We start from the raw sequence: 50,957 nt of genomic DNA on the forward strand, positions 1-50,957 counted from the left end.
GGGGCCCGGGGCGGGGGGTGGGCCCGCCGGGGGCCCCGGCCGCCGGGGGCCCCCCCCACACTGGCGCCCGGGCGGCGGTCCCGGGAAGGGGCGGCGGCCGTCGGCGCTGGGAAAGGCGGCGGGAGGTCAGCCGTTGCGCGGGCCGGGGAAGGCCGACGGGCGCGGGTCCTCGCGGAGGGTGGCGCTGCCCGAGGTGGGCTGCGGTGGCATCGAGCGGGCCGCCGGCACCGACGGAAGGGTGCGGGTCACGCCCGGCTCCGCGGTGTGCTCCTGCTCGACGGCGATGCCCGGCTGGGGCGCGCGGCGGGCGCCGTAGCGGCGGTGGACGGCCTGCTTGGTGACACCGAGCGCGGAACCCACGGCGTCCCACGAGAAGCCCAGCGAGCGGTCGAAGTCGACCGCGGCGGTCACCAGCGTCTCGACGCTGTCCCGCAGCTCCTGGGCGAGGCGTACGGTCGGGGCGGGCGCGCGCCCGTAGACGACGAAGCCCGTGGACGGGCCGGAGCGGCGGGGGCGGTAGACATTGCCCAGCTGGGCCGTGAGCGTGCGCAGTGCGTCCACCTGCCGCCGGACCCGCTCGATGTCCCGCACCAACAGGTGCAGACTCGCCCGGGCTTGGGCGTCGTGGGCTGCGTGGTCGGCCATGTGAAAGCCTCTCGAACCGGCGTTTAAGGGGGAGGGTCGCAGGGGGGAACGGCGACCCGATTCGGTCAATCTCTCTTGACCAACGCGCCACCGGGAGTTGGGTCACGCTGCGGGGGCGTACACGCATATGCGCGGGGCGCTCGTCCTCACGTACGCCCCCTGACGCCTGCCGTCCTAGACTGGTGCGTCGCTCGCAACGCCCCCGGACAGACAGGCAGCCGCCACCCATGAAGCTCGTCTTCGCAGGCACCCCCGAGGTCGCCGTACCCGCCCTGGACGCCCTGCTCGCCTCCGGCCGGCACGAGGTGGCCGCCGTGGTCACCCGCCCGGACGCCCCGGCGGGGCGCGGCCGGCGGCTCGTCGCCAGTCCGGTGGCCCAGCGGGCCGAGGAGGCCGGGATCGAGGTCCTCAAGCCGGCCAGGCCCCGCGACGAGGACTTCCTCGCCCGGCTCCGGGAGATCGCCCCGGACTGCTGCCCGGTCGTCGCCTACGGCGCCCTGCTCCCCAAGGTCGCCCTCGACATCCCCACGCGGGGCTGGGTCAACCTCCACTTCTCGCTGCTGCCCGCCTGGCGCGGCGCGGCGCCCGTGCAGCACTCCCTGATGGCGGGCGACCAGGTGACGGGTGCCTCCACCTTCCTGATCGAGGAAGGCCTCGACTCGGGCCCGGTCTACGGCGTCGTCACCGAGGACGTCCGCCCGACCGACACCAGCGGCGACCTGCTGACCCGGCTCGCCTTCGCGGGTGCCGGACTGCTCGCCGCGACCATGGACGGCATCGAGGACGGCACCCTCCAGGCCGTCCCGCAGCCCGTCGAGGGCATCACCCTCGCCCCGAAGATCCAGGTCGAGGACGCGCACGTCGACTTCGCGGCCCCCGCCCTGCGGGTCGACCGCGTGGTCCGCGGCTGCACCCCCGCCCCCGGCGCCTGGACCGTCTTCCGCGGCGAGCGCCTCAAGCTGATCCAGGTCACCCCCCTCCCGGACCGCACCGACCTCGCCCCGGGCGAGCTCGCGGTCGGCAAGAACAACGTCTACGCGGGCACCGGCTCGTACGGCGTCGAGCTCCTCTGGGTCCAGCCGCAGGGCAAGAAGCCGATGAAGGCCGCCGACTGGGCCCGCGGCGTCCGCATCGCCCCCGGCGAGCGGCTCGGCGCGTAGGGCCTGCCTGACCATCCCTGGGGCCTTTCTCCGGCGACCGGGGCCGGACGCGGCCCGCCACGGGGGCGTCCGGGCCCCCGTGGCAGGCCTCGGCGCGGGCGGGCGCGCGGCGGACGTAGGCTTGGGGGGGTTCGACCTCTTCATCACGTCACGCGGAGCACCTTTGAGCGAGCAGGCACGGCGCCGTCCCCACAAGCCCTACCGGAGGCCCCAGAAGGACCCCGTCCGGATGCTCGCCTTCGAGGCGCTGAGGGCGGTGGACGAGCGCGACGCCTACGCGAACCTGGTGCTGCCGCCGCTCCTGAAGAAGGCCCGGGAGAAGGGCGACTTCGACGGGCGCGACGCGGCCCTCGCGACCGAGCTCGTCTACGGGACGCTGCGGCGCCAGGGCACGTACGACGCGATCATCTCCGCCTGCATCGACCGGCCGCTGCGCGAGGTCGACCCGCCCGTGCTCGACGTGCTCGCGCTCGGCGCCCACCAGCTGCTCGGGACCCGGATCCCCACCCACGCCGCCGTCTCCGCCAGCGTCGAGCTGGCCCGGGTCGTGCTCGGCGACGGGCGGGCCAAGTTCGTGAACGCCGTGCTGCGGAAGATCTCGCAGCAGGACCTCGACGCCTGGGTCACGCAGGTCGCCCCGCCGTACGAGAAGGACGCCGAGGACCACCTCGCCGTCGTCCACTCCCACCCCCGCTGGGTCGTCTCGGCGCTCTGGGACGCCCTCGGCGGCGGCCGCGCCGGCATCGAGGACCTCCTGGAGGCCGACAACGAGCGCCCCGAGGTCACCCTCGTCGCCCGCCCCGGCCGCTCCACCACCGAGGAGCTCGCCGCGGCCACCGAGACGCTGCCGGGCCGCTGGTCCCCGTACGCCCTCCGGATGGCCGAGGGCGGCGAGCCCGGCGCCATCGAGGCGGTCAAGGACGGCCGGGCCGGTGTCCAGGACGAGGGCAGCCAGCTCGTCGCCCTCGCCCTCGCCAACGCGCCGCTCGAAGGGCCCGACGCCCGCTGGCTCGACGGCTGCGCGGGACCCGGCGGCAAGGCCGCCCTCCTCGCCGCCGTCGCCTCCGAGCGCGGCGCCGCGCTGCTCGCCTCCGAGAAGCAGCCGCACCGCGCCCGGCTCGTCGAGCGCGCCCTCGCCGGCAACCCCGGCCCGTACCAGGTCATCGCCGCCGACGGCACCCGCCCGCCGTGGCGCCCCGGCTCCTTCGACCGGGTCCTGATGGACGTGCCCTGCTCGGGTCTCGGCGCCCTGCGCCGCCGCCCCGAGGCCCGCTGGCGCCGCCGCCCCGAGGACCTGGACGGCTTCGCCCCGCTCCAGCGCGGACTGCTCACGGAGGCGCTGCGCGCCGTGCGCGTCGGCGGGATCGTCGGCTACGCGACCTGCTCCCCGCACCTGGCCGAGACCCGCGTGGTCGTCGACGACGTCCTGAAGAAGGTCGGCGGCGCCGAGCTGATCGACGCCCGCCCGCTGCTGCCCGGCGTGCCCGCGCTCGGCGACGGCCCGGACATCCAGCTCTGGCCGCATCTGCACGGTACGGACGCCATGTACCTGGCGCTGCTGCGCCGCACGGCCTGACGGCAGAGCCCCCTGGGACCGTTCGTCTCTTCGATCGTCTGACCGCATTCTCCCGGTCCGTCCCGGTCCAGGGCTCGTCACTTCGTACCGAAATTGGTCTGGACCGGATCCGAAACCGCTCAGCGGCAAAGAAGTACCCAAGAACGTGGGAGGCTTGGCACATGGCGCAGATCAACCCCAGCATCCTGTCCGCGGACTTCGCCCGGCTCGCCGAGGAGGCGAAGGCCGTCGAGGGCGCCGACTGGCTGCATGTCGACGTGATGGACAACCACTTCGTGCCCAACCTGACGCTGGGGGTGCCGATCGTCGAGTCGCTCGCCCGGGCGACCGGGACGCCGCTCGACTGCCACCTCATGATCGAGGACCCCGACCGCTGGGCGCCGCAGTACGTGGAGGCGGGCGCCGGTTCGGTGACCTTCCACGTGGAGGCCGCGGCCGCTCCCGTGCGGCTCGCGCGCGAGATCCGGGCCAAGGGCGCGCGCGCCTCGATGGCGCTCAAGCCCGCCACACCGATCGAGCCGTACGAGGACCTGCTCCCCGAGCTCGACATGCTGCTGATCATGACGGTCGAGCCGGGCTTCGGCGGCCAGGCGTTCCTCGACATCATGCTGCCCAAGATCCGCCGCACCCGTGAGCTGATCTCCAAGCACGGTCTGGAGCTCTGGCTCCAGGTCGACGGCGGGGTCGCCGAATCCACCATCGAGCGGTGCGCCGAGGCCGGCGCCGACGTGTTCGTCGCGGGCTCGGCGGTCTACGGCGCGGCGGACCCGGCGGCCGCCGTGGCATCGCTGCGGGCCCGCGCCGAGGCCACGACGGCCTCCGCCGCGTGGGCGTGTGGCCACTGAGCCTCCGCCGGATGAACGCGGCCCGTCGGGCCGCCGACAGGACCGATCAAGGCCCGCCGGATCTGACAGGATGAACGGCGAGTCCAGAGTGTGAACGACAGCCGTATGCGAACAGCGGTACGTGAACAGCAGTGAGGAGATCGCGGTGGCCGGTATGTCGGCGGGACGGTCAGCCCTGCGGATGGGCCCCGCGGAGCTGGTGCAGGCGGCGGCCATGGCCCGCCGCTTCTACCTCGAGGGCAAGTCGAAGATCCAGATCGCCGAGGAGTTCGGCGTGAGCCGCTTCAAGGTGGCGCGGGTCCTGGAGACGGCCCTGGAGCGCGACCTCGTACGCATCGAGATCCGGGTGCCGGCCGAGCTGGACGCCGAGCGCTCCGACGCGCTCCGCGCCCGCTACGGACTCCGTCACGCGGTCGTCGTCGAGTCCCCGGCGGAGGGCGAGGACGAGTCGCCCGACCCGGAGAACCTCGGCGAGGTCGCGGCCGACCTGCTCGGCGAGCTGGTCACCGAGGGAGACGTCCTGGGCCTCGCCTGGGGCCGCTCCACCATCCACATGGCCGCGGCGCTCGACCGGCTGCCGCCCTGCACGGTCGTGCAGCTCACCGGTGTGTACGACGCCGGAACCGCCGAGCGCGGCTCGGTCGAGGCGGTACGGCGTGCCGCCCAGGTCTCCGGCGGCGAGGCGCACCCGATCTACGCGCCCATGCTGCTGCCGGACCCGGCGACCGCGGCCGCGCTGCGCAGCCAGACCGGCATCGCGCGGGCCTTCGAGTACTTCGACAAGGTGACGGTCGCCTGTGTGTCCATCGGCTCCTGGGAGCCGGGCATCTCGACCGTGCACGACATGCTCTCCGACGCCGAGCGCGCCCACTACGCCTCGCTGGGCGTCGCCGCCGAGATGTCCGCGCACCTCTTCGACGCCGAGGGCCGCCGTGTCGGCCGCGACCTGGGCGAGCGGTGCATCACCGTCGAGGCGGACCGGCTGCGGCGCATCCCCGAGGTCGTGGCGATCGCCGGCGGCCAGCGCAAGGCGGCGGCGATCGGGGCGGTCCTCCGCTCCGGGCTCGTCACCAGCCTGGTGACGGACCGCGCCGCGGCGGACTACCTGCTGACCGAGTCCAGCCCGGGCACCCACCCGGCGCTCGACAGGACGGACCCCGACGGCATCTGAGCCGCCACCGCACGATTCCAGGGGCCGGAGCCATCCCGTAACGGTATGTTCGGGACATGTTGCTCCGGCCTCTTCGCGTGCTCCTCGCGCTCGTCCTGTGTGTCTTCCTGGCCGGGTGCTCGTCCGCGAGTGACACGACCGCCACGGGGGCCACCGCCGCGGCACCCACGAGCTCCGCACCGGCCGCCCCTGCCGCGGCGGCCACCGGGACCTCGGGCCTGCCCACCGTACGGGCCGCGGACCTGCCCCCCGAGGCGCGCGAGACGCTCGACCTCATCGCGCGCGGCGGCCCCTACCCGTACGCCAAGGACGGCGCCGTCTTCTCGAACTTCGAGCGGATCCTGCCCCGCGAGGAACGCGGCTACTACCGCGAGTACACCGTGAAGACCCCCGGTGAGCGCGACCGGGGGGCGCGCCGGATCGTCACCGGGCGGGGCGGGGAGATCTACTGGACCGACGACCACTACGAGACCTTCCGGGAGGTCGTCGGATGAGACTCGACGACACCGTCGTCCTCGACCTGGCCGGCGTCACGGACAAGGCCGCGCTCATGGACCGGTGTGCCGTGGCCCTCGCGCTGCCCGCGTGGTTCGGCCGGAACTGGGACGCCCTGGCCGAGTGCCTGGCCGACCTTCCCGAGCCCGTCACCCTCGTCGTCACCGGCTGGCAGGCATACGCCAGGACGCGTCCCGGCGAGTGGGAGACCGCCCAGGACGTCTTCGCCACGGCGGTCGACGAGCGCCCCACCCGCCTCTCCGTCCTCCTCTCCCTGGGTGAGGGTTTCGGAGGATCGCACGAACCCCCTCCCGCAAGCCTCGGATGAATCGCCCAGGGCTGGTATTCGTACAGGCGTGGGACAATGAACTACGTGCTTTTTCCCCTGGCTGAAATGCCTAGGGGCCGATCCGAACGACTGGGATGTCAGCACGTGCGTTTCCTCAATGACGTCAAGCCGCCCTACGACCTGACGTACGACGATGTGTTCATGGTGCCGAGCCGCTCGGCCGTCGGTTCCCGCCAGGCGGTGGACCTCTCCTCGCCGGACGGAACCGGGACGACGATCCCGCTGGTCGTCGCCAACATGACCGCCATCGCCGGCCGTCGCATGGCCGAGACCGTCGCCCGCCGCGGCGGCCTGGTCGTCATCCCCCAGGACATCCCGATCGAGGTCGTCACCGACGTCATCTCGTGGGTCAAGAGCCGCCATCACGTGCTCGACACCCCGATCGTCCTGGAGCCCCACCAGACCGTCGCCGACGCGCTCTCCCTGCTGCCGAAGCGGGCCCACGGCGCCGGTGTCGTCGTCGACGAGCACCGTCGCCCGATCGGTGTCGTCACCGACGCCGACCTGTCCGGCGTGGACCGCTTCACCCAGCTGTCCGAGGTCATGTCGAAGGACCTGCTCCTCATCGACGCCGACATCGAGCCGCGCGAGGCGTTCAACACGCTGGACCACGCCAACCGCCGCTACGCCCCGGCCGTCGACAAGGACGGCAAGCTGGTCGGCATCCTGACCCGCAAGGGCGCCCTCCGCGCGACCCTGTACACCCCGGCCACCGATGCCGAGGGCAAGCTGCGCGTCGCCGCCGCCGTCGGTATCAACGGCGACTTCGTGGGCAAGGCCAAGCAGCTCCTCGACGCGGGCGTGGACACGCTCGTCATCGACACGGCGCACGGCCACCAGGAGTCGATGATCACCGCGATCAAGGCCGTGCGGGCACTCGACCCGCAGGTCCCGATCGTCGCGGGCAACATCGTCGCCGCCGAGGGCGTCAAGGACCTCATCGAGGCGGGCGCCGACATCATCAAGGTCGGCGTCGGCCCCGGTGCCATGTGCACGACCCGCATGATGACCGGCGTCGGCCGGCCGCAGTTCTCGGCCGTCCTGGAGTGCGCCGCCGAGGCCAAGAAGTACGGCAAGCACGTCTGGGCCGACGGGGGCGTCCGGCACCCGCGCGACGTCGCCATGGCGCTCGCCGCCGGCGCGTCGAACGTGATGATCGGCTCCTGGTTCGCCGGGACGTACGAGTCCCCCGGCGACCTCCAGCAGGATGCTCAGGGGCGTGCGTACAAGGAGTCCTTCGGCATGGCCTCCGCGCGCGCCGTGAAGAACCGCACGAGCGAGGAGTCCGCCTACGACCGCGCCCGCAAGGCGCTGTTCGAGGAGGGCATCTCCACCTCCCGCATGTTCCTCGACCCGGCCCGGCCGGGCGTCGAGGACCTGATCGACTCGATCATCGCGGGCGTCCGCTCCTCCTGCACCTACGCCGGTGCCGGCTCGCTCGCCGAGTTCGAGGAGAAGTCCGTGGTCGGCATCCAGTCGGCCGCCGGTTACGCCGAGGGCAAGCCGCTGCACGCCAGCTGGAGCTAGTCCGCGCGGTCGGAGGCGCAGTCTCTCCGCCGGCACGCCGTGGGCCCCCGGGGAAATCCTCCCGGGGGCTCACGGCGTTCCCGTACGGTCGGCGCATGGAGATCAGGCCCTGCCGCGCCGCCGACGTGCCCCTGCTCGACCGTCACCTCCCCACTCCCGGGGCGCCGAGCCGGCACGCCGACCGGTTCGCGCGCCAGGAGGCCGGGGCCGGGACGTACCTCCTCGCCTGGCGCGACGGTGTGCCGGTCGGCCACGGGCAGGTCCGCTGGGACGGCTGCGCGGCGCCCGAGGTACGGGCCGAGCTCGGCGACTGCCCCGAGCTCAACGGCCTGGACGTGCGGCCCGAGGAGCTCCGTGGACAGGGCATCGGAACGGCGTTGGTCCACGCGGCCGAGGAGCTGGTGCGGGAGCGCGGCGGGACGGTGCTGGGGCTCGGTGTCGCCCATGACAACCCGCGGGCGGCGGCGCTGTACGCACGCCTCGGCTACGAGCCCGTCGTGAGCTACACCGACCGCTACGGCTGGACGGACGCGGAGGGCCGCACGCACGCGTGCGCGGACGCGTGCGTCTTCCTTGTCAGAGCGCCGGCGGTACGGGGCGGCTGATGACCGGCACGTGGGGGCGGAGGGCCTCCGCCACGGCTGCCGCGATCCGTGCGTGACCCCCGTCGTTCGGGTGCAGCCCGTCCGCCAGGTGCTCCGGGCCGAGGAGGGGGCGCCCCGGGAGGACCAGGAGCCGTCCGTCGCCCTCGGCCGCCAGGTCGCGGCCCGCGCGCTCCATGGCCCTGCGGAGCTCCGTGAGGGTGGCTCCGAGGGCGTTGCGGGTGTGTTCGGCCGCCGGGCGCAGGACGGGCGAGACGATCAGCAGCGGGGCGTCCGGGTGGCCCCTGCGGACCAGGCCGACGAAGGCCCGGACGGTCGCGTACAGCCAGTCGGCCGTCGCGGGCACCGTCGACCAGCAGTTGGTGCCGAAGGCGAGGGTGACCACCTCGCCGGGGAGCCGTGCCAGGTGCTCGGCCAGCGGGAGCTCGCCCCGCGCCCCGCCCGCGTACCCCAGATTGACCGGGTCGAGCCCGAGCAGCCGCCCCGCCGTGGCGGGCCAGGAGTGCGCGGGGCGGGTCGCCCACCAGCCCTCGGTGATCGAATCGCCGTGGACGAGCCAGCGGGGCCGGACCGGCGCGGGGGAGAGGCGGCCGCCTACGGCCCGCAGGGCGAGCGGTACCGGTGACTGGCCCTCGGGGAGGTGGACGGTGAAGACGCCGCCGCACGGGGGCAGCGAGAGGCTCACGAGACCCTTCGGGGCCGGGGCGGCGCAGGTCTCCCCGACGAGCCGCGTGCCCTGCCAGAGCGCGAAGCAGTGCCGCAGCGCGGCGAGCGGGTCGTCCGGCCGCGGGACGGCCGCCCGGTAGCGCAGCTCCACCGCCCGCGTCCCGGGCTCCGCCGTGAACTCGACGCGTACGCCGATGGGCAGCGCGGCCCTCGCGGCGATGTCCCACGGGAGGCGTTCGAGGTCGCCCGGGTCGGCCCGTACCGGCCGGTCCCCGTCGAGCCAGGCCGTGCCGCGCAGGAAGGGCGCCGGGGCGAGCCAGCCCACCGAGGTCTCCGATCGTGGGGTTGCCGGGGGCTCGCAGCGTGGGTCATCGGGCACGAGGAGTCAAGGCGCGTGCGCGCGCGTCGCGCGCCTCGGGCAGACGCTCGGCACGCGCGCGTGCCGAGCGCCCCCGGAGACCCCAATGTGCCGATTCATGCAGGGGCGCGCAATGTTTCCCCGTCTGCGCCGCGAGCGCGCAATGATCATTCGGCAGTGCGCAACAACGATGCATTACGAGTGCGAACTCAGCCGCTTAGGCTCGTGCCCCGTACCAGGAGTGGCGGCGACCGCCTGCTCGGCGGTTCCCCTTCCCCCGTGGACGTGCTTCGGCGTGTCCACGTGCCGCCGTGGTCGTCCCACCGCCTACAGGCAGCGATAAGGAGCCTCCGCAGTGCTGGACCACGGCGCAGCCCCACCGGTCGTCGACACGACCACCCCCAAGACGTCCGCGCTCGGCGCACTCACCCGGCGCAAGCCGGTTGAACGCCTGGTCATGGAGGGTGGGCAGGGTGAGGGCGGCAGCCTCCGCCGCTCGCTCACCATGTGGCAGCTGACCATGATCAGCATCGGTGCCACGCTCGGCACCGGCATCTTCGTCGTCCTCGGCGACGCCGCCCCCAAGGCCGGCCCCGCCGTCACGATCTCCTTCGTGATCGCGGGCCTGACCGCGCTCTTCTCCGCCCTGTCCTACGCGGAGCTGGCCGGATCGGTGCCCGTCTCCGGCTCCTCGTACTCGTATGCGTACGCAACGATGGGTGAGCTCGTCGCCTGGGTCTGCGGCTGGTGCCTGGTCCTGGAGTACGGCGTCTCCGTCGCGGCGGTCGCCGTCGGCTGGGGCGAGTACCTCAACGAACTCCTCGACGGCACCGTCGGGATCACCATCCCCGAACAGGTCTCGTCCCCCATGGGCGAGGGCGGCTTCATCAACCTGCCCGCGCTGGTCGTCGTCCTGCTCGCCATGGTGTTCCTGATGCGCGGCGCCAAGGAGAGCGCCCGGATCAACTCGATCATGGTCGCGGTGAAGATCGTCACCCTGCTGCTCTTCATAGGCATCGGCTTCCTGGGCATCAAGGGCGGCAACTACACGCCCCTCGCCCCGCTGGGCATCACGGGCATCAGCGCCGGCGCGGCCACGCTCTTCTTCTCGTACATCGGCTTCGACGCCGCCTCCACCGCCGGTGAGGAGGCCAAGAACCCCAAGCGGGACCTGCCCCGCGCGATCATGCTCTCGCTGCTGATCGTCACCGTGCTCTACGTCCTCGTCGCCTTCGTCGCCGTCGGCGCCATGCCGTGGCAGGACTTCGGGTCCACCGAGGCCGCGCTCGCCAAGATCATGACCGACGTCTCGGGGCACACCTTCTGGGGTGTCGTCCTCGCCGCAGGCGCCGTCGTCGCCATCGCCTCCGTCGTCTTCGCCGTCCTCTACGGCCAGACCCGCATCCTCTTCGCCATGTCGCGCGACGGGCTCGTCCCCAAGGTCTTCGCCAGGGTGGACAACAAGTCCGGCGCCCCGCGCGTCAACGTGGTGATCGTGTCCCTCTTCTGCGGCACCCTCGCGGCCTTCATCCCGCTCGGCAAGCTCGCCGACGCCACCAGCATCGGCACGCTCTTCGCCTTCGGCCTGGTCAACGTCGCCGTCGTCATCCTGCGCTGGACCCGCCCGGACCTGCCGCGCACCTTCAAGGTCGCGCTCTTCCCGATCACGCCGATCCTCGGTCTGATCGCCTGCGGCTACATGATGTTCAGTCTGGACACCGCCACGTGGATCGTCTTCGGTGGGTGGATGGTGGCCGGCCTCGTGGTCTACTTCCTGTACGGCATGCGCCGCTCCCGACTGGCCACATCAGAGAAGTGATCCACCCGCAGTGCGACTGAACGACCTCGACGAACGCATCGTCCACGCCCTCGCGGAAGACGCCCGCCGCAGCTACGCCGACATCGGCTCGCTCGTCGGTCTCTCCGCGCCCGCCGTGAAACGGCGCGTGGACCGGCTCAGGGCCGAGGGCGCCATCACCGGGTTCACCGTACGGGTGGACCCGGCGGCGCTCGGCTGGGAGACCGAGGGCTTCGTCGAGATCTACTGCCGCCACAACACCTCGCCGGACGACATCCGCCGAGGTCTGGAGCGCTACCCCGAGGTGGTGTCCGCGTCGACCGTCACCGGTGACGCGGACGCCGTCGTCCAGGTCTTCGCCTCGGACATGCGCCACTTCGAGCGCGTCCTGGAGCGCATCGCGGGCGAGCCCTTCGTGGAGCGCACCAAGTCCGTCCTGGTGCTCTCGCCGCTGCTGCGGCGCTTCTCCTCGGGCTCGCCCGCGTAGCACCGCCCGGTGCGCTCAGCCCCGCGGGGCGCGGGCGGCCGGGGCGGTGCGGGCCGTGGTTCCCGCACCGCCCTTCGCCCACCCACCCCCGTGGGGCGGGCTACTCGGTCGGGTAGACGAACTCCCAGGGCACGACGTGGAAGTCGCCCGTCCCCTCCTTGACCTTCTCGAACGGCGCGCCGCTGATGCACGGCGGCACCTTGTCCTTCTGCGGGTCGGCCGTCATCCAGGTGTAGCCGAGCCGGTCGCCGTTGAGGTCGTCGTGCACCGTGACCCCGACGCGCGCCTTCCGGAACTCCTTCACATCGGTCTCGACGACGACGCCGGACACGACGGCCACCTTGCCGCCCGTCGTGAGGCAGTCGACCTTCACCTTCGCGTAGCCGCCCCAGTCGCCCTTGTAGTGACTGAAGCGGAACGTACCGGTGGCCCGCATCGGATCCTGCCGGTCCTTCTCGGCCAGATGCGCATCGAACGTGAAGGTGATGTCGTCCCCGGCCGGCCGGTACAGCTTCGCGGTGCCCGTCAGCGCGGCGGCCTCCGAGACGGTGGCCCGGGTCACGGCCGGGGCGGGAGCCTCGTCCGCCGCGGCGGCGGTGATGCCCCCGGCTCCCAGGGTGAGCAGGACGGCGGCGGCGACGGCGACGGTCTTCGTACGGCGGTTCATGGCGACTCGGTCCTTTCGGCAGGTCGTCCGGGGTTCCTCCGGACGACCACCACTCTTCCGCGCGGACCGCGCCGGGTCGTCGCGCCGTGGGACGGTCCTCGTCTCCGCCGGGCGGCGGGGGAGCCGTACGACCCCTGGCGGAGCCGTACGCAACGAATCGCCACGCCGACCGTGGATCGCGCAACGGTTCGACGGTCGGTCCGCAACGCTCCCGCCTTGTCCGAACGGAGCCCGAAACCGTACCGTTTTTGACGTCTTCCCCTTGTACTCCGACCCCCCTGAGGATCGCCCATGCCCGCGCTGCGCACCGCCCTGCTCCAGAGCTCCGGCGAGCTCGGTGACGTGGCCGCCAACCTCAAGATCCTCGACGAGGCCGCCGCCCGCGCCGCGGCCGCCGGAGCGGGCCTGCTGCTCGCCCCCGAGCTGTTCCTCACCGGCTACGCCATCGGCCCCGACATGGCGCGCCTGGCCGAGCCGGCCGACGGCCCCTCCTCCCGCGCCGTCGCGGCGATCGCCGTGCGCCACGGCCTCGCCGTCGGCTACGGCTACCCGGAGCGGGACACCGAGCGGCACGGGGTCCTCTACAACTCCGCGCAGCTCATCGGCGCCGACGGCACCCCGCTCGTGCGGTACCGGAAGACCCACCTCTTCGGAGACTTCGAGGCGACCTGGTTCACCCCCGGTGACCAGGCCGTCGTCCAGACGGAGATCGACGGCCTCACCGTCGGCCTGATGATCTGCTACGACGTCGAGTTCCCCGAGAACGTCCGGGCGCACGCCCTGGCCGGTACGGACCTCCTCCTCGTACCGACCGCGCTGATGCACCCCGCCGAGATCGTGCCCCTGTCCGTGGTGCCGGTCCGCGCCTTCGAGAACCAGCTCTACCTCGCGTACGCCAACCGGACCGGCCCCGAGGGCGCCTTCGAGTTCGTCGGCCTCTCCGCCCTGGCAGGCCCCGACGGCACCGCCCGCGCCCGCGCCGGGCGCGGCGAGGAACTCGTCATCGGCGATGTCGACCCCGACTTCCTGGCGGCCTCCCGCGCGGAGAACCCCTACCTCCGCGACCGGCGCCCGGGCCTGTACGGCCCCCTCGTCTGAGCCGCCCGCTCCCCGCCTCCCCGACCTGCCTCACCTTTTCCGTGCAAGGAGTCCGTACCCCATGACGTCCACGGTGCCCACGACCGCCGTCCCCCACAGCGACGGCCAGCCGCCGATCACCATGTTCGGTCCGGACTTCCCGTACGCGTACGACGACTTCCTGGCCCACCCGGCGGGTCTCGGCCAGATACCGGCGACCGAGCACGGCACGGAGGTCGCCGTCATCGGCGGCGGTCTCTCCGGCATCATCGCCGCGTACGAGCTCATGAAGATGGGCCTCAAGCCCGTCGTCTACGAGGCCGACCAGATCGGCGGCCGCCTGCGCACCGTGGGTTTCGAGGGCACCGCCACCGAGGGCCTGACCGCCGAGATGGGCGCGATGCGCTTCCCGCCCTCCTCGACCGCGCTCCAGCACTACATCGACCTCGTCGGCCTGGAGACCACGCCCTTCCCGAACCCGCTGGCCGAGTCGACCCCCTCGACCGTCGTCGACCTCAAGGGCGAGTCGCACTACGCCACCACCGTCGACGACCTCCCGCAGGTCTACCGCGACGTGATGAACGCGTGGAACGCCTGCCTCGACGAGGGCGCGGACTTCTCCGACATGAACCAGGCCATGCGCGAGCGCGACGTCCCGCGCATCCGCGAGATCTGGTCGAAGCTCGTCGAGAAGCTCGACAACCAGACCTTCTACGGCTTCCTCTGCGAGTCGGAGTCCTTCAAGTCCTTCCGCCACCGCGAGATCTTCGGCCAGGTCGGTTTCGGCACCGGAGGCTGGGACACCGACTTCCCCAACTCCATCCTGGAGATCCTCCGCGTCGTCTACACCGAGGCCGACGACCACCACCGGGGCATCGTGGGCGGCTCGCAGCAGCTGCCGCTGCGCCTGTGGGAGCGCGAGCCGGAGAAGATCGTCCACTGGGCGCAGGGCACCTCGCTCAGCTCGCTCCACGACGGCGCCCCGAAGCCGGCCGTGACCCGGCTGAACCGCACCGCCGGCAACCGGATCACCGTCACCGACGCCTCCGGCGACATCCGTACGTACCAGGCGGCGATCTTCACCGCCCAGTCCTGGATGCTGCTCTCCAAGATCGCCTGCGACGACTCGCTCTTCCCGATCGACCACTGGACGGCGATCGAGCGCACCCACTACATGGAGAGCTCGAAGCTCTTCGTGCCCGTGGACCGGCCGTTCTGGCTGGACAAGGACGAGGAGACGGGGCGTGACGTCATGTCGATGACGCTCACCGACCGGATGACCCGTGGCACGTACCTCCTGGACGACGGCCCGGACAAGCCGGCCACCATCTGCCTCTCGTACACCTGGTGCGACGACAGCCTGAAGTGGCTGCCGCTCTCCGCGAACGAGCGCATGGAGGTCATGCTCAAGTCGCTCGGCGAGATCTACCCGAAGGTCGACATCCGGAAGCACATCATCGGCAACCCGGTGACGGTCTCCTGGGAGAACGAGCCCTACTTCATGGGCGCCTTCAAGGCCAACCTGCCGGGCCACTACCGCTACCAGCGCCGCCTGTTCACGCACTTCATGCAGGACCACCTGCCCGAGGACAAGCGGGGCATCTTCCTCGCGGGCGACGACATCTCCTGGACGGCCGGCTGGGCCGAGGGCGCGGTGCAGACCGCGCTCAACGCGGTGTGGGGCGTGATGCACCACTTCGGCGGCGGCACCGACGCCACCAACCCGGGGCCGGGCGACGTGTACGACGAGATCGCCCCGGTCGAGCTGCCGGAGGACTGACCTCCGGAGCGTTCACGGCCTGGTGAGCGGCGTGAGCAGCATCCGCCCCACCAGGCCGACCGACCGGTCGAGGCGTTCCGTGAACTCCCCGGCCAGCTCCGGCAGCCCGCGCAGCTGCCACAGCGAGCGGGCGGCCAGCCAGGCCCCGTCGCGGGCCCGGTCCAGGCTCCAGCAGCCGAGCAGATGCGTCAGCGGGTCCGCGATCTCCAGGAGGTCCGGGCCCGGCATCAGTTCCTCCCTGATGCGCTCCTCCAGGAGGAGGAGGATGTCGCCGACCCGGTGGAACTCGTCCTCCAGGTCGGCGGGCGCGCAGTCCAGGATGCGGCACGTGTCGACCACGGCGAGTGCCAGGTCGTGGCCGACGTGGGCGTTGATCCCGGCGAGCGCGAACTGCAGCGGACGTACGCCGGGATGGCGCCGGTAGTGGAAGAGCGGCCGCCAGCAGGCGGGCGCCGGGCCGCCGGTCGCGACGGTGTCGACCGCCGCGAGGTAACGCTCGGCGAAGCGCACGTCGAGGGTGGCTGCGGCCCTGCGGTCGGCGAAGGTGCCCGCCTCGATGGCGTGGCCGATCTCCTCGGTGACCGTCAGATAGACCCGGTTGAAGACGGCGACGCCGTCGGCCGGGTGCCAGGTGGAGCGGAGCGTCCGCATCCGGTCCACCACGGGGTCGACCGCCAGGAACGGCCCGATGTCCCGGCCGATGTCCCGCCGGACGCCCGGGTCGATGTCCTGGCGGACGTCCGGGCCGATGTCCTGTCTCGTGTCCCGGCCGATGTCATGACCGCTGTCCTGCCCGATCTGCTGGGTCTGCGCCATGGGGGCAGGTTTCCAGGCGCCGGGCCGCGAGGGAACTCCCTGCGCCCGGCTTCCCCAGAACGGGCGAATCACTCAGTTCTTCGGCGCCGGCTCCTCGTCCGACGTGCTCTCGTACGAGCTGGTGCCGGAGTCCAGGAGGGGCTCCTGCTCCTTGAGGTGGGCCGGGGCGAAGGCCCGCAGCACGTGGTAGCCGGTGATGACGACGATCGTGCCGAGCGCGATTCCGCCGAGCTCGAAGGTGTCGGTGAAGGTGAGCTTCACACCGCCGACGCCGATGATGACGCCGGCGGCGGCCGGGACCAGGTTGAGCGGGTTGCGCAGGTCGACCTTGGCGTTGATCCAGATCTGGGCGCCGAGCAGGCCGATCATGCCGTAGAGGATCACGGTGATGCCGCCGAGGACCCCGCCCGGGATGGCGGCGACGATCGCGCCGAACTTGGGGCAGAGACCGAAGAGGAGCGCGAAGCCGGCCGCGGCCCAGTAGGCGGCGGTGGAGTAGACCCGGGTGGCGGCCATGACGCCGATGTTCTCGGAGTACGTGGTGTTCGGCGGGCCGCCCACGGCCGTCGACAGCACCGAGGCGGCACCGTCGGCGGCGATCGCGGTGCCGAGCCGGTCGTCGAGGTTGTCACCGGTCATCTCGCCGACGGCCTTGACGTGACCGGCGTTCTCGGCGATCAGGGCGATGACGACGGGCAGCGCGACCAGGATCGCGGACCACTCGAAGGTCGGGCCGTGGAAGGAGGGCAGACCGATCCAGTCGGCCTTGGAGACGCCGGAGAGGTCGAGCCGCCAGTGGTCGGTGATCTGGCCGCTCGGGGACATCGAGTGGATCTTGCCGAAGACGAGGTCGAGGACCCAGGAGAGGGCGTAGCCGAAGACCAGGCCGAGGAAGATCGCGATCCGCGACCAGAAGCCGCGCAGGCAGACCACGGCCAGACCCGTGAACAGCATCACGAGCAGCGCCGTCCACTGGTCCTGTGGCCAGTACGTCGACGCGGTGACCGGGGCCAGGTTGAAGCCGATCAGCATGACGACGGCGCCGGTCACGATCGGGGGCATCGCCGCGTGGATGATCCGCGCGCCGAACCTCCGTACCGCCAGACCGGCGAGGAAGAGCACCGCGCCGACGACGAGGACCGCTCCGGTCACGGTCGCGCTCGTGCCGCCCGAGGCCCGGATCGCGGCGGCGACGCCGACGAAGGAGAGCGAGCAGCCCAGGTAGGAGGGGACGGTGCCGCGGGTCGAGAGGAGGAAGATCGCGGTCGCGACACCGGACATCATGATCGCGAGGTTCGGGTCGAGACCCATGAGGACTGGGGCGACGAAGGACGCCCCGAACATGGCGACGACGTGCTGGGCGCCGAGTCCGACGGTGCGGGGCCAGGAGAGCCGCTCGTCCGGCCGGACGACGGCCCCGGGGGCGGGTGTTCTCCCGTCGCCGTGCAGGGTCCAGCGCACGCCGAGGTTCATGAGGTCGCTCCCGTTCCGAGGTTCCGGCGGCCGCGTCGTGACCGCAAAAGATCAGCCACATGGTATGCGCCGTGGCCGGCCGCGACACGCGTCGGAGGCCGGGCCCCCGACCGGTCCGGAGGTAAGCCCCCGACCGGTCCGGAGGTAAGCCCCCGACCGGTCCGGAGGTAAGCCCCCGACCCGTCCGGAGGTAAGCCACCGACCGGTCCGGAGGTCAGCCTTGACCGTGCCGGAGGTCAGCCCCGACCGGTCCGGAGATCAGCCCCGACCGCATCGGAGGTCAGCCCCCGACCGGGCCGGAGGCCTTCGCCGGAGCCCCGTCGGGCGCCGGCGCCGGAGTCCCGTCCGGCGTTGTCGTCGGAGTCGCCTTCCGATCGCCGGGCCTGAGCACGCCCGCGCCGACGACGAGGCCCAGGGCGAGCAGTGTGACCAGGCCGAAGGAGAGGACCAGGGAGGTCGCGTCGGCGATGCCGCCGATCGCCGAGGGGGCGATGAGCCCCGAGGTGTACGTGATGGTGGCGACGCCCGCGATGGCCTGGCTGGGGTTCGGGCCGCTGCGCCCGGCCGCCGCGAAGGCGAGCGGGACCACGACCGCGACTCCGAGCCCGATCAGACCGAATCCGGCCATCGCGACGGCGGCGTGCGGCGCGAGGACGACGAGCACCCCGCCGAGGGTGGCGACGGTGCCACCGACCCGTACCGTACGGACGGCTCCGAAGCGGTCCACGACCCGGTCGCCGGCGAGCCGCGCGATGGTCATCGTCAGCGCGAAGGCGGTGGTGGAGGCGGCCGCGAGCCCTGCGGAGCTGCCCAGCTCGTCCCGGAGGTAGACGGCCGACCAGTCGAGGCTGGCGCCCTCGGCGAACACCGCGCAGAAGCCGACCGCGCCGATGATCAGCGCCGACTTCGGCGGCAGCGAGAAGCGCGGCGGCGCCTCCGCGTCCGGGGTGCTGTGCACGTCCAGCACGCCCTGGCAGAACAGCAGCCCGAGGGCGGTCAGGACCAGGGCCGCGATCAGGTGGTGGATGCGGGCGTCGCCGCCGAGGTGGGCGGCGACCGTGCCGGCGGCCGAGCCGAGCAGCGCGCCCGCGCTCCACATGCCGTGGAGGCTCGACATGATGGACTTGCCGAGCCGGTTCTCGGTCTCGACGCCCAGCGCGTTCATCGCCACGTCGGACATGCCGGCGGTCGCGCCGTACACGAAGAGCACGGCGCAGAGGCCCCAGATGTTCGGGGCGAGCGAGGGAAGCGTCAGGGCGAGCGTCCACAGGGCGAGCAGGCCGCGCAGGGCCGTGCGGGCGCCGAAGCGATGGCTGATGGCCCCGGCCAGCGGCATCGCGAGGGAGGCGCCGAGCGCGGGGAAGGCGAGCGCGAGCCCGAGCTGTCCGGCACTGACGCCCGCGTGCTCCTGGATCCACGGGATACGGGTCGCGAAGCTGCCGGTCACCGCGCCATGGACGCAGAAGACCGCGGCGACGGCGAAGCGTGCCCGCCGCAGACGCCCGGTGCTGAAGACGGTCTCCGCCGCCATGTGCCCTCCCTGTGTCGTGGTGTGGCGGTAAACTATCAGGGACCCTGCCTGATAAATAGTCCGCAGGGGAGTCCGCGCGGGAGTCCGCACCCGAATCGAGTCTGAGAGGATCGCCGCATGGCCGCATCCCCGAGCACCGCACGGGCCATCAACGACCGGCTCGCCCTGCGACTGCTCCAGGACGAGGGCCCGTTGACGGCCACTCAGCTCAAGACGCTCACCGGACTCTCCCGCCCGACCGTCGCCGACCTCGTCGAACGCCTCAGCGAGTCCGGGCTCGTCCATGTCGTCGGGGAGTCAGGGGCGGAGCGCCGCGGCCCCAACGCCAAGCTGTACGGGATCGTCGCCGACCGCGCGCACCTCGCCGCGCTCGACGTCCGCACCCGCTCCGTCTCCGTCACCGTCTCCGACCTGCTCGGCACCACCCTCGCCGAGGCCTCCGTGCCCGTCGGCGACGACGGCGGCACGGGCCCCGCCGTGGAGAAGGCGGTCACGCTCCTGGAGCGCACCGCGAAGGAGGCGGGCGTCGACCGGCTGCACACCGTCGCCGTCGGCGCGCCCGGGCTCATCGACCCGGCCACTGGGGAGCTCCGCGACTCCGCCAAACTGCCCGCCTGGCACCGCCGTCTCGTCGCGGTCCTCCAGGAGCGGCTGCCCGCCCGGGTCCTCGTCGAGAACGAGACCAACCTCGCCGCCGTCGCCGAGCTCCGCGAGGGCGCCGCCCGTGACCGCGACGACTTCGTGCTGCTCTGGCTCGGCCAGGGTGTCGGCGCCGCCGTCGTCCTCGGCGGCAAGCTGCGCCGAGGGGCCTCGGGCGGCGCCGGCGAGATCGGCTTCCTGCCCGTGCCCGGCACCGCCGGGCTCCCCTCGGCCACCGGTTGCGACGGCGGTTTCCACGAGCTGGCCTGCGCGGCCGCGGTCGAGGCCCTGGCCGTCCAGCACGGCCTCGACCCGGAGACCGCGCTGAGCTCCGGCCACGGGCCCTTCCTCGACGCCCTCGCCCGCCGCCTGGCCGTCGGCACGGCGGCGGTGGCCTCCGTCCTCGACCCCGGCTGTGTCGTCCTCGGCGGCGAGACCGGCCACCAGGGCGGCGCGGAGCTCGCGGCCCGCGTGGAGGCCGAGGTCGCGGTACTCTCCCCGCTGCGTGCGGCGGTCCGCCCCACCGCCCTCGGGGACGCGGCGGTCCTCCGGGGCGCTCTCCTCCTCGCCAGGGACGCGGCCCAGGACGAGCTGTTTCCGTAGGGCCCCGCAAGCACCCCGTGAAAACCCCGGCGAACGCGCTCGCGCCGCGCCCCGGACAGGGGAGCGCGGCGCGGTGGGAGCCCGGCGGCGGCCAAGGGCCGTAGGAATCCGCCGCCGGGGGTCTTTCGGTGGGTGCGTCAGTCGGTCGTCAGCAGGCGCCGAGGTTCTTCCAGACGCCCCACTCGCCGGTCGTGCCCGGCTCCTCGTTCTGCGTCCACCACTGGGCCTTCCACTTGCTGCCCTTGTGCGAGACCTCGTTGCCCGCGTTGTAGACCGTGCCGGCCACGTACGCCGGGACGGTGCAGCCCGTGGTGGGCGGCGTCGTCGGAGGCGTGGTGGGCGGGGTGGTGGTCGGCGGGGTCGTGGGGTCCGTGGTGGGCGGGGTGGTCGGCGGCGTCGTGGGCGGCGTGGTGGAGCCGGGCTCGACGACCGTCGTCCCGCGCGCCAGGTCGCCGGCGAGGGCGTACGCCGTGCCGTTGATGTTCACCGTCCAGTTGGAGGGGGTGGACACCGGCAGGTAGTAGTTGAACGCGAGGTCGACCGAGGCGCCCGGGGCCAGCGACTGCCAGGCCGGGAGCTTCAGGGAGACGCGATGGAAGTCGCCCTTCAGCCCGCCCACGTTGCCGCCCGTGTGGTCGCTGCTGATGACCTTCGTACCGAAGCCCGACTGGTCGGAGGCGTTGCCCGGCGCCGAGGTGCCGTAGTCGAACTGGAACTCCGTGCCGCCCGGCAGGGCCGTCGCCGTGTTGTTGGTGATCTTGATCTTCGGCGTGATCGGGTAGTTCGAGTCGCCCAGCTTGAACTCGGTGAACTGCGCGTCGACCTTCACGGCCTGGGTCGGCAGCGCCTTGTTGGACTTCTTCGCGCCGTACGGGGTGGCCGCCTTGAACTTGTCGTACATCAGCGAGGTGAGCGTGGAGCCCATCTCGTACTGGCCCTTGGCGGCGTTCCAGCCGTAGTCGCCGGCCATCTCCCAGACCATGGTGCCGCCGATGCCGCGGTCGACCACGTAGTCGGCCTTGGCGGCCACGGACTGCTCGTCCTCGGTGGAGAGGAAGACCTTCTTCTGCGCGTTCCACAGCCACGGCGCGACCAGGGTCGAGTCGTACTTGCGGGCGTAGGTGCCGGTCAGCGCGGTGCTCGCGGGGAAGCCGTACTGCGTGACGTAGTCGCCGACGATCCCCTTCTCCAGGTTCTTCGCGTGCCACATCGGGTTGGAGCCCGCCGGCGACTCGACACCGTTGGTGTCCTTGTCGTGCCACAGGTTGTCGATGCCCGTGGCGCCGTCACCGCACTTGGTCAGACCGGCGCCGGCCGGGCAGGTCGTCGCGGAGGCCTTGCCCCACAGGCCGTCGGTACCGCCCTGGACGTTCTTGTGGCCGCGGGTGTAGTAGGGCAGGCCGATGTTGATGCGGCCGGCCGGCATCGAGCCGCGGAAGTAGTGGTACGCCCAGTCGGTGTTGAGGTAGCCGATGCCGCCGTACTGCGACGAGCCGTAGACGTTGGCGGCGGCGAGCTCGCCGTCCTTGCCGTCGTCGAAGAGCGAGGCGTTGGGGCCGACGTACTCGTTCCAGGCACCGTGCAGGTCGTAGGACATGATGTTGACGTAGTCCAGGTACTTCTGCATCTGGAACGTCTCCATGCCGCGCAGCAGGTAGCCGGAGGAGGGGGCGGCGACGGTCAGCAGGTAGTGCTTGCCGTCCGAGGCGCCGGCCGTGTCCAGCTTCTCGCGCAGGGACTTCATGAGGGCCGCGTAGCCCTGCACGAGTCCGGCGCGGCGCGCGTTCGCGAGCTGCCAGTCGAGCGGGTTGCCCGCGTCCTTCATCGTGGTCGGGTACTCGTAGTCGATGTCGACGCCGTTGAACCCGTACTTCCGGATGAAGTCGACGGCCGAGGTCGCGAAGGTGTCGATCCCGGCCTGGTTGACCGAACCGTCGGCGTTGGTGGCCATCGAGTAGAAGCCGCCGGAGTTGATCCGGTCGCCGTTGTCCGCGAAGTATCCGCCGGTCTCCGCCCAGCCGCCGACCGAGATCAGCGTCTTGACGTCCGGGTGCTGCTTCTTGAACTTGTTGAGCAGGTTGAAGTGGCCCTTGTACGCGTAGGCGGGGTCCATCTCGGCACCGGCGACACCGGGCCAGGTCATCCCGGTGGCGGCGTTGTCCGGACCGTCCGTGCCCACGGAGAGCTTGTTGTCGCTCCCGATGTGACCGAAGGCGTAGTTGATGTGGGTGATCTTCTCCCACGGGATGTCCTTGGCGAGGTACGCGGGCTCGCCGTTCTTGCCGGTGCGCCAGCCGGTGAAGTAGCCGATGACCCGGCGCTGGTGGTCCGCGCCCATCTTCTCGCGACCCTCGGTGTCGTAGACCGAGCAGTACGGGACGTCGACGCCCGGGGTCTTGTACAGCCCGTCGGGGCGACAGCTCTCGTTGTCGGCCGCGTACGAGACGCCGCCGGCGAGCGAGCTGAGCAGCAGACCGGCGACGGCCGCGCCGGAAGCGAGCAGTGACGCTCGCCTCGTGGTGGGGGACAACACGATCGGTCCTCCTGGGGGAGTGGACAAACACAACGAACAAGGGGGTGGGTCGTGTTGGGCCGGGGAGTGCGCACTCCGTCGAGCCGGTTACCTCGGAGGTGACACGGAGATTAAGAGGACTAGACCAGTGCGTCAATAGGTCTGGACCATAGAAGGTGCTCAGGGATCCGTGTGAGCCAGCCCACAGGGCCTCGCCGGTATGGCCGGTCACCGGCCGTGGCACACTGGCCCTGTATCAGCAGCAGCGCACTCCGGGGTCGGTGTAATTCCGAACCGGCGGTATAGTCCGCGACCCGTCCGCAGCCAGCGGCCGGTTGACCAGGTGAAACTCCTGGACCGACGGTGAAAGTCCGGATGGGAGGCAGTGCGCGGCGGGCGACCCCTGTCAGGGGTGTGTCAGCCGTACGTCCGCTGGTCGCCGTGTCGGAACCGATCGGCGTACCCGCTGGACCCGGCCTCGGCGCACCCTGCGCGAGGCGTCTTTCCCGCTCTCTGTCGACATCGACAGCCCCGGAGTCCGTGCCCGAAGAGGCAGGAGGACCCGGTGGCCCAGCAGGCCGACATCACCGCCATGCACCGAGCCGTCGAGCTCGCCGCACGCGGACTCGGCGCCACCAGCCCCAACCCCGTCGTCGGCTGCGTCATCACCGACGCCTCCGGACACCCCGTCGGCGAGGGCTGGCACCAGCGCGCCGGCGGCCCCCACGCCGAGGTCCACGCCCTGCGCGAGGCCGGCGTCCTGGCCCGCGGCGGCACCGCCTACGTCACCCTCGAACCCTGCAACCACACCGGCCGCACCGGCCCCTGCGCGCAGGCCCTGATCGAGGCCGGCATCAGCCGGGTCGTGTACGCGGTCGGCGACCCGAACCCGCAGGCCACCGGCGGTGCCGACACCCTGCGCGCCGCGGGCGTCGAGGTCACCGGCGGCCTCCTGGAGGCCGAGGCCGAGGTGGTCAACATCGCCTGGCTCACCTCCGTACGCCACGGGCGGCCCTTCGTCCGGTGGAAGTACGCCGCCACCCTCGACGGCCGCATCGCCGCCGCCGACGGCACCTCCCGCTGGATCACCTCCGCCGAGTCCCGCGCCGACGTCCACCGGCTCCGCGCCGAATCCGACGCCGTCGTCGTCGGCTCCGGCACCGCCCGCGCCGACGACCCCCATCTGGCCGTACGCGGCATCGAAAACGCCGTACAGCCGCTCCGGGTCGTCGTCGACACCGAGGCGACCGCCGTCAAGCCCGGCGCCCGCGTCCTCGACGGCGCGGCCCCCACCCTGATCGCGATCGCCGAGGATGCCGAATCCGGCCTGCCCGACGTCGTACGCCTCCCCAGGGCCGAGCGCGGCCTGTCCGTGCCCGCCCTCCTGGACGCCCTGCACGAGCGCGGCGTCCGCTCCGTCCTCCTCGAAGGCGGCCCCACCCTCGCGGGCGCCTTCGTCGCCGCGGGCGCCGTCGACCAGGTCGTCGGCTACCTCGCCCCGGTCCTCCTCGGCGCCGGCCCCCAGGCCCTCGCCGACGCAGGAATCAGCACCATCACCGAAGCGTTGCGCCTCGACATCACCGAGACCGTCCGCATCGGCCCCGACCTCCGCATCACCGCCACCCCCAAGGAGCGCTGACCGTGTTCACCGGAATCGTCGAAGAACTGGGCGAGGTCGTCGCCGTCGAGCAGCTGGAGGACGCCTCCCGCTTCCGACTGCGCGGCCCCCTGGTCACGGAAGGCGCCCAGCACGGCGACTCCATCGCCGTCAACGGTGTCTGTCTCACGGTCGTCGAGTTCGGCGACGGAGAGTTCACCGCCGACGTCATGGCCGAGACCCTCAAGCGGTCCAGCCTCGGCGCCCTCGAAGCCGGCTCCCGGGTCAACCTGGAGCGGCCCATGGCCGTGGGCGACCGCCTCGGCGGCCACATCGTCCAGGGCCACGTCGACGGCACGGGCACGATCCTCGACCGGACCCCCTCCGAGCACTGGGAGCTCGTCAAGGTCGGCCTCCCCGCCCACCTCTCGCGCTACGTCGTCGAGAAGGGCTCGATCACGGTCGACGGCGTCAGCCTCACCGTCGTCGAGGTCGCCGACGACTGGTTCACCATCAGCCTCATCCCCACCACCCTCGCCCTGACCACGCTCGGCCTCAAGCAGAGCGGCGACCCGGTCAACCTCGAGGTCGATGTCATCGCCAAGTACGTCGAGCGGCTGCTCGGCCCGAACGCCCTGGAGAACGGCAAGTGAACTGGCTCAACTCCGAGGCGTTCACCGTCCTCGACCAGCACATCATGTGGTCCGACATGATCGGCAACACGATCGGTCTGATCGCCCTCGCCCTCGGCTGGCGGCGCTCCATACTCACCTGGCCCGCCCAGCTGCTCTCCGGCCTGATCCTCGTCGGCGCCTACGCCTCCGCCCACCTCTCCGGCGGCGTCGGCAAGCAGCTCCTCGTCATCGGCGTCGCCGCCTGGGGCTGGTGGCAGTGGAACCGCGGGCGGCAGCAGGCCCAGGACGGCTCCATCGCCGTCCGCTTCGCCACCTGGAAGGAGCGGGGCGTCCTCCTCGCGGGCGCGGTCGTCGGCACCCTCGCCGTCGGCGGGCTCTTCACGCTCTACCCGTCGCTCTCCTGGAGCCCGTGGGCCGACGCGTACATCTTCGTCGGCACGCTCGTCGCGATGGTCGCCCAGGCCCGCGGCCTCGTCGAGTTCTGGTTCGCCTGGCTCCTCGTCGACCTCGTCGGCGTCCCCCTCGCCTTCAACAGCGGCCTCGCCTTCTCCGGCCTGGTCTACGTCATCTACTTCGCCCTCGTCATCTGGGGCATGCGCGACTGGTGGCTCCGGACGCGCACCGCCCCCGCTCTGGAAGGAGCCACGGCATGAGTGCCCTTCCCGTCTGGGACGCCACCGACCTCGTCCTCGACCCCGTCGAGCAGGCCATCCGCGACATCGCCGCCGGGCGCCCCGTCGTCGTCGTCGACGACGAGGACCGCGAGAACGAGGGTGACCTCGTCATCGCCGCCGAGAAGGCGACCCCCGAGATCGTCGCCTTCATGATGAGCGAGTGCCGCGGCCTGATCTGCGCCCCCATGGAGGACGAGGAGCTGGAGCGCCTCCAGCTCCCGCAGATGGTCGCGCACAACACCGAGTCGATGCGGACGGCCTTCACCGTCTCCGTCGACGCGTCCCCCGCGCACGGCGTCACCACCGGCATCTCCGCCGCCGACCGTGCCACCACCCTGCGCATGCTGGCGAGCGGCAGCCACGAGCCCACCGACTTCGTCCGCCCCGGCCACGTCTTCCCGCTGCGCGCCAAGTCCGGCGGCGTCCTCACCCGCAACGGCCACACCGAGGCCGCCGTCGACCTCGCCCGCCTCGCGGGCCTCCGCCCGGCCGGCGCGATCGTCGAGATCGCCGGTGAGGACGGCGTCATGCTGCGCCTGCCCGAGCTGGTGCCCTTCGCCCGCAAGCACGGCCTCACGATCATCTCCATCGAGGACCTGATCGCCTACCGGCGCTCCGCAGAGCCGACCGTCCGCCGCGAGGCCGAGGTCCAGCTCCCCACCGCGCACGGCGACTTCACCGCGTACGGCTACCGCTCCACCGTCGACGGCGTCGAGCACGTCGCCCTCGTCCACGGCGAGATCGGCGACGGCGAGGACCTCCTCGTGCGGGTCCACTCCGAGTGTCTGACCGGCGACATCTTCCACTCGCTGCGCTGCGACTGCGGACCCCAGCTCCAGGCCTCCATGGACCGCGTCACCGAGGAGGGCCGCGGCGTCGTCGTCTACCTCCGGGGCCACGAGGGCCGCGGCATCGGCCTGCTCTCCAAGCTCCGCGCGTACGAGCTCCAGGAGCAGGGCCGCGACACCCTCGACGCCAACCTGGAGCTCGGGCTGCCCGCCGACGCCCGCGACTACGCGGCCGGCGCCCAGATCCTCGTCGACCTCGGCGTCCGCGGTCTGCGTCTGATGACCAACAACCCCGACAAGATCGAGGCACTCACCCGGTACGGCCTCCGGGTCGAGGGCCGCGAGCCCATGCCCGTCCAGGCCGGCGAGCACAACCTCCGCTACCTGCGCACCAAGCGGGACCGCATGGGCCACGACCTGCCCTGGCTGGACGGCTCCCCGGCCTCCACCTGCGGCAACCAGTAGCCCCACCTTTCGCACGTCCACGATTCACGATTCACGATTCACAGTTCAAGGAGAGACATGAGCGGCAAGGGCGCACCCGTCCTCAGCGTGAAGAACTGCGGCGACCTCCGGGTCGCGGTCATCGCGGCCCAGTGGCACGAGAAGATCATGGACGGCCTCGTCGACGGCGCCCTTCGCGCCCTGAGCGAGCTCGGCATCGACGAGCCCACCCTCCTGCGCGTCCCCGGCAGCTTCGAGCTCCCCGTCGTGGCGAAGGTCCTCGCCGGACGCGGCTACGATGCCATCGTCGCGCTCGGAGTCGTCATCCGTGGCGGAACCCCGCACTTCGAGTACGTGTGCCAGGGCGTGACCCACGGCCTCACCCAGGTCTCGATCGACACCGGCGTACCCGTCGGATTCGGCGTCCTCACCGTCGACAACGAAGAGCAGGCCCTCGACCGGGCCGGCCTCGAAGGATCCTCCGAGGACAAGGGCCACGAAGCGGTCACCGCCGCCGTCGCCACCGCCACCACGCTGCGCACGGTCAGCGAACCCTGGCGCTAGGTAGCACATCCCCACCCCGTACCCTAGGACCATCATGGCGAACAAAACCTTCGAAGAGCTCTTCGCCGAGCTGAAGCTCAAGGCCGAGACCGGCGACCCGGCCACCTCCCGCACCGCGGAACTGGTGGACAAGGGCGTCCATGCCATCGGCAAGAAGGTCGTCGAGGAGGCCGCCGAGGTCTGGATGGCCGCCGAGTACGAGGGCAAGGAAGCGGCCGCCGAGGAGATCTCGCAGCTGCTCTACCACGTCCAGGTGATGATGGTCGCCCGCGGGATCTCGCTCGACGACGTCTACGCCCACCTCTGAGCACGACGCACGACCCACCGAGAACGACCTGAGCACGACGTCTCGGTCTCCCCAACACTCCCAGGCAAAGGAAGCTCACCCCATGCTGCGCATCGCCGTTCCCAACAAGGGTTCCCTCTCCGGACCTGCGTCGGCAATGCTCCATGAGGCCGGCTACCGCCAGCGCAAGGAGTCCAAGGAGCTCGTCGTCATCGACCCCGACAACGAGGTCGAGTTCTTCTACCTGCGGCCGAAGGACATCGCGATCTACGTCGCCTCCGGCAAGCTGGACATCGGCATCACCGGCCGTGACCTGCTCCTGGACTCCGGAGCCAGCGCCGAGGAGATCCTCGCGCTGAACTTCGGCCGCTCCACCTTCCGCTACGCCACCCGGCCGGGCACGGCCAACGGCCCGGAGGACTTCGGTGGCATGACCATCGCGACCTCCTACGAGGGCATCGTCGCCAAGCACCTCGCCGACCAGGGCATCGACGCCTCCGTCGTCCACCTCGACGGCGCGGTCGAGACCGCCATCCAGCTCGGTGTCGCCCAGGTCATCGCCGACGTCGTGGAGACCGGCACCAGCCTGCGCAACGCCGGCCTGGAGGTCATCGGCGAGCCGATCCTCACCTCCGAGGCCGTCGTCGTCCGCCGCCACGGCGCCTCGGACGACCACCCGCAGGTGCAGCAGTTCCTGCGCCGCCTCCAGGGCGTCCTGGTCGCCCGCTCGTACGTGATGATGGACTACGACTGCCGCGCCGAGCACCTGGAGCAGGCCGTCGCCCTCACCCCGGGTCTCGAGTCGCCGACCGTCTCCCCGCTGCACAACGAGGGCTGGGTCGCCGTCCGCGCGATGGTCCCCGCCAAGGAGGCGCAGCGGATCATGGACGACCTGTACGAGATCGGCGCGCGCGCCATCCTCACCACCGCCATCCACGCCTGCCGCCTCTGACGACGGCCCGGCCCGTACGTCCCCCGAGGCACGGAGGAACCCCCCGATGTCCCAGTCACCGCTGCCCGCCCTCCCGGTCACCTTCCGTCCGGGGCGCACCCGGGCCGTCCTGCTGACGGTGGGGACCGTGATGTTCGTCGTCATCACCGCCGTCGCGCTGATGCTGGAGCGACTGGGACCGGGGGAGCGGGTCAGCTTCGTCTTCACCGCCGCGATGCTCTTCGGGGTCCTCGTCATGCTGAGCCGCCCCAAGGTCGTCGCCGACGACGAGGGCGTCACGGTCGTCAACATCACCCGGACGCGGCGGCTCGCCTGGGCGGAGATCCTCAAGGTCAACCTCCGCCCCGGCGACCCGTGGGTCTTCCTGGACCTGAGCGACGGCACCAGCCTGCCCGCGCTCGGCATCCAGCCCGGCATCGCCAAGGAAGCGGCGATCCGGGACGCCCGCGCGCTGCGGGCCCTGGCCGACAGCCACGGGACCGTGGCGGAGCGGGTCTGAGACCCGGACCCCGACGAACGGATCCCGGGCGGGAGAACCCGGATCCGTCCCCCATCCGGGTCCGACCCCCTGCCACGCGGGGCGGTCGCGTGGCTACTCTGGAGGCGGTGGTGCCGAGCGGCACCACCGCCTCGCGTGTGCAGGGCCGCTGCGGCGGCCCGCGGGGCCGCCCTTCGACCCGAGGAGTGACTCCCTCCAGCAATGGACGGATCATCCGGTAGTACCCGCGCCGCCCCCTCCCCGGAGGCGGCGGCATGATCATCTCTCTTCTGCTGCTCGTCGCGGCCTTCCTCCTCATCCTCGCCAACGGCTTCTTCGTGGCCGCCGAGTTCGGTCTCGTGACCGTCGAGCGGGCTGAGGCAGAGCGGGCCGCGGCCGCCGGTGACCGGCGCGCCCGCACCGTCGTCACCGCGCTGCGCGAGCTGTCGTTCCAGCTCTCCGGCACCCAGCTCGGCATCACGCTCACCTCGCTCGTCGTCGGCATGCTCGCGCAGCCCGCGCTCGCCGGGCTGCTGCACGGGCCGCTCACCGCGACCGGACTGCCCGAAGGGGCCGTCTCCGGTGTCTCGGTGGTGATCGGGATGCTGCTCGCCTCCGCCGTCCAGATGGTGGTCGGCGAGCTCGTGCCGAAGAACTGGGCCGTCTCCCGGCCGCTCCAGGTGGCCCGCTTCGTCGCCACCCCGCAGCGCCGCTTCTCCGCTCTCTTCCGGCCGGTGATCGCCCTGCTCAACAGGGTCGCCAACCGGCTGGTCCGGCTCCTGGGCGTCGAGCCCACCGAGGAGCTGGACTCCGTCCGCACCCCCGGCGAGCTCGTCTCGCTCGCCCGGCACTCCGCCCTGGCCGGCGCGCTCGAACAGGACACCGCCGACCTCTTCGTACGGACCCTCTCCCTCGGCGGCCTCACCGCCGAGCAGGTCATGACCCCGCGCGTGAAGGTGAGCGCCCTCCAGTGGGACGCCACCGCGGCCGACGTCCTCAACCTCACCCGCGCCACCGGCCTCTCACGCTTCCCGGTCTACCGCGACCGCATCGACGAGATCGTCGGCATGGTCCACCTCAAGGACGCGCTCGCCGTCGCCCCGCACGCCCGGCTGCGCACCCGCGTCGGCCGGATCGCGGTCCCGCCGCTCCTCGTCCCCGAGTCGCTGCCCGCCCAGGCCCTGCTGGAGCGGCTGCGCCGGGAGCAGCCGATCGCGGTGGTCGTCGACGAGTACGGCGGTACGGCCGGCGTCGTCACCCTGGAGGACATCGTCGAGGAGCTCGTCGGCGAGGTGCGCGACGAGCACGACACCCCCGCCGACGGCCGCCCCGAGCTGGCCGCGGCCCCCGCCGAGGACGGCCGGCCCGCCTGGGAGGCCGACGGCTCCTGCCGGGTCCACACCCTGCGCCGGATAGGCCTGGACGTGCCCGACGGGCCGTACGAGACCGTGGCCGGGCTCGTCGCCGACCTCCTCGGGCGCATCCCCGCCCCCGGTGACCGCGCCGAGCTCCCCGGCTGGCGGCTCTCCGTGCGCCAGGTCGACCGCTACCGGGCGGAGCGCGTCCGGCTCGTACGGACGGACCTGGGCCCGGGTACGGAAGCGGAGCCGTACGCCGACCCGGCAGTGGTGGACTCCTTGGCGGACGCCGTCGCCGCCCCGCTGGTCGCGGAGGGCGTCCGATGAGCACCCTCCAGCTGCTCTTCGCCCTCGTCCTGGTCCTGGCCAACGGCTTCTTCGTCGGGGCCGAGTTCGCGCTCGTCTCCGTCCGCCGCAGCCAGATCGAACCGCTCGGCGGCGCCCGGGCGCAGAAGGTCCTGCACGGTCTGGAGAACCTGCCGCAGATGATGGCGGCCGCGCAGTTCGGCATCACCGTCTGCTCGCTGACCCTCGGAGCCGTCGCCGAACCGACCGTCGCCCACCTCCTGGAGCCGGCCTTCCACACGGTCGGGGTCCCGGAGGGCCTGATCCACCCGCTCGGCTATGTCATCGCCCTCGCCGCGGTGGTCTTCCTCCACCTCGTCATCGGCGAGATGGTCCCGAAGAACCTGGCGATGGCCGCGCCCGAGCGCACCGCTCTCCGGCTCGCCCCTGCCCTGGTCGGCTTCGCCCGGCTCTGCCGGCCCGTGACGGTCGCGCTGGGAGCCTGCTCCCGGCTCGTCCTGCGGGCCTTCGGCGTCGAGCCGAAGGACGAGGTGGAGGCCGTCTTCACCCGGACGCAGCTCGGCCGGCTCGTCGAGGACGCCGGACAGGCCGGACTGCTCGACCCCGGCGAGCAGGAGCGCCTGGAGGACGCCCTCGAACTGGGCAGCCGCCCGGTGACCGACGTCCTCATCGGGCCGGCCTCCCTCGTGACGGTTCCGCCGTCCGTCACCCCGCGCGAGATCGAGGAGCTGACCGTACGGACCGGCTACTCCCGCTTCCCGGTCCGCGCCGAGGCGCGCGGCACCTTCATGGGCTTCGTGCACGTGAAGGACGTCCTCGACCTGGAGGAGCGGGAGCGGGCCGTGCCGCAGCAGCTGTGGCGGCCGATGGCGACGCTCCGCGCCGAGCTGCCGCTCGACGACGCCCTCACCGTCATGCGTCGCGCGGCCACCCATCTGGCGCAGGTCGCGGACGGCTCGGGCCGGGTCCTCGGCCTGGTCGCCCTGGAGGACGTCCTGGAGATGCTGGTGGGCGAGGTCCGCGACCCCGCCCACCGCGTGAACCCGGCCCCCGCGCAGGCCACGGCCTAGGAGTGCACTGACGATCTTGAAATCCCGCCCGGCTTGCACCAGATTGCCCCGATCGACATTTACCGGCGAAGCGGGGCAAGCCAGGCGCGCTGAGCAAGATCGTCAGTGCACTCCTAGTACCCCGGGGGCTCCTGCTGAGGGCCGCGGTCGATCGGACCGCGGCCCGACAGGACCTCGCCGTACGCCTGCATCAGGTCGGCGAGGCGGAGGGTCGCCAGGTCGTCCCGGGTCGGCGTGCCCGGGTAGCCCGAGAGCCGCAGGTCCCGGTAGGCGCAGGACTTCTCGTACAGGGTGCGCAGGAAGCGGCCGTTGCCCAGCTCGTCGATCCAGCCCTGCTCGACGACGTGCCCGTTGATCGAGCGGAGCTCCTCCCGGGCCTCGTCGTCCCAGCCGTCGCCGTTCGCCGCCGCCAGGACCTCGCCGATCGCGGTGAGTTCGAGCGGCCGGTACGAGGGGAAGTCGACCCGCGTGGTGAAGCGGGAGGACAGACCGGGGTTGGTGGTGAGCAGCCGGTCCATGCCCTCGGGGTAGCCGGCCAGGATGACGACCAGGTGGTCGCGGTTGTCCTCGGCCCGCTTGAGGAGGACCTGGAGGGCCTCGTCCCCGTACGCGTCGCCCTTGCTGTAGCCCGTGTTGGAGAGCGCGTACGCCTCGTCGACGAAGAGCACCCCGCCGAGCGCCGAGTCGATGAGCTCGTTGGCCTTGACCGCCGTCTGCCCGAGGAACTCACCGACGAGATCGGCCCGCTGGGCCTCCACGAGGTGGTCGCCGCCGAGCAGCCCGAGGGCGTAGAAGACCCGCCCCAGGATCCGGGCGACCGTGGTCTTCCCGGTGCCTGAGGGGCCGGAGAAGACGAAGTGACGCTTCGGCGGCTGGACCGGGAGCCCCTGACCGGCGCGGAGCCGCGCCATCTCCAGCTGCGCCGAGAGCGCCTTGACCTGGCGCTTCACCGGGTCGAGCCCGACCATGCCCTCCAGCTCGGCGAGCGCCTCCGCGAGCAGCACCGGATCGGTGGGCCCGGCGGGGAAGCGCGGCGGCCCGGGCTGCGAGGGCACCGGAGTCTTCTGCCGTACGGTCTCGGGCGGGGTGACCGGGACGATCGGCGGTACGGGTTCGGGCGCGAGCCGCAGCCCGTCGCCCAGCGCCCCGGCGTCGGGGTCGGCGCCCGGGACGGTGTCCAGCGTCTCCTGGCCGAGCCCGCCGCCGACGGTGCCGAGGGCGACCGTCGCGAGCCCGGACGGGTCGTCCACCCCGTCGTACCCCTCGAAGCCGTCGTACTCGGCGATGGCCGCGAGCCGGGCGGCCGTGTCCATGAACGCCGGGTCGATCCGGTGCACGGCCCGGTAGAGGGGCAGGGCCGCGGCGCTGCGCCCGGTGCCCTCGTGGGCCCGGGCCAGCCAGTAGCGGAGCTCCTTGCGCTGCGGCTGCTCGCTGCGACAGCGCATCAGCGAGGCCGAGAGCAGCGGCTCGGCCTGGCCGTACATCTCCAGCCGGACCCGGGCCATGCCGCCGAAGAGACCCGCCTCGATGCCGAGCAGCGGGTCGTCGACGAGGGTCTCCGTATGGCGGACGAGCTGGTCCCAGTCCTTGACGAGATAGGCGCGGCAGGCGTGCAGGAAGCGGACCTGCGGGTCGGTGTCGACCGGGGGGAGCCCCGCAAGGGCCCGGTCCAGCTCCGGTACGTGGCGCCCGTCGAGCCAGTGGGAGGCGTGGGCGAGGAGCAGGTCGCGCGGGCTCTCCAGGACGGGCTGGACCCACCAGCCCAGCCAGTACCAGGAGTTCAGCGTGCGGCGGTGCCGGGCGCGCTGCTCGCCGAAGCGTTCTCGATTGCGGTACATGCGCAGCAGCGCGGTCGTGGTGTCGACCCGGAGCGCGTGCAACCCGAGCCAGGCGTCAGCCATCCCGGGGTCGATCCGTACCGCCGTCCGGAACTCGTCCTCAGCCTGCGGATAGGCGCCCATGGTGTAGGCGTCGACTCCGCGCAGCCAGGCGAGTTCGGCGGGGGCCAGCGAGCCCTGCGTGCCGATGTCCATCGGGTCCCCCACAACCGTCTTCGCATGGACGGGATTTGACCGCACCTGCGGGCATCGTACCTGCGCAGGGGGTGCGCGATTAAGGAGAAGCGCAAGATCCGGAAGCAGTGACCCTGGGTAAGCGTCAAGGGTCTCGCGGTGGCCCCGGAGAGGGGTGTCAGGGGCAGAACGAAGCCCCCGATCACGGGGGAACAACCGGGGGCTTCGTGTCTGCGGCGGCTCCGAAAAGCCGCACATTGAGAACGTAAGACCAGTCCGCCCCTTGGGTCAAGCGGCGTTGAGGCACTTGCGGAAGTGGACTTTCGGGCCCTCAGTTCACGGACATGAAGCCGTCACCGTACGTGATGATCTGGTCCGGGCCCGCTGTCACACCGGGCCCGGGAAGCCAGTCGTACCCCTCTTGACGCTCCCGTACCAGGGTGTCGGCGAACGGTCGGGAGGGGTCATCGGCGAAGTGGCGAGTCTCCGCCAGCGTCCATCCGTCCCAGAACGCGGCCTGCGCAGGGCCGTCCCGGTGCCGCCCCCGGACCCAGGACTCCTCGGGCTCCCGCTCCATCCACAGCAGCCACGCCAGGAACGGCCGCACCGCCCTCCGGCCCGCGCCGACGCCCTCGACGAGGACGACCGGGGCGGGCGGCAGCGCTCGGGGCTCGCCGAAGCTCCGGCCGTGCCAGTCGTACGGCCGGTAGAGGGCGGTCTCGCCCCGGGAGAGCGGCTCCAGGACCTGCTGCCGCAGCCGGCCGGTCCACGCGAAGAGCTCCTCGTGGGTGGCGAGGTCGTCGAGGTGGAGGACGGGGGCGTCGCCGAGGGCGGTGGAGAGCCGGGCCGCGAGCGTCGACTTGCCGGAGCCCGCGTGACCGTCGACCGCGACCAGCCGGACAGGCCCGCAGGAGGGCGGGAGCCGGAGCAGGGCGTGTGCCGCACGGTCGAGGTCGCTCATGGACCCAGGGTAGGGGAGCGGGGGACCGCCGCAGGTCAGGGAGGTACCGTCGCCAGTGGTCGAGACCAATATTGGTGTGGCGGCGCGGGGCGAAGTGCTGGCGGACGGCCCGTGGGAGCCGGGATAGTGGGCCCGCGCGGCCCCTGTCCGTACGCCGTTCCCCGACGGGTCCGTACGCCGAGGCGGCAGCGCGCCCGTAGGTCCACAGGTCCGTACGCCCACCGTTCTCGACTGGGGGTCACCGCCCATGACCAGCTCCACCCCGCGCAGAACCGTCCTCGCCGCGGCTCTCGCGGCCGCCGCGGGAACGGCGGCGGCCACCGCCGTCCCGGCCTCCGCCTCCCCGGGCTGCGCCCCGGACACGTCGGCCGACTGCGCCACCGACCGGGGACACGCACCGGCGCCCGGCCTCGTCGACAACCGCTTCTGGTCCTCGTACACCGACTGGAGGTGCGGCAGCGCGGCCGGGACCAAGGCGGTCGCCGGCCACCGCCCCGGCCTGGTCCTCGCCGCCCCCGCGGGCCGCACCGAGTACGCCGACCCGCACACCGGCCGGACCTCGGCCTGGGAGTACGCGAGCTGGACGTCACCGGCGCACACCCCGACCGTGCCCGCCACCGAGGTCATCGCCTCCTGGAACGCCCACACACCGCCCGGCACCTGGCTCCAGGTCGAGCTCTCCGGCACGTACTCCGACGCCACCGCCACCCCCTGGTACGTGCTGGGGCGCTGGGCCGCGGGCGACGCCGACATCCGGCGCACCTCGGTCGACGACCAGACCGACGGCAAGAGCTCCGTCTGGACCGACACCTTCGCGATCGACGACCCGGCCGGCGGGCTCCGGCTGAGCTCGTACCGGCTCAGGCTGACCCTCTACCGCACCCCGGGGAGCGACCTCACCCCGACGGTGTGGCGGCTCGGCGCGATGGCCTCGGACGTCCCGGACCGCTTCACCGTCCCCGCCTCGGCCCCCGGCCCCGCCCACGAGCTGACCGTGCCGCGCTACTCGCAGAACACCCACGTCGGGCAGTACCCCGAGTACGACAACGGCGGCGAGGCCTGGTGCAGCCCGACCTCCTCCCAGATGATCGTCGAGTACTGGGGGTGCCGCCCCTCCGCCGAGCAGCTGGCCTGGGTGAACCCGGCCTTCGCCGACCCCCAGGTCTGCCACGCGGCCCGCTTCACCTACGACCACCAGTACGAGGGCTGCGGCAACTGGCCCTTCAACGCCGCCTACGCGGCCACGTACCCCGACATGAACGCGGTGGTCACCCGGCTGCGCTCGCTGACGGAGCTCGAAACCCTGGTCCGGGCGGGCATCCCGGCCATAACGTCCCAGTCCTTCCGCAAGGAGGAACTGACCGGCGCCGGATACGGCACCTCGGGCCACCTCATGACCGTCATCGGCTTCACCGCGGACGGCGACGTCATCGCCAACGACCCGGCCTCACCCAGCAACGAGGCCGTCCGCCGGGTCTACCTCCGGCGCGAGTGGGAGAACATCTGGCTGCGTACCAAGCGGTACAACGCGAGCGGCCGAGTGGTCTCCGGCACAGGAGGGGTCTGCTACCTCTACTTCCCCGACCGCCCGTCGCCCGCCCAGCGCAAGGCCCTCGCGGCCCTCGGCATCGGCTGAGCCGGGCGGGTGGCCCCGGGGGACGTGACCGACGTCTCTACCCCGGGGCCGCCCCCGTGCCGCACTGTGGTGGCCATGACCGCAACCACCTATGCCCGTCTCCTCACCCGCGCCCGCACGGGCGGTCCCCGGGGCGGCGACGGCCCGAAGATCCTGGAGCACGTCCTCGGCTGGACCCTGGTCGTCGTGCTCGCCGTGTTCGTCACCCGGGCGGGCCTCATGTGACCACGGCCGTGTGATGCCCCGGGGCGGAACGGGCATACTCCCCGCGACCCCGTGCGCGCCCGCTCGCGCAGCCCCGCAGGGAGGAGCACCCGGCCATGTCCGAAAGCCCCGCGCACGGTGTGGAACGCCGGCTGCCCACCGACGAGGCCCGGGAGCTGCTCGCGCTGGTCGGCGACATCGCCCGCCGGGAGATCGCCCCGCGCGCCGCGGAGGAGGAGGCGGCCGGTGTGTTCCCCCGCGAGCTGTTCGCGCTCCTCTCCCGGTCGGGGCTGCTCGGGCTCCCCTACGATCCGGCGTACGGCGGGGGAGGCCAGCCCTACGAGGTCTACCTCCAGGTCCTGGAGGAACTCGCCGCCGCCCGGCTCACCGTGGGCCTCGGGGTCAGCGTCCACACGCTCTCCTGCCACGCCCTCGCGGACTTCGGCACCGAGGAGCAGCGGGCCGAGCATTTGCCCGCGATGCTGGGCGGCGGCCTGCTCGGCGCGTACTGCCTCTCCGAACCCGCCGCCGGCTCGGACGCGGCGGCGCTGCGGACCCGGGCCGTCCGGGACGGCGACTCGTGGACGATCGACGGCACCAAGGCCTGGATCACCCATGGCGGGATCGCGGACTTCTGTACGGTCATGGCCCGCACCGGCGGTCCGGGGACGCGCGGCATCACCGCCTTCCTGGTGCCCGGCGACGCCCCGGGACTGAGCGCGGCCCCGCCCGAGCGGAAGATGGGCATGAAGGGCTCGCCCACCGCCCAGCTGCACTTCGACGGGGTACGGGTCCCCGACGCGCGACGCCTCGGCGCGGAGGGGCAGGGCTTCCCGATCGCGCTCGCCGCCCTGGACTCGGGCCGGCTCGGCATCGCCGCCTGCGCGGTGGGGCTCGGCCGGGCGGCGCTGGACGAGGCCGTCGCGTACGCGCGGGAGCGCCGGCAGTTCGGGCGGCCGATCGCCGACTTCCAGGGGCTCCGCTTCCTGCTCGCCGACATGGCGACCCTGGTGGAGGCGGGCCGGGCGCTCTGTCTGGAGGCGGCGCGGCTCCGGGACGAGGGGCGGGAGTTCGGGCGGGCGGCGGCGATGGCGAAGCTCTTCTGCACGGACGCCGCCATGAAGGTCACGACGGACGCGGTGCAGGTGCTCGGCGGGTACGGCTACACCGCGGACTTCCCCGTGGAGCGGTACCTGCGGGAGGCGAAGATGCTGCAGATCGTCGAGGGGACCAATCAGATCCAGCGGGTGGTCATCGCGCGTCACCTCGTCGGACCAGAGTCCCGCTGACCCGGACGGTGCGGTCCGCCCAGACGGGGCCGGCGGCGAGCCGGCTCCACTCCTGGTCCCGGTGGCCGGGGAGGGTGCGGCCCTGGCTGGCCCAGAGGCTGAGGACGTCCTGGTAGATGGGCGGGTCCGGGTGGACCTGGACGGGCACCGGGGTCGGCACGGGAGCTGCGGGGGCGGGGGCGGGTGGGGGAGCGGGCGCTCCCTGGGGCGGCACCGGTGCCTTCTGAGGAACCGATTCTTCAATGTGCGGTTCGGCCTGCCTGTGCCGACCGTAGCCGCTGGGGGTGGTGTACAGCGTGGTCATGCCCGGACCAACGCGCCCTGGCGGCCGGGGTCACCCCCGAACGGATTCGAGCGGCAGTTCGTCCGGTACCCGGTGCGCGACTCTGGTCGCCCGGCATTTACCTGACGTACCGTCAGCTTCCATCGCGGAAGCACCCGCCGACGCGGTACCACCCGCCGATCAGGAGGTCAGCCATGTCGGTGAACCGGCACGTCGACGACCGGCCCGTCGCGCTCGACGAATACCCCGTGCACCAGGCCCCGCTCTCGATGAAGCACCACGTCAGCAGCGACCGCAACGCCTACGACCGCTGCATCTTCCACGTCTTCGACCACCAGGGCAGGGCCCTGCTCATCGCCGGCCTCGGCGTCTACCCGAACACCGGTGTCATCGACGCCTACGCCACCCTGCGCACCGGCGACCGGCTGCACGCCGTCCGCGCCTCGGACGCCCTGGGCGACGACCGGACGAACCTCTCCGTCGGCCCCCTCACCATCACCGTCGACGAACCCCTCAAGCGGCTCTCCCTGCGCTGCGAGGCCGACCCCGACGACCCGGAGGGGCTCTCCTTCGACCTCACGTGGACCGGCGACTTCCCCGCCGTCTGGGAGCCCCACCACACCCAGCGCCACGGCGACCGCCTCACCCTCGAAGGCCGCCGCTTCGTCCAGGCCGGGCACTGCGCGGGCACGATCAGGGCGGGCGGCGAGGAGTTCGCGGTCACCGCGGGGGAGTGGACCGGCACCCGCGACCGCAGCTGGGGGGTCCGCCCGATACCCGGCGAAGAACCCGGCCGCGCCGCCGAGTTCCGCCCCGAGGGCTTCCACTGGCTCTGGATCCCGATGCGCTTCGAGGACCGCTTCCTCATGGTCATCGCCCAGGAGGACGCCGACGGCTACCGCACGCTCAACGAGGCCCTGCTCGTGCGGAACGGCCGGCGCGACACCCAACTCGGCTGGCCCCGCGCCGACATCACGTACCGCCCGGGCACCCGCCACCCCGAGCGGGCCGTCGTCCACCTCGTCGACCCGACGGGGAAACCCCTGGAGATCGGCGTCGAGATCCTCGCCTCTTCACCGCTGGCCGTCGGCGCGGGATACCCGCCCGCCACCGACTGGCAGCACGGCACCTGGCGGGGTCGCGGCTGGACCGACCGGCGGGTCTACGACCTCACCGACCCCTCCGCGCACCCTATGGCCGCCTACGGCGTCACCGACCACGCGGCCCGCTTCACCCTCGAAGGCCACACCGGCTACGGCATCTTCGAGCACGGCTCCTTCGGCCGCCACGACCCCAGCGGCTTCGCCGATCACGCGTCGACGGCCAACTGAGGAGGCTTTTTTCGTGGCTACCGCACCCCGTCCCCGCACCACCACCCGCGACCCCGAGGAGCTCGGTCGGCGGCTCGTCGGGTGGCTGGACCGGCATCTGCCCGGCGCTCGCGTCACCGGCCTCGCCGTGCCCGGGTCCAACGGCATGTCCAGCGAGACCCTGCTCTTCGACCTGGACCACCCCGACACTCCCGTGCGCGGCTGCGCCCTGCGGCTGGCCGCCGACCCCGCCGCGTACACCGTCTTCCCCGACTACGACATGGCGCGGCAGCACCGGGTGATGCGGCTGGTCGGCGAGCACACCGATGTCCCCGTGCCGCGCGTGCTGTGGCTGGAGGAGGACCCGGGGCCGCTCGGCGCACCCTTCTTCGTGATGGCCCGCGCCGAGGGCCGGGTGCCACCGGACGTCATGCCCTACACGTACGAGGGGAACTGGCTGCACGCCGCCACCGACGCCGAACGCGCGCTCCTGGAGGACGAGTCCGTCTCCGTACTGGCCCGGCTGCACGACCAGTTCCCCGCGAAGGAGGCGGAGTTCCTGCTGCCGGACGGTGCGGGCACCCCGCTGCGCCGCCACGTCGACGCCCAACGCGCGTACTACGCCTGGGTGGTGGAGGGGCTCGCCCCTTCACCGCTCATCGAGTCCGCCTTCGACTGGCTGGAGGCGCACTGGCCGGCCGACGAGGGCCCGGCCGTACTCGCCTGGGGCGACGCCCGCATCGGGAACATCGTCTACGACGGGTTCAGGCCCGCGGCCGTCCTCGACTGGGAGATGGCGTCCTGCGTCCCGCGCGAGGTCGACCTCGGCTGGGCGGTCTACCTCCACCGCTTCTTCCAGGACCTGACGGTCTCCTTCGGCCAGCCCGGCCTGCCCGACTTCCTGCGCCGCGACGCGATCGAGCGGCGGTACGCGGAACTGACCGGGCACACCCCGCGCGACATGGAGTTCCACACCCTCTACGCGGCGCTGCGGCACGCGATCGTGATGCTCAGGATCGCGTACCGGCAGGCTCACTTCGGAGAGGTCGAGGTGCCCGGAGACCCGGACGCCCTCATCCTGCACCACGCCACGCTCGCGGCGATGGTGCGGGGAAGCTACTGGTGAGACGGGTGCCCTGAGCGGGCACCACAGGACAGGCCTTAGGCGGCGCGCCGCATCTGGGGCACCCGCAGCGGACGCGAGCCCGGACCGCCGACGTGCGAGAAGGGCTGCGTCCGCCAGTCGAGACCCTGGGGGAGCGTCAGGAGCAGCGCGGTGTCCTGCTCCTGGACCTCCAGGGTGTCGTCCGCCGGACGGGCCGCCGAGGCCGCGAGCCCCGTCCCCGGGCAGACCGTCAGGACGAAGGGGTTCCACGGCGTGGGGCAGAGGGCGTGCTCCGGCAGCACGTCCTCGTCGGCGAGCAGCGCGATCGGCTGCACGCACTCCGGGCAGACGACCCGGAACATCTCAAAGGTGTCGTACGCGTCGAGCTCGTCGGACGTGTCGACGGATTCAACAGGATCCTGCATGGAGAATCTCCCCCTCGGGTGCGTCGGCCGGGTCTGCTACGGCCTCGACCACAGCAAGCACTTCCCATGCGGAACTCCGCATAACCGTGAGCCGGGATCTCGGGCCCGGCGCAAACCTGTGGCGTTCGTCACATGCCTGTCGCAGGTGCCCCGTGACCGCCCATAGCGCCCTATACGGGTCGCCCCCGGTTGTCCCCGGGCGCCCGCGGCGCACTAGGGTCACCGCATGGAGGAGCTGGATCGTCAGATCGTCGAGTTGCTCGTCAAGGACGGGCGCATGAGCTACACCGACCTGGGCAAGGCCACCGGCCTGTCCACCTCGGCAGTGCATCAGCGCGTCCGCCGCCTCGAGCAGCGCGGTGTCATCCGCGGCTATGCCGCAGTCGTCGACCCGGAGGCCGTGGGTCTGCCGCTCACCGCCTTCATCTCGGTCAAACCCTTCGACCCGAGCGCCCCCGACGACACCCCCGACCGGCTCGCCGACATCCCGGAGATCGAGGCCTGTCACAGCGTCGCGGGCGACGAGAACTACATCCTCAAGGTCCGGGTGGCCACGCCGCTGGAGCTGGAGCACCTGCTCAGCCGCATCCGCTCGCAGGCCGGGGTCTCCAGCCGGACGACCGTCGTCCTGTCCACGCCGTACGAGGCCCGGCCACCGCGCATCTGACCGCGCCTCCGGCAGGGGGTCGGAGACCTGCCGGACAAACCGGGTCCCGCCAGGTCATAGCCTGGTCGCATGAGTGAGCCCATGTCCGCGGCGTCCGCCGCCCCTGCCGCCGAACACCGCACCGTGCTGCTGCGCGGTGGGGAAGTCCACAGCCCCGCCGATCCCTTCGCCACCGCGATGGTGGTGGAGCGCGGACACGTCGCCTGGGTGGGCTCGGAGGGCGCTGCCGACGCCTTCGCCTCCGGCGTGGACGACGTGGTCGACCTGGAGGGCGCGCTCGTCACCCCGGCCTTCGTCGACGCGCACGTGCACACCACGGCCACCGGATTCGCCCTCACGGGCCTCGACCTGTCCTCCGCCGCCTCGCTCGCCGACGCGGCGGAGCTCATCCGGGCCCACGCCGCCGCCCGCCCCGCGGACCGCATCCTCATCGGCCACGGCTGGGACGCCTCCCGCTGGCCCGAGCGCCGCCCGCTCACCCGCGCCGAGCTCGACGGACTCACCGGCGGCCGCCCGCTCTACCTGACCCGGATCGACGTCCACTCGGCCGTCGTCACGACTTCCCTCCTCGACCTCGTCCCCGGCGTCCGCGACCTGGACGGCTTCCACGGCGGACAGGGGCCGCTCACCGGTGACGCGCATCACGCCGTCCGCGCCGCCGCCTTCGCCGCCGTCTCCCCGGAGCAGCGCACCGAGGCGCAGCGCGCCGCCCGGAGCCACGCCGCCTCCCTCGGCATCGGCACCCTGCACGAGTGCGGCGGCCCCCGGATCTCCTCCGAGGAGGACTTCACCGGCCTTCTGGACCTGGCCCGTGCCGAGGCCGGGCCCCGCGTGGTGGGCTACTGGGCGGACCTCGACATCGAGCGGGCGCGGGCCCTGGGCGCCCTCGGGGCGGCCGGCGACCTCTTCGCCGACGGCTCCCTCGGCTCGCACACCGCCTGCCTCCACGAGCCGTACGCGGACCACGCCGACGCCGGGCACACGGGCGCCGCCCACCTGGACGCCGCCGCCGTCGCCCTCCATGTCGTGGCCTGCACCGAGGCGGGGCTCCAGGCCGGCTTCCACGCCATCGGGGACGCCGCCGTGACCTCGGTCGTCGAGGGTGTCCGCGCCGCCGCCGAGAAGGTCGGCCTCGCCCGCGTCCGCGCCGCCCGGCACCGCGTCGAGCACGCCGAGATGCTCACCCCCGAGACCGTCGCCGCCTTCGCCGAGCTCGGCCTCACCGTCTCCGTCCAGCCCGCCTTCGACGCGCTCTGGGGTGGCGAGGAGGGCATGTACGCCGACCGGCTGGGCGTCGAGCGGGCCCGGACCCTCAACCCGTACGCGGCGCTGCTGCGCGCCGGTGTGCCGCTGGCCTTCGGCTCCGACAGCCCGGTTACCCCGCTCGACCCGTGGGGCACCGTCCGGGCCGCCGCCTTCCACCGCACCCCCGAGCACCGGATCTCCGTCCGGGCCGCCTTCACCGCCCATACCCGGGGCGGCTGGAGGGCCGTGGGCCGCGACGACGCCGGGACGCTCGTCCCCGGCGCCCCGGCCGACTACGCGGTCTGGCGCACCGGCGAGCTCCTCGTACAGGCGCCCGACGACCGGGTGGCCCGCTGGTCCACCGACCCCCGCTCCGGTACGCCGGGTCTGCCCGATCTGTCGCCCGGCGCGGAGCTCCCCGTCTGCCTGCGTACGGTGGTGCACGGACAGACGGTGTTCGTACGGCCGAACGAGTGATGTAGGGATATTTCCGACCGTTGAGCACCGCTCCGTACGTTTGTCCCCGACCTGCGGATCTTCCCCTCCGGCCTGGCCTTTCAGGGAGAATCCGCAGGTCAAGCCGGTGTTGACAGTCGCCGGTCGGGGGCGGGTAGGTTCTCCGCGTCCACCACAGGACGTCCGACCGGTTCACACCGCCACGCAGTCGCCGACCGCCGCCCGCGCCTCGGCCGCGAGGGAAGGTTTCTCCGGCGGAAGGTGCGACCCGGGTGGGGCCCGGACGTTCAGTAGACAACGGCTCTCGGTCGACCCGCAGCCAGCGGATCCCAGGTCGGACCGAAGGACGTCGGGCCCCGCACCGCACGGCAAGCGCCCGCATATGTCCCTTCCCCGCGCGACCGCAGCTGCGGAGCACTCCGAGGACCTCGCTATGGTGGGGTCCTGCGTTTGTATCCGAAGGGGCAGTAGTGAACGACGGTGGCCAGAGGCGTTACGGCCCGCTCGGCAAGGCCTTGGTGATCATTCCGACCTACAACGAGGCGGAGAACATCAAGCCGATCGTCGCGCGGGTGCGGGAGGCCGTACCCGAGGCGCACGTTCTCGTCGCCGACGACAACAGCCCCGACGGTACGGGCAAGTTCGCGGACGAGATCGCCTCCGATGACGATCACGTCCACGTCCTGCACCGGAAGGGCAAGGAGGGGCTCGGCGCCGCCTACCTGGCCGGCTTCCGCTGGGGCATCGAGCACGGCTACGGCGTCCTCGTCGAGATGGACGCGGACGGCTCGCACCAGCCCGAGGAGCTCCCGCGCCTGCTCACCGCGCTCAAGGGCGCGGACCTCGTCCTCGGCTCCCGCTGGGTGCCGGGCGGCCGGATCGTGAACTGGCCGAAGTCCCGCGAGTTCATCTCCCGGGGCGGCAGCCTCTACTCCCGCGTGATGCTCGACGTGCCGATCCGCGACGTCACCGGCGGCTACCGGGCCTTCCGCAAGGAGACCCTGGAGGGCCTCGGCCTGGAGGACGTCGCCTCCGCGGGCTACTGCTTCCAGGTCGACCTGGCCCGTCGCGCGGTCGCCGCCGGCTTCCATGTCGTCGAGGTCCCGATCACCTTCGTGGAGCGCGAGATCGGCGACTCCAAGATGAGCCGGAACATCGTCGTCGAGGCGCTGTGGCGGGTCACCGGCTGGGGTCTCACGGCGCGGGCGGAGAAGGTCGGCCGGATCCTCGGCCGCAAGTCCTCCTGACGCCTTCCCGGGGGCTCGGGTCTTCCCTGGCCACGATGTCCTCCCCGAGCTGACGCCTCCCCCGGAGACCGGCCCTCGTCGCGCGCGTACTGATCCTTCCTTTACGACGTTCCGGCGGGGTGCCAGGCACACTGGGGTCCATGACGACCGGCGCAACGCCTCCCCTCGCCCCCAAGCGCTCCCGCGCGCGCACGTTCCTTCCCCTCGCCGTCGCCGCCTGGCTGGTCCTGGAGATCTGGCTGCTCACGGTGGTGGCGAACGCGACGGGCGCGCTGACCGTGCTCGCCCTGCTCGTCGGCGGTGCCGTACTCGGTGCCACCGTGATGAAGCGGGCGGGCCGGCGCGCCTTCCGGAACCTCACCTCGACCTTCCAGCAGGCCCAGGCGGCCGCTCGGACGGGCGAGGCGCCCGCGCCGGCCGAGCGGACCGGCGCTGAGGGCCGCAACGGCTTCCTGATGCTCGGCGGCCTGCTCCTGATGATCCCCGGCCTCGTCTCGGACGCGGCCGGACTCCTGCTGCTGATCCCGCAGGTCCGCTCGCTTCTCGGGCGGTACGCGGAGAAGGCCGTCGAGCGCCGTATGGCCGCCGCGCCTCCCGGCAGCCTCCAGGACGCCTTCCAGCAGGCGCGCATCCACCGCCCGGACGGAAAGGTCGTCCAGGGCGAGGTCGTCCGCGAGGACGCGAGCCAGGGCCCCCGTCGGCCCGACGAGCCGCAGGCGCCCCTGCTGCCCTGATCGACGCCGCGCTCCGCGTATCCCCCCCTCGGGGGTGCGCGGAGTTCCCTTTTCCCGGGTCCGGGGCATGGGGCCAGGCGCACGAGTCCGGCGCACAGGCTCTCGGGTACGCGAAAACGCCTCGGGGCCCGGTACACCACTTCGTGTACCAGGCCCCGAGGCGTTGTTCGTCCGGCGGGCCGCTAGGCGGACTTGCGGCTGTCGCGCGGATGCACGGCGATGTTCATGGCGCCGGAGCGCAGGACGGCCAGCCTTTCGGCGAGGACCTCCTCCAGCTCCTCGCGGGTGCGCCGCTCCATGAGCATGTCCCAGTGCGTACGCGCAGGCTTGCCCTTCTTCTCCTCGGGTCCGTCCCCGTCAACCAGGAGTGCCTGGATTCCGCAGACCTTGCACTCCCACTCCGGCGGAATTTCCGCTTCCACAGAGAAGGGCATCTCAAAACGATGGCCCTTCTCGCATGCGTACTCCACGGCCTGGCGCGGGGCCAGATCGATGCCGCGGTCGGTCTCGTAGCTGGTCACCACGAGGCGCGTGCCGCGAAGAGCTCGCTCACTCATGAATCGTGCCTCCCGGGCTTGTCGCCCACAGGACAGGTGTCGCTGTCGTCGTTATCCGGTCAACGTCCGGTCGGCGGTAAAGATTCCCGTGCCGGGTCATGCGTCGCCCGTCGTGCCGCCCCTTGTTGTACCCACCAGTGCCCGTTTTGTCACATCTGACATCAGATATGACTCACTGTCTTCACCAAAGCAGCACGCAGTAACGGTCCGCCTGGCAGGCCAAAGGCGTACACTACCGGCCTTTCACTTCCGCGTCTAAATTCGCTCCGGCAGCGGGTTGCCCGCCTCCTCCACCGCGCGCCGCACCGGGACCCGGGCGAGCAGGGCGAAGCCGACCGCGAAGAAGATCACGAGAGAGATGATGGCATCCCGATAGCTTCCGGTCAGCTGATACGCGAGACCGAACACAAGTGGACCCAGCCAGCTCAATCCCCGATCGCTCATCTCGTAGGCAGAGAAGTACTCCGCCTCCTTGCCGCGCGGCACCAGATGGGAGTACAGCGAGCGCGACAGCGCCTGGCTCCCGCCCAGGACCAGCCCGATCGCGGCCGCCAGGCAGTAGAAGAACACAGGCGCGTCGGCCGGCAGGAAGTAGCCCGCCGCCAGGATCAGCGTCCAGACCGCGAGCGAACCGAGAATCGTCCGCTTGGCGCCGTACGTCCGGGCGAGTCGCCCCATCCCCAGGGCCCCCACCACCGCGAGCACCTGGACCAGCAGCACCGCCGTGATCAAGGTCGTCTGGTCGAGGCCCAGCTCCTCCGACCCGTACACCGACGCCTGCGAGATCACCGTCTGCACGCCGTCGTTGTAGACCAGATAGGCCAGCAGGAAGGAGAGCGTCAGCGGGTGCCGGCGCATGTCCTTGAGGGTCGCCCGCAGCTGCCGCCAGCCGCTGCCGACCGCGCCCGCCCGCTCGGCTCCGTCCGCGCGGACGTGCCGGTCGCGCAGCCGCCGCAGCGGTACGAGGGTGAAGGCGCCCCACCACACGCCGGCCGAGGCCAGACAGATCCGGATGGCCTCGCCCTCGGTGAGGCCGAACGAGTCGTGCCCCGAGTACAGGACCAGGTTCAGTACGAGGACCAGCGCGCCGGACGTGTACCCGAAGGCCCAGCCGCGCGAGGAGACCTTGTCCCGCTCGTCCGGCTCCGCGATCTGCGGCAGGTAGGCGTTGTAGAGCACCATCGACACCGCGAGCGAGGCGTTCGCCACGATCAGCAGGAAGGCGCCGAGGAGATACCGGTCGCCCGCGAGGAAGAACATGCCCGCCGTGGCCGCCGCCCCCAGGTACGCCGCCGCCGCGAGCAGCGGCTTCTTCCGGCCCGTACGGTCCGCCACCGCGCCCACCAGCGGCATCACCAGGACCGCGACGACGATCGACGCCGACACGGCGTACGCGAAGAGCGAGCCGGCCCGCACGGGTATCCCGAGCGGGTGCACGAAGCCCTCGGCGTCGGCCGCCGCCCGCGCCAGCGACGTCAGGTACGGGCCGAGGAACACGGTCAGCACGCTCGTCGAGTACACCGAGCACGCGAAGTCGTAGAAGTACCAGCCGTGCTGTTCGCGCCGCCGCTCGGCGGGACCGACGGTGTACTCCTCCGGTTCGGTGGTGTCTGCGGTCAAGGCCGCGCCCCCCTCGCTCGTCCCCGTGATCCGCCCCGCGCCGACTCGGCGCGCGCTCAGACCCACGCCCCCCGCTCGGTCAGCACCGAGCGCAGCGTCTCCAGATGATCGGTCATGATGCCATCGACGCCCAGGTCGAGGAGAGAGTTCATCCGGGCCGGATCGTTCACCGTCCAGACGTGGACCTGGAGCCCGCGCGCGTGCGCCTCCCGGACGAACCGGCGGTCGACCACCGGGATGCCGGCCTGGCGCTCCGGGACCTGCGCCGCCACCGCGCCCGCCCGCACCGCTGCCGGGACGCCCAGCGAGCGCAGCCGCAGCCCGACGACCCCGCGCACCCCGTACGAGGTGGCGAGCCGGGGGCCCGCGAGGCGCTGGGCCCGCGCCACCCGGGACTCGGTGAAGGACCCCACGCACACCCGGTCCCAGGCGCCGGTCCTGCGGATCAGGTCCACCAGCGGCTCCAGGGCCGCCTCGGCCTTGAGATCCACGTTCCAGCGGGCCTCCGGGAACTCCTCGAGGAGGTCGGCGAAGAGCGGCAGCGGCTCCTGGGCCGCCACACGGGCCTCGCGCACCGCCGCCCACGGCAGGTCGCGGATCCGGCCCGAGGCGTCCGTCACCCGATCGAGGGTCGCGTCGTGGAAGGCGACGAGCACCCCGTCCGCCGTCGTGTGGACATCGGTCTCGAAGTAGCGGTAGCCCGCCGCCGAGGCCAGGCGGAAGGCGGCCGCGGTGTTCTCCAGGCCGTTCGCCGTGCCGCCGCGGTGGGCGAACGCGAGGGGGGAGGGGTGGTCGAGATAGGGATGGCGTACGCGAGTCACGGGCGCAGTATGGCCTGTCCCGGTGTCCCGGGGGCGACCTACGGGCGGACGGGTTCCGGCTCGGCGGCTGCCTCCGGGCGGACGGACGCCCGTTCCGGGGCGGCCACGTGGCCGACGGGCTCAGACTCCGAGGCCGGCTCCGGCGCAGACTCGGGCTCCGGCTCCGGCTCCGGCCCCGACTGCGGCTCCGCCTTCGGTACGGCGAACCAGCGCAGGAAGTACTGGGCGAGCGGCCCGATCGCCAGCGCGTACAGGACCGTGCCGACGCCGACCGAACCGCCGAGCGCGAAGCCGGTCGCGACGACGGCCACCTCGATCGCCGTGCGCACCAGCCGGATCGACCGGCCGGTGAGCCGGTGCAGACCGGTCATCAGCCCGTCGCGCGGGCCGGGGCCGAACCGCGCCGCGATGTAGAGGCCGGTGGCGATCCCGTTCAGGACGATGCCGAGCACGAGGAGCGGCACCTGCCCGGTCAGGCCGTGGACGTCCGGGACGAGCGCCAGGGTGCCGTCCATCGCCAGGCCGATCATGAACACGTTGGAGACGGTGCCCAGACCCGGCTTCTGCCGGATCGGGATCCACAGGAGCAGCACCGCGGCCCCGACGATGATCGACACGACGCCGATGGTCAGCCCGGTCTTCTCGGCGAGACCCTGGTGGAGGACGCCCCAGGGCTCCAGACCGAGCCCGCTGCGCACCAGGAGCGCCGAGCTCACCCCGTACAGCGTCAGACCGACGTACAGCTGGACGAGCCGACGGGTGAGGTGCCGGCCGTGGAGGCCGGAGGCGATGGACAAGGGACTTCCCCCCAGGGTGGTGGTAGTGGACTGGCTCATGACACTCTGTGGCGGGGTATTGGCTGCCAACCATGGCCAATTCGATGAAGGTGGACTGATTTCGATGGCTCAGTGGACTTCGGCGGTGGGGCCGGCGCAGCTCGCCCGGCAGCTCCAGGCGCAGCAGCAGCGACCCGCCGGACCCGGCGCGCGCAAGCCGCCCGCCTACCGCGCCCTCGCCGACGGCATCCGTCTCCTCGTCCTGGAGGGCCGCGTCCCGGTCGCCGCCCGTCTGCCCGCCGAGCGGGAGCTCGCCGTCGCCCTGACGGTCAGCCGGACGACGGTGGCCGCCGCCTACGAGGCGCTGCGCTCCGAGGGCTTCCTGGAGTCGCGCCGCGGGGCCGGCAGCTGGACGGCCGTCCCGGCCGGGAACCCGCTGCCCGCGCGCGGCCTCGAACCGCTGCCCCCTGAGGCCCTCGGCTCCCTGATCGACCTCGGCTGCGCCGCTCTGCCCGCGCCCGAGCCCTGGCTCACCCGGGGCGTCCAGGGCGCCCTGGAGGAGCTGCCGCCGTACGCCCACACGCACGGCGACTACCCGGCAGGGCTGCCGGCGCTGCGCCAGATGCTCGCCGACCGCTACACCGCGCGCGGCATCCCCACCATGCCCGAGCAGATCATGGTGACGACCGGCGCGATGGGCGCCATCGACGCCATCTGCCACCTCTTCGCGGGGCGGGGCGAGCGCATCGCCGTCGAGTCGCCGTCGTACGCGAACATCCTCCAGCTCATGCGGGAGGCCGGCGCCCGGCTCGTCCCCGTCGCCATGTCCGAGGGGCTCGGCAGCTGGGACATGGGCCGCTGGCGCCAGGTCCTGCGGGACGCGGCGCCCCGCCTCGCGTACGTCGTCGCCGACTTCCACAACCCGACCGGCGCGCTGGCCGACGAGGACCAGCGGCGGCAGCTCGTCGACGCGGCCCGCTCGGCCGGCACGGTCCTCGTCGTCGACGAGACCATGACCGAGCTGCACCTCGACGACGACGTGGAGATGCCCCGGCCGGTCTGCGCCTTCGACCCGGCGGGCTCGACGGTCCTGACGGTCGGCTCGGCCAGCAAGGCCTTCTGGGCGGGCATGCGGATCGGCTGGGTCCGGGCCGCGCCCGACGTCATCCGCTCCCTCGTGGCCGCGCGCGCGTACGCGGACCTCGGCACCCCCGTACTGGAACAGCTCGGCGTGAACTGGCTGATGGGGACCGGCGGCTGGGAGGAGGCCGTGCGCCTCCGGCGTGCTCAGGCGCGCGAGAACCGGGACGCGATCGTCGCCGCGGTCCGCAGGGAGCTTCCGGAGTGGGAGTTCTCGGTGCCGCGCGGCGGGCTGACCCTCTGGGTCCGCACCGGCGGGCTCTCCGGCTCCCGGCTCGCCGAGGCGGGCGAGCGCGTCGGCGTCCGGGTCCCCTCGGGCCCGCGCTTCGGCGTGGACGGCGCCTTCGAGGGCTTCATCCGGCTGCCCTTCACGGTCGGCGGCCCGGTCGCCGACGAGGCCGCCGTCCGCCTGGCGGCGGCGGCGCGCCTGGTGGAGTCCGGCGCGGGGGGCGGGGGCGGGGAACCGCCACGGTCGTTCGTGGCGTAGGGCGCCGCAGGACGCATGCCGAGAGGCCGGTACGGACCCGGGTGGTCCGTACC

General features: G+C 72.4%; 48 protein-coding genes and 1 riboswitch. Of the genes, 33 read left to right on the plus strand and 15 right to left on the minus strand.

The features are described from left to right. Positions 1 to 126: 126 nt before the first annotated feature. The gene (locus ACWFR1_RS30860) at positions 127 to 645 is read right to left on the minus strand and encodes a hypothetical protein (RefSeq protein WP_453557011.1); all 519 of its coding nucleotides are present in this window, start codon (positions 643 to 645) and stop codon (positions 127 to 129) included. Positions 646 to 872: 227 nt separating this feature from the next. Here ACWFR1_RS30860 and fmt point away from each other — a divergent pair, with 227 nt between their 5' ends. The 8 genes from fmt (at position 873) to ACWFR1_RS30900 (ending at position 8,373) form a co-directional block, all read left to right on the plus strand. After that, positions 873 to 1,805, plus strand: a complete 933-nt coding sequence (gene fmt / locus ACWFR1_RS30865) for a methionyl-tRNA formyltransferase (protein ID WP_453557013.1) — start codon at positions 873 to 875, stop codon at positions 1,803 to 1,805. Positions 1,806 to 1,968: 163 nt separating this feature from the next. After that, entirely contained in the window at positions 1,969 to 3,381 is a 1,413-nt protein-coding gene (locus tag ACWFR1_RS30870; RefSeq protein ID WP_453557015.1) for an RsmB/NOP family class I SAM-dependent RNA methyltransferase, read from the plus strand. A 161-nt stretch (positions 3,382 to 3,542) separates the two neighbouring features. Beyond that, the gene (gene rpe, locus ACWFR1_RS30875) at positions 3,543 to 4,226 is read left to right on the plus strand and encodes a ribulose-phosphate 3-epimerase (RefSeq protein WP_024760842.1); all 684 of its coding nucleotides are present in this window, start codon (positions 3,543 to 3,545) and stop codon (positions 4,224 to 4,226) included. Between the two features lie 121 nt (positions 4,227 to 4,347). Next, positions 4,348 to 5,397: a sugar-binding transcriptional regulator gene (locus ACWFR1_RS30880; protein ID WP_453557017.1), complete on the plus strand. Its 1,050-nt coding sequence runs from the start codon at positions 4,348 to 4,350 to the stop codon at positions 5,395 to 5,397. 56 nt (positions 5,398 to 5,453) lie between these two features. Continuing rightward, positions 5,454 to 5,891 carry a ribonuclease domain-containing protein gene (locus tag ACWFR1_RS30885; RefSeq protein WP_453557019.1) on the plus strand — a complete coding sequence of 146 codons (438 nt, stop codon included), beginning with the start codon at positions 5,454 to 5,456 and terminating at the stop codon, positions 5,889 to 5,891. Beyond that, positions 5,888 to 6,220, plus strand: coding sequence for a barstar family protein (locus ACWFR1_RS30890; protein WP_453557021.1), 333 nt, complete (start codon positions 5,888 to 5,890; stop codon positions 6,218 to 6,220). The genes ACWFR1_RS30885 and ACWFR1_RS30890 overlap by 4 nt, the downstream gene beginning before the upstream one ends. A gap of 105 nt (positions 6,221 to 6,325) precedes the next feature. After that, complete coding sequence (locus ACWFR1_RS30895; protein WP_453557023.1) at positions 6,326 to 7,768, plus strand: GuaB1 family IMP dehydrogenase-related protein; 1,443 nt, start codon at positions 6,326 to 6,328, stop codon at positions 7,766 to 7,768. Between the two features lie 95 nt (positions 7,769 to 7,863). Beyond that, positions 7,864 to 8,373: a GNAT family N-acetyltransferase gene (locus ACWFR1_RS30900; RefSeq protein ID WP_453557025.1), complete on the plus strand. Its 510-nt coding sequence runs from the start codon at positions 7,864 to 7,866 to the stop codon at positions 8,371 to 8,373. Here ACWFR1_RS30900 and ACWFR1_RS30905 read toward each other — a convergent pair. Further along, entirely contained in the window at positions 8,345 to 9,361 is a 1,017-nt protein-coding gene (locus ACWFR1_RS30905) for a GDSL-type esterase/lipase family protein (protein WP_453557027.1), read from the minus strand. The genes ACWFR1_RS30900 and ACWFR1_RS30905 overlap by 29 nt on opposite strands. A 388-nt stretch (positions 9,362 to 9,749) precedes the next feature. On the opposite strand from ACWFR1_RS30905, the gene ACWFR1_RS30910 reads away from it, so the two are divergent. Both ACWFR1_RS30910 and ACWFR1_RS30915 read left to right on the plus strand, forming a co-directional pair. Next, complete coding sequence (locus ACWFR1_RS30910; RefSeq protein ID WP_453557029.1) at positions 9,750 to 11,213, plus strand: amino acid permease; 1,464 nt, start codon at positions 9,750 to 9,752, stop codon at positions 11,211 to 11,213. Positions 11,214 to 11,223: 10 nt separating this feature from the next. Beyond that, the gene (locus ACWFR1_RS30915; RefSeq protein ID WP_015032260.1) at positions 11,224 to 11,679 is read left to right on the plus strand and encodes an Lrp/AsnC family transcriptional regulator; all 456 of its coding nucleotides are present in this window, start codon (positions 11,224 to 11,226) and stop codon (positions 11,677 to 11,679) included. A gap of 100 nt (positions 11,680 to 11,779) precedes the next feature. Here ACWFR1_RS30915 and ACWFR1_RS30920 read toward each other — a convergent pair whose 3' ends face one another. Further along, the gene (locus ACWFR1_RS30920) at positions 11,780 to 12,346 is read right to left on the minus strand and encodes a Repetin (RefSeq protein WP_453557031.1); all 567 of its coding nucleotides are present in this window, start codon (positions 12,344 to 12,346) and stop codon (positions 11,780 to 11,782) included. A gap of 291 nt (positions 12,347 to 12,637) precedes the next feature. Here ACWFR1_RS30920 and ACWFR1_RS30925 point away from each other — a divergent pair, with 291 nt between their 5' ends. Further along, positions 12,638 to 13,444, plus strand: a complete 807-nt coding sequence (locus ACWFR1_RS30925) for a carbon-nitrogen hydrolase family protein (protein ID WP_453557033.1) — start codon at positions 12,638 to 12,640, stop codon at positions 13,442 to 13,444. A gap of 61 nt (positions 13,445 to 13,505) precedes the next feature. Further along, the gene (locus ACWFR1_RS30930; RefSeq protein WP_453557035.1) at positions 13,506 to 15,203 is read left to right on the plus strand and encodes a flavin monoamine oxidase family protein; all 1,698 of its coding nucleotides are present in this window, start codon (positions 13,506 to 13,508) and stop codon (positions 15,201 to 15,203) included. Between the two features lie 12 nt (positions 15,204 to 15,215). Here the strand turns inward: ACWFR1_RS30930 and ACWFR1_RS30935 are convergent, their stop codons facing one another. The 3 genes from ACWFR1_RS30935 to ACWFR1_RS30945 all read right to left on the minus strand — a co-directional run bounded on the left by ACWFR1_RS30935 (position 15,216) and on the right by ACWFR1_RS30945 (position 19,023). Next, entirely contained in the window at positions 15,216 to 16,019 is an 804-nt protein-coding gene (locus ACWFR1_RS30935) for a DUF5995 family protein (protein WP_453557037.1), read from the minus strand. A gap of 72 nt (positions 16,020 to 16,091) precedes the next feature. Further along, positions 16,092 to 17,492: a uracil-xanthine permease family protein gene (locus ACWFR1_RS30940; RefSeq protein ID WP_453557039.1), complete on the minus strand. Its 1,401-nt coding sequence runs from the start codon at positions 17,490 to 17,492 to the stop codon at positions 16,092 to 16,094. Positions 17,493 to 17,772: 280 nt separating this feature from the next. Then, entirely contained in the window at positions 17,773 to 19,023 is a 1,251-nt protein-coding gene (locus ACWFR1_RS30945; RefSeq protein WP_453557041.1) for an MFS transporter, read from the minus strand. A 117-nt stretch (positions 19,024 to 19,140) separates the two neighbouring features. Between ACWFR1_RS30945 and ACWFR1_RS30950 the strand changes: the two genes are divergently transcribed. Further along, a complete protein-coding gene (locus tag ACWFR1_RS30950; RefSeq protein WP_453557043.1) occupies positions 19,141 to 20,265 on the plus strand; it encodes an ROK family transcriptional regulator in 1,125 nt (374 codons plus the stop codon). 148 nt (positions 20,266 to 20,413) lie between these two features. Here the strand turns inward: ACWFR1_RS30950 and ACWFR1_RS30955 are convergent, their stop codons facing one another. Then, entirely contained in the window at positions 20,414 to 22,798 is a 2,385-nt protein-coding gene (locus ACWFR1_RS30955; RefSeq protein ID WP_453557045.1) for a chitinase C-terminal domain-containing protein, read from the minus strand. 242 nt (positions 22,799 to 23,040) lie between these two features. Then, positions 23,041 to 23,170, plus strand: a riboswitch (FMN riboswitch). Between the two features lie 172 nt (positions 23,171 to 23,342). On the opposite strand from ACWFR1_RS30955, the gene ribD reads away from it, so the two are divergent. From ribD to ACWFR1_RS31005, 10 genes are all read left to right on the plus strand, one after another. Further along, positions 23,343 to 24,416, plus strand: a complete 1,074-nt coding sequence (ribD, locus tag ACWFR1_RS30960; protein WP_453557047.1) for a bifunctional diaminohydroxyphosphoribosylaminopyrimidine deaminase/5-amino-6-(5-phosphoribosylamino)uracil reductase RibD — start codon at positions 23,343 to 23,345, stop codon at positions 24,414 to 24,416. Between the two features lie 2 nt (positions 24,417 to 24,418). Then, a complete protein-coding gene (locus tag ACWFR1_RS30965) occupies positions 24,419 to 25,027 on the plus strand; it encodes a riboflavin synthase (protein ID WP_453557049.1) in 609 nt (202 codons plus the stop codon). A gap of 44 nt (positions 25,028 to 25,071) precedes the next feature. Then, positions 25,072 to 25,662 (plus strand): nicotinamide mononucleotide transporter family protein, encoded by a 591-nt coding sequence (locus ACWFR1_RS30970; protein WP_453557090.1) that lies wholly within the window; start codon positions 25,072 to 25,074, stop codon positions 25,660 to 25,662. Beyond that, positions 25,659 to 26,936, plus strand: a complete 1,278-nt coding sequence (locus tag ACWFR1_RS30975; protein ID WP_453557051.1) for a bifunctional 3,4-dihydroxy-2-butanone-4-phosphate synthase/GTP cyclohydrolase II — start codon at positions 25,659 to 25,661, stop codon at positions 26,934 to 26,936. The genes ACWFR1_RS30970 and ACWFR1_RS30975 overlap by 4 nt, the downstream gene beginning before the upstream one ends. A gap of 57 nt (positions 26,937 to 26,993) precedes the next feature. Next, complete coding sequence (gene ribH / locus ACWFR1_RS30980) at positions 26,994 to 27,479, plus strand: 6,7-dimethyl-8-ribityllumazine synthase (RefSeq protein ID WP_024760819.1); 486 nt, start codon at positions 26,994 to 26,996, stop codon at positions 27,477 to 27,479. Positions 27,480 to 27,513: 34 nt separating this feature from the next. Then, on the plus strand, positions 27,514 to 27,786 hold the full coding sequence (locus tag ACWFR1_RS30985) for a phosphoribosyl-ATP diphosphatase (protein WP_030551960.1): 273 nt from the start codon (positions 27,514 to 27,516) through the stop codon (positions 27,784 to 27,786). 82 nt (positions 27,787 to 27,868) lie between these two features. Next, positions 27,869 to 28,717 carry an ATP phosphoribosyltransferase gene (gene hisG / locus ACWFR1_RS30990; RefSeq protein WP_024760817.1) on the plus strand — a complete coding sequence of 283 codons (849 nt, stop codon included), beginning with the start codon at positions 27,869 to 27,871 and terminating at the stop codon, positions 28,715 to 28,717. A 46-nt stretch (positions 28,718 to 28,763) separates the two neighbouring features. Then, complete coding sequence (locus ACWFR1_RS30995) at positions 28,764 to 29,216, plus strand: PH domain-containing protein (RefSeq protein ID WP_453557053.1); 453 nt, start codon at positions 28,764 to 28,766, stop codon at positions 29,214 to 29,216. Positions 29,217 to 29,470: 254 nt separating this feature from the next. Then, positions 29,471 to 30,880 (plus strand): hemolysin family protein, encoded by a 1,410-nt coding sequence (locus tag ACWFR1_RS31000; protein WP_453557055.1) that lies wholly within the window; start codon positions 29,471 to 29,473, stop codon positions 30,878 to 30,880. Next, positions 30,877 to 31,929, plus strand: coding sequence for a hemolysin family protein (locus tag ACWFR1_RS31005; protein WP_453557057.1), 1,053 nt, complete (start codon positions 30,877 to 30,879; stop codon positions 31,927 to 31,929). Before ACWFR1_RS31000 ends, ACWFR1_RS31005 begins: the two co-directional genes overlap by 4 nt. 113 nt (positions 31,930 to 32,042) lie before the next feature. Here the strand turns inward: ACWFR1_RS31005 and ACWFR1_RS31010 are convergent, their stop codons facing one another. After that, positions 32,043 to 33,962, minus strand: coding sequence for an AAA family ATPase (locus ACWFR1_RS31010; RefSeq protein ID WP_453557059.1), 1,920 nt, complete (start codon positions 33,960 to 33,962; stop codon positions 32,043 to 32,045). Positions 33,963 to 34,272: 310 nt separating this feature from the next. Continuing rightward, on the minus strand, positions 34,273 to 34,902 hold the full coding sequence (locus ACWFR1_RS31015) for a uridine kinase family protein (RefSeq protein WP_453557061.1): 630 nt from the start codon (positions 34,900 to 34,902) through the stop codon (positions 34,273 to 34,275). Positions 34,903 to 35,149: 247 nt separating this feature from the next. On the opposite strand from ACWFR1_RS31015, the gene ACWFR1_RS31020 reads away from it, so the two are divergent. From ACWFR1_RS31020 to ACWFR1_RS31030, 3 genes are all read left to right on the plus strand, one after another. After that, positions 35,150 to 36,538 (plus strand): peptidase C39 family protein, encoded by a 1,389-nt coding sequence (locus ACWFR1_RS31020; protein WP_453557063.1) that lies wholly within the window; start codon positions 35,150 to 35,152, stop codon positions 36,536 to 36,538. A 75-nt stretch (positions 36,539 to 36,613) separates the two neighbouring features. Then, a complete protein-coding gene (locus ACWFR1_RS31025; RefSeq protein ID WP_453557065.1) occupies positions 36,614 to 36,763 on the plus strand; it encodes an SCO1431 family membrane protein in 150 nt (49 codons plus the stop codon). A 95-nt stretch (positions 36,764 to 36,858) separates the two neighbouring features. Continuing rightward, on the plus strand, positions 36,859 to 38,031 hold the full coding sequence (locus ACWFR1_RS31030) for an acyl-CoA dehydrogenase family protein (protein ID WP_453557067.1): 1,173 nt from the start codon (positions 36,859 to 36,861) through the stop codon (positions 38,029 to 38,031). Here the strand turns inward: ACWFR1_RS31030 and ACWFR1_RS31035 are convergent. Next, positions 37,994 to 38,335: a hypothetical protein gene (locus tag ACWFR1_RS31035; RefSeq protein ID WP_453557069.1), complete on the minus strand. Its 342-nt coding sequence runs from the start codon at positions 38,333 to 38,335 to the stop codon at positions 37,994 to 37,996. The genes ACWFR1_RS31030 and ACWFR1_RS31035 overlap by 38 nt on opposite strands. Positions 38,336 to 38,508: 173 nt before the next feature. Between ACWFR1_RS31035 and ACWFR1_RS31040 the strand changes: the two genes are divergently transcribed. Continuing rightward, entirely contained in the window at positions 38,509 to 39,645 is a 1,137-nt protein-coding gene (locus tag ACWFR1_RS31040; protein WP_453557071.1) for a hypothetical protein, read from the plus strand. A 13-nt stretch (positions 39,646 to 39,658) separates the two neighbouring features. Further along, positions 39,659 to 40,750 carry a phosphotransferase family protein gene (locus ACWFR1_RS31045; RefSeq protein WP_453557072.1) on the plus strand — a complete coding sequence of 364 codons (1,092 nt, stop codon included), beginning with the start codon at positions 39,659 to 39,661 and terminating at the stop codon, positions 40,748 to 40,750. A 35-nt stretch (positions 40,751 to 40,785) separates the two neighbouring features. Here the strand turns inward: ACWFR1_RS31045 and ACWFR1_RS31050 are convergent, their stop codons facing one another. Continuing rightward, positions 40,786 to 41,154 (minus strand): hypothetical protein, encoded by a 369-nt coding sequence (locus ACWFR1_RS31050; RefSeq protein ID WP_453557074.1) that lies wholly within the window; start codon positions 41,152 to 41,154, stop codon positions 40,786 to 40,788. A 226-nt stretch (positions 41,155 to 41,380) separates the two neighbouring features. Between ACWFR1_RS31050 and ACWFR1_RS31055 the strand changes: the two genes are divergently transcribed. From ACWFR1_RS31055 to fxsA, 4 genes are all read left to right on the plus strand, one after another. Beyond that, entirely contained in the window at positions 41,381 to 41,821 is a 441-nt protein-coding gene (locus ACWFR1_RS31055; RefSeq protein WP_017242178.1) for an Lrp/AsnC family transcriptional regulator, read from the plus strand. Positions 41,822 to 41,890: 69 nt separating this feature from the next. After that, on the plus strand, positions 41,891 to 43,543 hold the full coding sequence (locus ACWFR1_RS31060; protein WP_453557076.1) for an amidohydrolase: 1,653 nt from the start codon (positions 41,891 to 41,893) through the stop codon (positions 43,541 to 43,543). Positions 43,544 to 43,992: 449 nt separating this feature from the next. Then, a complete protein-coding gene (locus ACWFR1_RS31065) occupies positions 43,993 to 44,769 on the plus strand; it encodes a polyprenol monophosphomannose synthase (protein ID WP_453557078.1) in 777 nt (258 codons plus the stop codon). A 140-nt stretch (positions 44,770 to 44,909) separates the two neighbouring features. Further along, positions 44,910 to 45,503: an FxsA family membrane protein gene (gene fxsA / locus ACWFR1_RS31070; RefSeq protein WP_453557080.1), complete on the plus strand. Its 594-nt coding sequence runs from the start codon at positions 44,910 to 44,912 to the stop codon at positions 45,501 to 45,503. 182 nt (positions 45,504 to 45,685) lie between these two features. Here the strand turns inward: fxsA and ACWFR1_RS31075 are convergent, their stop codons facing one another. The 4 genes from ACWFR1_RS31075 to yczE all read right to left on the minus strand — a co-directional run bounded on the left by ACWFR1_RS31075 (position 45,686) and on the right by yczE (position 49,337). Next, entirely contained in the window at positions 45,686 to 46,060 is a 375-nt protein-coding gene (locus ACWFR1_RS31075) for an RNA polymerase-binding protein RbpA (RefSeq protein ID WP_015032218.1), read from the minus strand. Between the two features lie 255 nt (positions 46,061 to 46,315). Beyond that, the gene (locus ACWFR1_RS31080) at positions 46,316 to 47,680 is read right to left on the minus strand and encodes an MFS transporter (RefSeq protein ID WP_453557082.1); all 1,365 of its coding nucleotides are present in this window, start codon (positions 47,678 to 47,680) and stop codon (positions 46,316 to 46,318) included. 56 nt (positions 47,681 to 47,736) lie between these two features. Further along, the gene (locus ACWFR1_RS31085; RefSeq protein ID WP_453557084.1) at positions 47,737 to 48,501 is read right to left on the minus strand and encodes a glycerophosphodiester phosphodiesterase family protein; all 765 of its coding nucleotides are present in this window, start codon (positions 48,499 to 48,501) and stop codon (positions 47,737 to 47,739) included. A gap of 38 nt (positions 48,502 to 48,539) precedes the next feature. Next, positions 48,540 to 49,337 (minus strand): membrane protein YczE, encoded by a 798-nt coding sequence (gene yczE / locus ACWFR1_RS31090; RefSeq protein ID WP_453557086.1) that lies wholly within the window; start codon positions 49,335 to 49,337, stop codon positions 48,540 to 48,542. A 64-nt stretch (positions 49,338 to 49,401) separates the two neighbouring features. On the opposite strand from yczE, the gene ACWFR1_RS31095 reads away from it, so the two are divergent. Further along, positions 49,402 to 50,904, plus strand: a complete 1,503-nt coding sequence (locus tag ACWFR1_RS31095) for an SCO1417 family MocR-like transcription factor (RefSeq protein ID WP_453557088.1) — start codon at positions 49,402 to 49,404, stop codon at positions 50,902 to 50,904. Positions 50,905 to 50,957 lie beyond the last annotated feature (53 nt).

This window comes from Streptomyces sp. NPDC055103, assembly GCF_053607625.1.

Excerpts from the sequence above, each read along its gene's own strand:
- ACWFR1_RS31075 (WP_015032218.1), bottom strand. The coding sequence starts at position 46,060 with ATGAGTGAGCGAGCTCTTCGCGGCACGCGCCTCGTGGTGACCAGCTAC.
- ACWFR1_RS30935 (WP_453557037.1), bottom strand. The coding sequence starts at position 16,019 with ATGGCGCAGACCCAGCAGATCGGGCAGGACAGCGGTCATGACATCGGC.
- ACWFR1_RS30925 (WP_453557033.1), top strand. The coding sequence starts at position 12,638 with ATGCCCGCGCTGCGCACCGCCCTGCTCCAGAGCTCCGGCGAGCTCGGT.
- ACWFR1_RS31005 (WP_453557057.1), top strand. The coding sequence starts at position 30,877 with ATGAGCACCCTCCAGCTGCTCTTCGCCCTCGTCCTGGTCCTGGCCAAC.
- ACWFR1_RS31020 (WP_453557063.1), top strand. The coding sequence starts at position 35,150 with ATGACCAGCTCCACCCCGCGCAGAACCGTCCTCGCCGCGGCTCTCGCG.
- ACWFR1_RS31025 (WP_453557065.1), top strand. The coding sequence starts at position 36,614 with ATGACCGCAACCACCTATGCCCGTCTCCTCACCCGCGCCCGCACGGGC.
- ACWFR1_RS31035 (WP_453557069.1), bottom strand. The coding sequence starts at position 38,335 with ATGACCACGCTGTACACCACCCCCAGCGGCTACGGTCGGCACAGGCAG.
- ACWFR1_RS30860 (WP_453557011.1), bottom strand. The coding sequence starts at position 645 with ATGGCCGACCACGCAGCCCACGACGCCCAAGCCCGGGCGAGTCTGCAC.
- ACWFR1_RS30950 (WP_453557043.1), top strand. The coding sequence starts at position 19,141 with ATGGCCGCATCCCCGAGCACCGCACGGGCCATCAACGACCGGCTCGCC.
- ACWFR1_RS31095 (WP_453557088.1), top strand. The coding sequence starts at position 49,402 with ATGGCTCAGTGGACTTCGGCGGTGGGGCCGGCGCAGCTCGCCCGGCAG.
- ACWFR1_RS31055 (WP_017242178.1), top strand. The coding sequence starts at position 41,381 with ATGGAGGAGCTGGATCGTCAGATCGTCGAGTTGCTCGTCAAGGACGGG.
- fxsA (WP_453557080.1), top strand. The coding sequence starts at position 44,910 with ATGACGACCGGCGCAACGCCTCCCCTCGCCCCCAAGCGCTCCCGCGCG.
- ACWFR1_RS31060 (WP_453557076.1), top strand. The coding sequence starts at position 41,891 with ATGAGTGAGCCCATGTCCGCGGCGTCCGCCGCCCCTGCCGCCGAACAC.
- ACWFR1_RS30930 (WP_453557035.1), top strand. The coding sequence starts at position 13,506 with ATGACGTCCACGGTGCCCACGACCGCCGTCCCCCACAGCGACGGCCAG.
- ACWFR1_RS30970 (WP_453557090.1), top strand. The coding sequence starts at position 25,072 with ATGTGGTCCGACATGATCGGCAACACGATCGGTCTGATCGCCCTCGCC.
- ribH (WP_024760819.1), top strand. The coding sequence starts at position 26,994 with ATGAGCGGCAAGGGCGCACCCGTCCTCAGCGTGAAGAACTGCGGCGAC.
- ACWFR1_RS30885 (WP_453557019.1), top strand. The coding sequence starts at position 5,454 with ATGTTGCTCCGGCCTCTTCGCGTGCTCCTCGCGCTCGTCCTGTGTGTC.
- ACWFR1_RS31015 (WP_453557061.1), bottom strand. The coding sequence starts at position 34,902 with ATGAGCGACCTCGACCGTGCGGCACACGCCCTGCTCCGGCTCCCGCCC.
- hisG (WP_024760817.1), top strand. The coding sequence starts at position 27,869 with ATGCTGCGCATCGCCGTTCCCAACAAGGGTTCCCTCTCCGGACCTGCG.
- ACWFR1_RS30945 (WP_453557041.1), bottom strand. The coding sequence starts at position 19,023 with ATGGCGGCGGAGACCGTCTTCAGCACCGGGCGTCTGCGGCGGGCACGC.
- ACWFR1_RS30995 (WP_453557053.1), top strand. The coding sequence starts at position 28,764 with ATGTCCCAGTCACCGCTGCCCGCCCTCCCGGTCACCTTCCGTCCGGGG.
- ACWFR1_RS30920 (WP_453557031.1), bottom strand. The coding sequence starts at position 12,346 with ATGAACCGCCGTACGAAGACCGTCGCCGTCGCCGCCGCCGTCCTGCTC.
- ACWFR1_RS31040 (WP_453557071.1), top strand. The coding sequence starts at position 38,509 with ATGTCGGTGAACCGGCACGTCGACGACCGGCCCGTCGCGCTCGACGAA.
- ACWFR1_RS30975 (WP_453557051.1), top strand. The coding sequence starts at position 25,659 with ATGAGTGCCCTTCCCGTCTGGGACGCCACCGACCTCGTCCTCGACCCC.
- rpe (WP_024760842.1), top strand. The coding sequence starts at position 3,543 with ATGGCGCAGATCAACCCCAGCATCCTGTCCGCGGACTTCGCCCGGCTC.
- ACWFR1_RS31010 (WP_453557059.1), bottom strand. The coding sequence starts at position 33,962 with ATGGACATCGGCACGCAGGGCTCGCTGGCCCCCGCCGAACTCGCCTGG.
- yczE (WP_453557086.1), bottom strand. The coding sequence starts at position 49,337 with ATGAGCCAGTCCACTACCACCACCCTGGGGGGAAGTCCCTTGTCCATC.
- ACWFR1_RS31050 (WP_453557074.1), bottom strand. The coding sequence starts at position 41,154 with ATGCAGGATCCTGTTGAATCCGTCGACACGTCCGACGAGCTCGACGCG.
- ACWFR1_RS30985 (WP_030551960.1), top strand. The coding sequence starts at position 27,514 with ATGGCGAACAAAACCTTCGAAGAGCTCTTCGCCGAGCTGAAGCTCAAG.
- fmt (WP_453557013.1), top strand. The coding sequence starts at position 873 with ATGAAGCTCGTCTTCGCAGGCACCCCCGAGGTCGCCGTACCCGCCCTG.
- ACWFR1_RS31030 (WP_453557067.1), top strand. The coding sequence starts at position 36,859 with ATGTCCGAAAGCCCCGCGCACGGTGTGGAACGCCGGCTGCCCACCGAC.
- ACWFR1_RS30900 (WP_453557025.1), top strand. The coding sequence starts at position 7,864 with ATGGAGATCAGGCCCTGCCGCGCCGCCGACGTGCCCCTGCTCGACCGT.
- ACWFR1_RS30940 (WP_453557039.1), bottom strand. The coding sequence starts at position 17,492 with ATGAACCTCGGCGTGCGCTGGACCCTGCACGGCGACGGGAGAACACCC.
- ACWFR1_RS31000 (WP_453557055.1), top strand. The coding sequence starts at position 29,471 with ATGATCATCTCTCTTCTGCTGCTCGTCGCGGCCTTCCTCCTCATCCTC.
- ACWFR1_RS30890 (WP_453557021.1), top strand. The coding sequence starts at position 5,888 with ATGAGACTCGACGACACCGTCGTCCTCGACCTGGCCGGCGTCACGGAC.